The sequence below is a fragment of the Streptomyces sp. 6N223 genome, assembly GCF_052246635.1.
Classification (GTDB): Bacteria; Actinomycetota; Actinomycetes; order Streptomycetales; family Streptomycetaceae; genus Streptomyces.
This window is the reverse complement of sequence record NZ_JBQQCA010000060.1, coordinates 1-44,652: the sequence shown is the minus strand read 5'-3', so window position 1 is coordinate 44,652 and position 44,652 is coordinate 1. Positions and strand designations below refer to the sequence as shown.

General features: G+C 73.4%; 41 protein-coding genes. 23 read left to right on the top strand and 18 right to left on the bottom strand.

All coding sequences use genetic code 11. The features are described 5' to 3' along the window. Positions 1 to 52 precede the first annotated feature (52 nt). From qcrB to ctaE, 4 genes are all read right to left on the bottom strand, one after another. The gene (qcrB, locus tag ACTWQH_RS27695) at positions 53 to 1,693 is read right to left on the bottom strand and encodes a cytochrome bc1 complex cytochrome b subunit (protein WP_443289504.1); all 1,641 of its coding nucleotides are present in this window, start codon (positions 1,691 to 1,693) and stop codon (positions 53 to 55) included. Further along, the gene (gene qcrA / locus ACTWQH_RS27690) at positions 1,690 to 2,712 is read right to left on the bottom strand and encodes a cytochrome bc1 complex Rieske iron-sulfur subunit (RefSeq protein WP_443289503.1); all 1,023 of its coding nucleotides are present in this window, start codon (positions 2,710 to 2,712) and stop codon (positions 1,690 to 1,692) included. Before qcrA ends, qcrB begins: the two co-directional genes overlap by 4 nt. Before the next feature lie 71 nt (positions 2,713 to 2,783). Next, on the bottom strand, positions 2,784 to 3,593 hold the full coding sequence (gene qcrC, locus ACTWQH_RS27685) for a cytochrome bc1 complex diheme cytochrome c subunit (protein WP_443289502.1): 810 nt from the start codon (positions 3,591 to 3,593) through the stop codon (positions 2,784 to 2,786). 72 nt (positions 3,594 to 3,665) lie between these two features. Further along, a complete protein-coding gene (gene ctaE / locus ACTWQH_RS27680; protein ID WP_443289501.1) occupies positions 3,666 to 4,286 on the bottom strand; it encodes an aa3-type cytochrome oxidase subunit III in 621 nt (206 codons plus the stop codon). Positions 4,287 to 4,399: 113 nt separating this feature from the next. On the opposite strand from ctaE, the gene ACTWQH_RS27675 reads away from it, so the two are divergent. Then, the gene (locus ACTWQH_RS27675) at positions 4,400 to 4,801 is read left to right on the top strand and encodes a hypothetical protein (protein WP_443289500.1); all 402 of its coding nucleotides are present in this window, start codon (positions 4,400 to 4,402) and stop codon (positions 4,799 to 4,801) included. A gap of 35 nt (positions 4,802 to 4,836) precedes the next feature. Here ACTWQH_RS27675 and ACTWQH_RS27670 read toward each other — a convergent pair whose 3' ends face one another. From ACTWQH_RS27670 to ctaC, 4 genes are all read right to left on the bottom strand, one after another. Beyond that, a complete protein-coding gene (locus ACTWQH_RS27670; RefSeq protein ID WP_443289499.1) occupies positions 4,837 to 6,126 on the bottom strand; it encodes an Ig-like domain-containing protein in 1,290 nt (429 codons plus the stop codon). 125 nt (positions 6,127 to 6,251) lie between these two features. Further along, on the bottom strand, positions 6,252 to 6,650 hold the full coding sequence (locus ACTWQH_RS27665) for a cytochrome c oxidase subunit 4 (RefSeq protein WP_443289498.1): 399 nt from the start codon (positions 6,648 to 6,650) through the stop codon (positions 6,252 to 6,254). Beyond that, positions 6,647 to 8,368, bottom strand: coding sequence for an aa3-type cytochrome oxidase subunit I (gene ctaD, locus ACTWQH_RS27660; protein ID WP_443289497.1), 1,722 nt, complete (start codon positions 8,366 to 8,368; stop codon positions 6,647 to 6,649). The genes ACTWQH_RS27665 and ctaD overlap by 4 nt, the downstream gene beginning before the upstream one ends. Next, positions 8,365 to 9,330 carry an aa3-type cytochrome oxidase subunit II gene (gene ctaC / locus ACTWQH_RS27655; protein WP_443289496.1) on the bottom strand — a complete coding sequence of 322 codons (966 nt, stop codon included), beginning with the start codon at positions 9,328 to 9,330 and terminating at the stop codon, positions 8,365 to 8,367. The genes ctaD and ctaC overlap by 4 nt, the downstream gene beginning before the upstream one ends. 314 nt (positions 9,331 to 9,644) lie before the next feature. Here ctaC and ACTWQH_RS27650 point away from each other — a divergent pair, with 314 nt between their 5' ends. Continuing rightward, complete coding sequence (locus ACTWQH_RS27650; protein ID WP_443289495.1) at positions 9,645 to 11,039, top strand: cysteine desulfurase/sulfurtransferase TusA family protein; 1,395 nt, start codon at positions 9,645 to 9,647, stop codon at positions 11,037 to 11,039. A 70-nt stretch (positions 11,040 to 11,109) separates the two neighbouring features. Here ACTWQH_RS27650 and ACTWQH_RS27645 read toward each other — a convergent pair whose 3' ends face one another. Beyond that, positions 11,110 to 12,090, bottom strand: a complete 981-nt coding sequence (locus ACTWQH_RS27645; protein ID WP_443289494.1) for a carbohydrate kinase family protein — start codon at positions 12,088 to 12,090, stop codon at positions 11,110 to 11,112. Positions 12,091 to 12,223: 133 nt separating this feature from the next. Here ACTWQH_RS27645 and ACTWQH_RS27640 point away from each other — a divergent pair, with 133 nt between their 5' ends. After that, positions 12,224 to 13,879 (top strand): hypothetical protein, encoded by a 1,656-nt coding sequence (locus tag ACTWQH_RS27640; RefSeq protein ID WP_443289493.1) that lies wholly within the window; start codon positions 12,224 to 12,226, stop codon positions 13,877 to 13,879. Positions 13,880 to 13,991: 112 nt separating this feature from the next. On the opposite strand, the gene ACTWQH_RS27635 is transcribed toward ACTWQH_RS27640, so the two are convergent. Further along, a complete protein-coding gene (locus ACTWQH_RS27635) occupies positions 13,992 to 14,345 on the bottom strand; it encodes a HesB/IscA family protein (protein WP_443289492.1) in 354 nt (117 codons plus the stop codon). Positions 14,346 to 14,592: 247 nt separating this feature from the next. Here ACTWQH_RS27635 and nadA point away from each other — a divergent pair, with 247 nt between their 5' ends. Together nadA and ACTWQH_RS27625 are read left to right on the top strand one after the other, a co-directional pair. Continuing rightward, positions 14,593 to 15,771: a quinolinate synthase NadA gene (nadA, locus tag ACTWQH_RS27630; protein WP_443289491.1), complete on the top strand. Its 1,179-nt coding sequence runs from the start codon at positions 14,593 to 14,595 to the stop codon at positions 15,769 to 15,771. Between the two features lie 54 nt (positions 15,772 to 15,825). After that, a complete protein-coding gene (locus ACTWQH_RS27625; protein WP_443289490.1) occupies positions 15,826 to 16,677 on the top strand; it encodes a GNAT family N-acetyltransferase in 852 nt (283 codons plus the stop codon). 33 nt (positions 16,678 to 16,710) lie between these two features. Here ACTWQH_RS27625 and ACTWQH_RS27620 read toward each other — a convergent pair whose 3' ends face one another. The 4 genes from ACTWQH_RS27620 to ACTWQH_RS27605 form a co-directional block, all read right to left on the bottom strand. Beyond that, positions 16,711 to 17,409 carry a response regulator gene (locus ACTWQH_RS27620; protein ID WP_443289506.1) on the bottom strand — a complete coding sequence of 233 codons (699 nt, stop codon included), beginning with the start codon at positions 17,407 to 17,409 and terminating at the stop codon, positions 16,711 to 16,713. After that, the gene (locus ACTWQH_RS27615; protein ID WP_443289489.1) at positions 17,400 to 18,779 is read right to left on the bottom strand and encodes a sensor histidine kinase; all 1,380 of its coding nucleotides are present in this window, start codon (positions 18,777 to 18,779) and stop codon (positions 17,400 to 17,402) included. Before ACTWQH_RS27615 ends, ACTWQH_RS27620 begins: the two co-directional genes overlap by 10 nt. Continuing rightward, positions 18,776 to 19,069, bottom strand: a complete 294-nt coding sequence (gene pspAA, locus ACTWQH_RS27610; RefSeq protein ID WP_443289488.1) for a PspA-associated protein PspAA — start codon at positions 19,067 to 19,069, stop codon at positions 18,776 to 18,778. Before pspAA ends, ACTWQH_RS27615 begins: the two co-directional genes overlap by 4 nt. Positions 19,070 to 19,182: 113 nt before the next feature. Next, positions 19,183 to 19,989 (bottom strand): PspA/IM30 family protein, encoded by an 807-nt coding sequence (locus tag ACTWQH_RS27605; RefSeq protein WP_443289487.1) that lies wholly within the window; start codon positions 19,987 to 19,989, stop codon positions 19,183 to 19,185. Between the two features lie 257 nt (positions 19,990 to 20,246). Here ACTWQH_RS27605 and ACTWQH_RS27600 point away from each other — a divergent pair, with 257 nt between their 5' ends. Continuing rightward, on the top strand, positions 20,247 to 20,852 hold the full coding sequence (locus tag ACTWQH_RS27600) for a DUF3043 domain-containing protein (RefSeq protein WP_443289486.1): 606 nt from the start codon (positions 20,247 to 20,249) through the stop codon (positions 20,850 to 20,852). A 299-nt stretch (positions 20,853 to 21,151) separates the two neighbouring features. Beyond that, a complete protein-coding gene (locus ACTWQH_RS27595; protein WP_443289485.1) occupies positions 21,152 to 22,213 on the top strand; it encodes a S1C family serine protease in 1,062 nt (353 codons plus the stop codon). A gap of 36 nt (positions 22,214 to 22,249) precedes the next feature. Here ACTWQH_RS27595 and ACTWQH_RS27590 read toward each other — a convergent pair whose 3' ends face one another. After that, complete coding sequence (locus tag ACTWQH_RS27590; RefSeq protein ID WP_443289484.1) at positions 22,250 to 22,459, bottom strand: hypothetical protein; 210 nt, start codon at positions 22,457 to 22,459, stop codon at positions 22,250 to 22,252. A gap of 115 nt (positions 22,460 to 22,574) precedes the next feature. Between ACTWQH_RS27590 and ACTWQH_RS27585 the strand changes: the two genes are divergently transcribed. The 8 genes from ACTWQH_RS27585 to ACTWQH_RS27550 all read left to right on the top strand — a co-directional run bounded on the left by ACTWQH_RS27585 (position 22,575) and on the right by ACTWQH_RS27550 (position 33,278). Continuing rightward, entirely contained in the window at positions 22,575 to 23,774 is a 1,200-nt protein-coding gene (locus ACTWQH_RS27585; protein ID WP_443289483.1) for a bifunctional adenosylcobinamide kinase/adenosylcobinamide-phosphate guanylyltransferase, read from the top strand. Between the two features lie 71 nt (positions 23,775 to 23,845). Continuing rightward, positions 23,846 to 24,994 (top strand): nicotinate-nucleotide--dimethylbenzimidazole phosphoribosyltransferase, encoded by a 1,149-nt coding sequence (locus ACTWQH_RS27580; RefSeq protein ID WP_443289482.1) that lies wholly within the window; start codon positions 23,846 to 23,848, stop codon positions 24,992 to 24,994. An 89-nt stretch (positions 24,995 to 25,083) separates the two neighbouring features. Further along, positions 25,084 to 25,932 carry an adenosylcobinamide-GDP ribazoletransferase gene (locus ACTWQH_RS27575; RefSeq protein ID WP_443289481.1) on the top strand — a complete coding sequence of 283 codons (849 nt, stop codon included), beginning with the start codon at positions 25,084 to 25,086 and terminating at the stop codon, positions 25,930 to 25,932. 391 nt (positions 25,933 to 26,323) lie between these two features. After that, entirely contained in the window at positions 26,324 to 27,889 is a 1,566-nt protein-coding gene (locus ACTWQH_RS27570; RefSeq protein WP_443289480.1) for a leucyl aminopeptidase, read from the top strand. Between the two features lie 202 nt (positions 27,890 to 28,091). Beyond that, a complete protein-coding gene (gene lpdA, locus ACTWQH_RS27565) occupies positions 28,092 to 29,480 on the top strand; it encodes a dihydrolipoyl dehydrogenase (protein ID WP_443289479.1) in 1,389 nt (462 codons plus the stop codon). A gap of 46 nt (positions 29,481 to 29,526) precedes the next feature. Next, complete coding sequence (sucB, locus tag ACTWQH_RS27560) at positions 29,527 to 31,341, top strand: 2-oxoglutarate dehydrogenase, E2 component, dihydrolipoamide succinyltransferase (protein ID WP_443289478.1); 1,815 nt, start codon at positions 29,527 to 29,529, stop codon at positions 31,339 to 31,341. 105 nt (positions 31,342 to 31,446) lie between these two features. Then, positions 31,447 to 32,073, top strand: coding sequence for a GntR family transcriptional regulator (locus tag ACTWQH_RS27555; protein WP_443289477.1), 627 nt, complete (start codon positions 31,447 to 31,449; stop codon positions 32,071 to 32,073). Positions 32,074 to 32,294: 221 nt separating this feature from the next. Further along, the gene (locus ACTWQH_RS27550; protein WP_443289476.1) at positions 32,295 to 33,278 is read left to right on the top strand and encodes a helix-turn-helix transcriptional regulator; all 984 of its coding nucleotides are present in this window, start codon (positions 32,295 to 32,297) and stop codon (positions 33,276 to 33,278) included. A 94-nt stretch (positions 33,279 to 33,372) separates the two neighbouring features. Here the strand turns inward: ACTWQH_RS27550 and ACTWQH_RS27545 are convergent, their stop codons facing one another. Then, a complete protein-coding gene (locus tag ACTWQH_RS27545) occupies positions 33,373 to 34,323 on the bottom strand; it encodes an SDR family oxidoreductase (RefSeq protein ID WP_443289475.1) in 951 nt (316 codons plus the stop codon). A 142-nt stretch (positions 34,324 to 34,465) separates the two neighbouring features. On the opposite strand from ACTWQH_RS27545, the gene ACTWQH_RS27540 reads away from it, so the two are divergent. The 3 genes from ACTWQH_RS27540 (at position 34,466) to ACTWQH_RS27530 (ending at position 37,569) form a co-directional block, all read left to right on the top strand. Further along, positions 34,466 to 34,984 (top strand): DUF4240 domain-containing protein, encoded by a 519-nt coding sequence (locus tag ACTWQH_RS27540; protein ID WP_443289505.1) that lies wholly within the window; start codon positions 34,466 to 34,468, stop codon positions 34,982 to 34,984. Between the two features lie 97 nt (positions 34,985 to 35,081). Then, positions 35,082 to 35,999, top strand: coding sequence for a TIGR01777 family oxidoreductase (locus tag ACTWQH_RS27535; protein ID WP_443289474.1), 918 nt, complete (start codon positions 35,082 to 35,084; stop codon positions 35,997 to 35,999). Between the two features lie 253 nt (positions 36,000 to 36,252). Next, positions 36,253 to 37,569, top strand: a complete 1,317-nt coding sequence (locus ACTWQH_RS27530; protein WP_443289473.1) for an FAD-dependent oxidoreductase — start codon at positions 36,253 to 36,255, stop codon at positions 37,567 to 37,569. Between the two features lie 78 nt (positions 37,570 to 37,647). On the opposite strand, the gene ACTWQH_RS27525 is transcribed toward ACTWQH_RS27530, so the two are convergent. After that, a complete protein-coding gene (locus tag ACTWQH_RS27525) occupies positions 37,648 to 39,396 on the bottom strand; it encodes a regulator (RefSeq protein ID WP_443289472.1) in 1,749 nt (582 codons plus the stop codon). A 185-nt stretch (positions 39,397 to 39,581) separates the two neighbouring features. Here ACTWQH_RS27525 and lipB point away from each other — a divergent pair, with 185 nt between their 5' ends. The 4 genes from lipB to ACTWQH_RS27505 all read left to right on the top strand — a co-directional run bounded on the left by lipB (position 39,582) and on the right by ACTWQH_RS27505 (position 42,405). Next, positions 39,582 to 40,370 (top strand): lipoyl(octanoyl) transferase LipB, encoded by a 789-nt coding sequence (gene lipB, locus ACTWQH_RS27520; RefSeq protein ID WP_443289471.1) that lies wholly within the window; start codon positions 39,582 to 39,584, stop codon positions 40,368 to 40,370. A 79-nt stretch (positions 40,371 to 40,449) separates the two neighbouring features. After that, positions 40,450 to 41,412 (top strand): lipoyl synthase, encoded by a 963-nt coding sequence (lipA, locus tag ACTWQH_RS27515; RefSeq protein ID WP_443289470.1) that lies wholly within the window; start codon positions 40,450 to 40,452, stop codon positions 41,410 to 41,412. Positions 41,413 to 41,487: 75 nt separating this feature from the next. Then, a complete protein-coding gene (locus ACTWQH_RS27510) occupies positions 41,488 to 41,664 on the top strand; it encodes a hypothetical protein (protein ID WP_443289469.1) in 177 nt (58 codons plus the stop codon). Between the two features lie 27 nt (positions 41,665 to 41,691). Continuing rightward, a complete protein-coding gene (locus ACTWQH_RS27505) occupies positions 41,692 to 42,405 on the top strand; it encodes a DUF4191 domain-containing protein (RefSeq protein ID WP_443289468.1) in 714 nt (237 codons plus the stop codon). Positions 42,406 to 42,508: 103 nt separating this feature from the next. On the opposite strand, the gene ACTWQH_RS27500 is transcribed toward ACTWQH_RS27505, so the two are convergent. Beyond that, positions 42,509 to 42,976, bottom strand: a complete 468-nt coding sequence (locus ACTWQH_RS27500) for an RDD family protein (protein ID WP_443289467.1) — start codon at positions 42,974 to 42,976, stop codon at positions 42,509 to 42,511. A gap of 207 nt (positions 42,977 to 43,183) precedes the next feature. On the opposite strand from ACTWQH_RS27500, the gene glnA reads away from it, so the two are divergent. Beyond that, on the top strand, positions 43,184 to 44,599 hold the full coding sequence (gene glnA / locus ACTWQH_RS27495) for a type I glutamate--ammonia ligase (protein WP_443289466.1): 1,416 nt from the start codon (positions 43,184 to 43,186) through the stop codon (positions 44,597 to 44,599). Positions 44,600 to 44,652: the final 53 nt, after the last annotated feature.

The following is a 44,652-nucleotide window of genomic DNA, read 5'->3' as shown; positions in this document are numbered from 1 at the left end:
GGAGGCGCGCCCCGGCCCCGGGCCGGTTGCCCGCCGCGCGGCGCGGCCGCGCTCAGTGGTGGCCGTCGCCGTTCGCGATCGCGCGATGCTCCTCGGCCGTCGGCTTGGGAATCTGGGCGTGCTCGCCGAAGTAGCCCCGGCTGACGCGCGCCCGCACCCGCTCCATCGGGCCGATCCTGCGCTGCACCCCGTTCTCGTCCGTCTCCGGTCCCACCTCGAGGGGCCGGAACTGGTCGTGCGCGGTGAGGGTGTGCAGCTGCTCCTGCGACAGCGGCTCGTGGACCTCGATGAACTCGCCGTGCGGCAGCCGCTTGATGATGCCGGTCTCCCGCCCGTGCAGCACCTTCTCGCGGTCGCGCCGCTGCAGGCCCAGGCAGATCCGCCGGGTGACGACGAACGCGATCACCGGCAGCACGAAGAAGCCGATCCGGCAGAACCAGGTGATGGCGTTGATCGAGAGGTTGAAGTTGACGGCCCACACGTCGTTGCCGCCGGCGATCATGCAGACGCCGAACGCCGTGAGCCACGCCATGCCGAACGCCGTGCGGGTCGGCGTGTTCCGTGGCCGCTGCGCGATGTGGTGCTCGCGCTTGTCCTTCGTGACCCATCCCTCGAAGAACGGATAGAGCCCTATCACGACCAGCAGCGCCGGGAAGACGAACAACGGGATCATCAGGCCGAAGTTCAGCGTGTATCCGCCGGGGATCACCCATTCCCAGCCGGGCATCATGCGTACCAGTCCCTCGGAGAAGCCGAGATACCAGTCGGGCTGGGCGTTGGTCGAGATCTGATCTGGTCGGTAGGGGCCCAGCACCCAGACCGGGTTGATCGTCACGGTGGCGGCGATCAGCGTGATCACGCCGAAGACCAGGAAGAAGAAGCCGCCCGCCTTCGCCGTGTAGACGGGCAGCAGGGGCGCGCCGACCACGTTGGTGTTGGTCCTGCCGGGCCCGGCGAACTGGGTGTGCTTGTGGTAGAAGATCAGGATCAGGTGGACGGTCACCAGTGCCAGCAGGACGGCTGGGAACAGCAGCACATGGACGATGTAGAACCTCGGGATGATGTCGTTCCCCGGGAACTCCCCGCCGTAGAGGAACATGGCCAGGTAGCTGCCGATCACCGGCGTGGAGAGGATCGCGCCCTCCATGAACCGCAGGCCGATGCCGGAGAGCAGGTCGTCCGGGAGCGAGTAGCCGGTGAGCCCCTCGAAGATCGCCACGATCAGCATCGTCCAGCCGATGAGCCAGTTGAACTCACGCGGCTTGCGGAAGGCGCCGGTGAAGAACACCCGCATCATGTGGAAGAAGAGGGCGACGATGAAGATGAGCGCCGCCCAGTGGTGGATCTGCCGCATCAGCAGACCGCCGCGCACGTCGAAGCTGATGTCCAGCGTGGAGGCGTACGCCTCGGACATCATCACGCCCTGCATCGGCTCGTACGGCCCGTGGTACTCGATCTCGGCCATGCTCGGCACGAAGAAGAGCGTGAGGTAGACGCCGGTCAGGATCAGGATCGTGAACGACCACAGCGCGATCTCGCCCAGGAGGAAGGACCAGTGGTCGGGGAAGATCTTGCGCATGTAGGGCTTGGCCATGCTGTACACGCCGAGCCGGCCGTCGGCCCAGTCGGCGATGCGCTCGCCCGCCGGTGCCTTGCCCCGGGTCTTCCGCGGGGATTCCGTTGCGGTACTCATCCGCGCTCCCAGAAGCTCGGGCCGGGGGGCACGTCGAAGTCGCCCAGCGCTTCGAGGTACCCCTCGTCGTTCACGGTGATACGCAGCTGCGGCAGGGGGTGGCCTGCCGGGCCGAAGAGCACCCGCGCACCGTCGGCGAGGTCGAACGTCGACTGGTGGCAGGGGCACAGCGCGTGGTGCGTCTGCTGCTCGTACAGGGTGGCCGGGCAGCCGATGTGGGTGCAGATCTTGGAGAAGCAGAGGATGCCCTCGTGGCCCCACTCGGCCGACCGCTGGTCCTTGATGTCCTCGGGCTCCAGCCGCACCAGCATGACGGCCGCCTTGGCGATCTCCTCGGGGAAGTCCTCGTCGTGCGGGTCGAGGCCCTCGGGCATGGCCTGCGTGAGCGAGCCGACGATGATGTCCTCGGGCCGCAGCGGCTGCATGGTGGACTCGTTGATGATCCGCGCGCCCGGCCGCCAGGCGGTGTGCCGCAGCTTGTCCCCGGGCAGCGGGCCGAGGTCGCGCAGCAGCACCAGGCCGGTGAGCGGCACCACGCCGAGCGCGCCGTACATGGTGCGGCGTACCAGGGTGCGGCGCCCGAACTGCGACTCCTCGGCGCTCTTGCGGAACTGCGCCATCACGTTCGCCCGGGTCTCCTCGGACGCCTCGATCGTGTGCCGCTCCTCCGGGATCTCCTCGTCCGTCATCAGGGTGCGCGACCAGTGGACGGCGCCCGCGCCGATGCAGAACAGGGCCAGGCCCAGCGTGAGGCCGAGGGCGAAGTTCAGTCCGCTGACGTGGCCGAAGGGCCAGATGTAGACGATCTCGTCGACGGGGATGGTGGCGTAGGCGACGATGAAGCCGATCGTGGCCAGCATGGACACCGTGAAGAGGAGCGCCACGGTGCGCTCCGAGCGCTTGGCGGCCCGCTCGTCGATGTCCTGGCGGCGCGGCTCGTGCGGCGGCAGCCCGGGGTCGGCGAAGGGCTCGTCCGGCCTGGCCAGCGCGCCGTTGGAGTGGGCCCCGGCCTCGGTCACCTCGGCACCGTTGGCCACACCGTTCGCCCGGTGCTCCGAATGCTCTGAATGTGCTGTGTGTTCCTTCTGACTCATGACTTCCTGGCCTTTGCCGTCCTGGCGCCGATCCACACCGCGCAGGCGATGCAGAGGCCGATCCCGAAGGTCCAGGCGAACAGGCCCTCGCTGACGGGGCCGTAGCCGCCGAGCGAGAAGCCGCCCGGGTTCGCCGATTCGGAGGTGTTGACGGTGTTCAGCCAGGCGATGATGTCCCGCTTCTCCTGCTCGCCGAGGGTGGCGTCAGGGAAGGAGGGCATGTTCGCCGGGCCGGTCGTCATGGCCTCGTAGATGTACCGCGGGTTCGTGTTGTGCAGGTCCGGCGCTTCCTTGCCGTCGGTGAGAGCGCCGCCCTGGCCGGTGAAATTGTGGCATTGCGAGCAGTTGGTGCGGAAGAGTTCGCCGCCGCGGGCCGCGTCCCCCTCGGCCGGGTCGTACGACGAGTCCTCGGGGACCGCGGGGCCGGGGCCGAGGGAGGCGACGTACGCCGCGAGCTGGTCGATCTCCGCCTGCGTGTACTCGTTGGGCTTCTCCTCCGCCTGCGGCCCGGGCTGCTGCAGCGGCATCCGCCCGGTGCCGACCTGGAAGTCCACGGCGGCGGCACCCACGCCCACCAGGCTGGGGCCGTCGCTCCCGCCCTGGCCACCGGAGCCGTGGCAGCTCGCGCAGCCGACGTCGTAGAGCTTCTTCCCCTCCTCGATGGCCAGGGACTGAGCCGAGTTGTCGGCCTGCGCCTCTTCCGCAGGGGCGAGCGCGGCGTAGGCCCACCCCGTGGCCCCCAGCGCGAGGAGGAGGACGACGAGCGCCGCCAGGGGATGGCGTCGTCGTGCGGAGAGCTTTTTCACGGATTACCCCGGTGTCGGATCTCGTGCGTCGATGCGGGTGGTGTGCTCGGAACGGCTGTGGCTGGTGGACCGCTACTGGATCAGGTAGATCGTGGCGAAGAGGCCGATCCAGACGACATCGACGAAGTGCCAGTAGTAGGACACGACGATGGCGGTGGTGGCCTGCTCGTGGGTGAAGCGGCGGGCGGCGTACGTCCTGCCGAGCACGAGCAGGAAGGCGATCAGCCCGCCGAGCACGTGCATGCCGTGGAAGCCGGTGGTCAGGTAGAACGCCGAGCCGTAGGGGTCGGAGGAGAGCGAGATGCCCTCGTGGGCGACGAGTTCCACGTACTCCGTGACCTGGCCGCCGATGAAGATGGCCCCCATGACGAAGGTGATCACGAACCAGCCGCGCAGCCGCTTCACGTCGCCGCGCTCGGCGGCGAAGACGCCGAGCTGGCAGGTGAGGGAGGAGAGGACCAGGATCGTGGTGTTGCCCGCCGAGAACGGAATGTTCAGTGCGTCGGCGTGCTCCTTCCAGTAGTCGGCTCCCATCACCGACCGGAGGGTGAAGTACATCGCGAAGAGGGCCGCGAAGAACATCAGCTCGGAACTGAGCCAGATGACCGTTCCGACGCTGGTGACGTTCGGCCGGTTCACAGCGGGAACCGACGGGGGTACGTGCCCGGTTTCTACTGCTGTTGCTGTCGCCACGCCGTCATTATGTCGGTCGCCGATCCGGGCCCTGCCCCGGGGGTCCCGTTCGGTGTGTTCGCGGTGCGAGGAGTAGCATCCGCCCTGTCCGCCCCGGCTCCTGGGAGGTATCGATGCGGCGCACCGTGACGGTGCTGGTCTACAGCGACGACGTCAACACCCGCGAACAGGTGCGGCTCGCGGCGGGGCGCCGCGTGGCCGCGGACGTCCCGCCCCTCGAGTACGTGGAGTGCGCGACGCTGCCGGCGGTGCTGGAGGCGCTGGAGGCCGGCGGCATCGACGCCTGCGTGCTGGACGGCGAGGCGGTTCCGGCGGGCGGCATGGGGGTGTGCCGCCAGATAAAGGACGAGATCTTCGACTGCCCGCCGGTGCTGGTGCTGATCGGGCGCCCGCAGGACGCGTGGCTGGCCACGTGGAGCCGCGCGGAGGCGGCGATTCCGCACCCGATCGACCCGGCGGCCCTGGCCGAGGCCCTGGCGGGGCTGCTGCGCGGCCGACTGCCCTCGGTGGCGTAGGCCCTGGAGGGCCGGGCCCTCCCTGTCCCGCGGGTTCAGATGCGGGGGCGCAGGCGGCCGACGGGGGTGGTGTCCTCCCGGTCGGAGTCCGCGGCGGCGGACGAGGCGGACAGCGCGGACCCCGCGCGCCACTCGTCCCAGCTCAGGTTCCAGTCGCCGAAGCCGTTGCCGAACGGCGCCATCTCGTCGCCGAAGCCGTTGACGTGCTCGACGATGTCGCCGGGCTTGACCAGCTCGTAGAACCAGCGGGCGTTCTCCGTGCTCATGCCGGTGCAGCCGTGGCTGACGTTGGCGCTGCCCTGCGAGCCGACCGACCAGGGCGCGCCGTGCACGTACTCGCCGCTCCAGGTGAGCCGCGCCGCCCAGTAGACGGGCAGGTCGTAGGACTCGGCGCTGCCGGCGGGGATGCCGATGCTGGTGCCGGTCATCCGCACGTACGACTCCCGGGCCAGGATGACCTTCTTGCCGTTGCGGGTGGCGAAGCCCTCCTTGCCGGTGGTGATGGGGAGGGTGCGCAGCTCCTCGCCGTTGCGGTAGACGGTCATGTGGTGCGAGCCGATGTCGGCCACGGCCTCGATGCGGTCGCCGGTGGTCAGCTCCAGCGGCTTGCCGTCGGCGCCGCGCAGGCCGTCGCCGAGGGCGAGGCCGGCGAGGTTGGAGCTGACCGTGATGCTCGCGTCCGCGGGCCAGTACTCACGGGGGCGGTAGTGCAGCGTGCGGTCGTCGACCCAGTGCCAGGAGCCCTCGACCGCCGGGCGGGAGCGCACGTCCAGGGAGCTCTCGACGAGGGCCCGGTCGCGCGCCGAGGTGATCGGCTTGGACAGCTCCCCGGTGACGGGCTGGCCGACGCCGTAGGTGCCCGGCTCGGGGCCGAAGCTCACGGTCAGCCGCTTGCCCTCGGCGGACCCGGTGCGGAAGGTGTGAACGCCGCGGCCGGGGGCGCCGCTGTCGTCCTCGGTGCTCACCCGGACCGTGTAGCGGGCCTCGGCGGCCAGCGGTGTCGTGCTGCGCCAGCCGTGGCCGTCGGCGGTGAGCTCGCCGGGGACGGGACGCCCCGCGGAGTCGGTCGCGACGACGTCGGTGATGCGGTCGCCGTCGCCCGTGGTGGTGATCTTCAGGGGCTCGTCGGGGTCGTCGGCGGTGCCGAAGGAGAGCTGCTCGGTGGCGTCGTACGGAGCGGTCGCCAGCGGCTGGGGGCCGCCGCCACCGCAGGCGGCGAGCCCGGCCACCAGCGGGGCGAGCACGAGGGCGCAGCAGGCCGCTATCCGCAGCGGGCCGCGTCTCAGGCCGTTCCGGAGGCCCTTCCGGTGTATTTCGTGACTCATAGCCACAAAGTACGGAGATTGCCCCGAAAGAGCGCGTTGGGTGCCTGCAAACGGGTCGGTCCCCGGAGGCAGCACCTCCGGGGACCGGACGTCAGCCGGACGTCACGGGATCACGCGATCACGGATCACTGGTTCTGGTTCTCGCCCCGGTAGTACTCGTAGACCCAGAACCACAGGCCGACGCCGATCAGAGGCGCGGAGAAGTACAGGAGCCACCATCCGATGGCCACGCTGGCGAAGGCGAACAGGCCGCCGCCGGCCAGCAGGATCGGCGCCCAGCTGTGAGGGCTGAAGAACCCGACCTCGCCGGCGTCGTCGGCGACGTCCGCCTCCTTGTTGTCCTGGGCACCCGTGTCGACCCGCCGCGCGGTGAAGACCAGGTAGAAGCCGATCATGGCCGCCAGGCCGAAGGAGAGGAAGAGCGCCGTGGTGCCGACCGGCTCCTTGGACCACACGCCGTAGACGACGGCCGAGCCCAGCATGAAGACGGCGATCCAGCTGAAGAGATGCCCCTGGATCCTCACTTGTCGGCCCCCTTGCCCGCCATGACGGCATCACGGTTCTGGATGTCCAACTGGTCGAGCGCCGCGATCTCGGGATGGTGCACGTCGAAGGCGGGCGACTCCGAGCGGATGCGCGGCAGCGAGGTGAAGTTGTGCCGCGGCGGCGGGCAGGAGGTCGCCCACTCCAGGGAGCGGCCGTAGCCCCAGGGGTCGTCCACGTCCACCTTCTCGCCGTACTTCCAGGTCTTCCAGACGTTGTAGAGGAACGGCAGCATCGACATGCCCAGCAGGAAGGAGCTGATGGTCGAGATGGTGTTGAGGGCGGTGAAGCCGTCCGCGGCCAGGTAGTCGGCGTAGCGGCGCGGCATGCCTTCGGCCCCGAGCCAGTGCTGGACGAGGAAGGTGCCGTGGAAGCCCACGAACAGCGTCCAGAAGGTGATCTTGCCGAGCCGCTCGTCGAGCATCTTCCCGGTGAACTTGGGCCACCAGAAGTGGAAGCCGGCGAACATCGCGAAGACGACGGTGCCGAAGACCACGTAGTGGAAGTGGGCGACGACGAAGTAGGAGTCGGAGATCGCGAAGTCCAGCGGCGGCGAGGCGAGGATGACGCCGGTGAGGCCGCCGAAGAGGAAGGTGACGAGGAAGCCGATCGACCACAGCATCGGCGTTTCGAAGCTGAGGGATCCCTTCCACATGGTGCCGATCCAGTTGAAGAACTTCACGCCCGTCGGCACGGCGATCAGGAAGGTCATGAAGGAGAAGAACGGCAGCAGCACCGCGCCCGTGACGTACATGTGGTGGGCCCAGACGGTCACCGACAGGCCGGCGATCATGATCGTCGCCGCGACGAGGCCGATGTAGCCGAAGATCGGCTTCCGGGAGAAGACCGGGATGACCTCGGAGACGATGCCGAAGAACGGCAGGGCGATGATGTACACCTCGGGGTGGCCGAAGAACCAGAAGAGGTGCTGCCAGAGGATGGCGCCGCCGTTGGCGGAGTTGAAGATCTGGGCGCCGAAGGCCCGGTCGGCCTCCAGGGCGAAGAGCGCGGCGGCCAGCACCGGGAACGCCAGCAGCACCAGCACGGCGGTCAGCAGCACGTTCCAGGTGAAGATCGGCATCCGGAACATCGTCATGCCGGGGGCGCGCATGCAGATGACGGTCGTGATGAAGTTGACCGAGCCGAGGATGGTGCCGAAGCCGGAGAAGGCCAGGCCCATGATCCACATGTCGGCGCCCATGCCCGGCGAGTGGATGGCGTCGGACAGCGGCGCGTACGCGAACCAGCCGAAGCTGGCGGCGCCCTGCGGGGTGATGAAGCCGGCCACGGCCAGCAGGCTGCCGAAGAGGTACAGCCAGTAGGCGAAGGCGTTCAGGCGCGGGAACGCCACGTCGGGGGCGCCGATCTGCAGCGGCATGATCCAGTTGGCGAACCCGGCGAAGAGCGGGGTCGCGAACATCAGCAGCATGATCGTGCCGTGCATGGTGAACAGCTGGTTGTACTGCTCGTTCGACACCAGCTGGCTGCCGGGGCGGGCCAGCTCGGCGCGCATGATGAGCGCCATGATGCCGCCGAAGATGAAGAAGAAGAACGACGTCACCAGGTAGAGCGAGCCGATGGTCTTGTGGTCGGTGGTGCTCATCCACGAGACCATCACGCTGCCGGGTGACCTCCGGCGGACGGGCGGGGCCTCGGGGGCCGCCGTGCCGACGGTCTGGTTGGGATCGAGGATGGTCACGACTGCCCCTCGTTGGTCTCTGCGTTCACGGCGGCGTCCGTCTGCTCGATGCCCGCCGGGATGAAGCCGGTCTGGCCCTGGTCCGCGAGCTCCTGGAGGTACTGGTCGTACTCCTCGGGCGAGACGACCTTGACGTTGAACAGCATGCGGGCGTGGTCGACGCCGCACAGCTCCGCGCACTTGCCCATGAAGGTGCCCTCCCGGTTGGGGGTCACCTCGAAGGTGTTGGTGTGCCCGGGGATCACGTCCATCTTCATCAGGAAGGGCAGGACCCAGAAGGAGTGGATGACGTCGCGTGAGGTGAGGACGAACTGCACCGTCTCACCCTTGGGAAGGACCAGGGTGGGGCCCGGGTTGCCGGTGTCGGGGTTCCGGTCGGCGGGGGTGCCGGTCTCGTAGACCCCGTCGGCGTTCTCCGGGACGCGCTCCATGATGCGGTTGGGGATGGCCGCCAGCTCGTCGGCGGTGTGCGCGTTGCTGTCCGAGGCTCCCACCGGCTCCAGGTAGTTGAAGCCCCAGCTCCACTGGTAGCCGACCACGTTGATGATGTGGTCGGGCTCCTCGGAGGTCTCCAGCAGCTCGGTCTGGTCCCGGGCGGTGAAGTAGAACAGGACGGAGACGACGATCAGCGGCACCAGGGTGTACAGGGCCTCGATCGGCAGGTTGTACCTGTTCTGCGGCGGCACCTCCACCTTGGTCCGGGACCGGCGGTGGAAGAACACGCTCCACGCGATCAGGCCCCACACCAGCACGCCGGTGACCAGCGCGGCGGCCCACGAGCCCTGCCACAGGGACAGGATGCGGGGGCCCTCCTCGGTCACCGGGGTGGGCAAACCCAGTCGGGGAAAGTCCTCGGATGTGCAACCCGTCGCGGTTGCCAGGACCACACCCGCGATCAGCGCGTGCGGCAGGATCCGCCGCACCGGGCGCCGCGATGAGCGGTCGGAGCCGTTGGGACTCACGTAACGCCTTCCCGAGAGTCTCGCCCGTGCCGGCCGCTGCCGCCGCTGCCTTCGCACTCGGCGGGGCCGGCCCTGGCACGAGCAGGGGTGTCGTTGCTTTATGCGGACCAAACCCTACTCGACCCCCCACGACGCCACGCGGGGAGGGTCCCCAACGCGGCGCGGCCCGCCTGACCGGCTCAGGAGCGGCCCAGGACCGGTCCAGGAGCGGCCGGAGACGGGCGGCGGGCGGGCGGCGTTGACGGGCGTTCGGGGTCGTTCGGGGACGGTCGCCGGGCGTTGGCGGCGCCGGCGGTGGCGTTAGCGTGGGAAGCGTGCCGTACTTCGACGCCGCGTCCTCCCTCCCCCTCCACCCCGTCGCCCGGCAGGCGCTGCTGGCGGCGTACGAGGACGGCTGGGCCGACCCCGCGCGCCCGCACCGCGAGGGGCGGCGGGCGCGGCTGCTGCTGGACGCGGCCCGCGAGAGCGCGGCGGAGGCGGTGGGCTGCCGGCCGGACGAGCTGACGTTCACCTCCTCGGGCACGCGGGCGCTGCACGCCGGGATCGCGGGCGCGCTCGCGGGCCGGGCCAGGGCCGGGCGGCACCTGCTGGTCTCCGCCGTCGAGCACTCGGCGGTGCTGCACGCCGCCGAGGCGCACCGCGAGGCGGGCGGCACGGCCGCCGAGATCGGCGTGGACTCCGGCGGCCGGGTGGCGCCGGACGCGGTGGCCGAGGCGCTGCGCGAGGCGCCCGGGCCCACGGCGCTGGCGTGCGTGCAGTCGGCCAACCACGAGGTGGGCACGCGGCAGCCGATCGGCGAGATCGCGGAGGTGTGCCGGGAGGCGGGCGTTCCGCTGCTGGTGGACGCGGCGCAGTCGCTGGCGTGGGAGCCGGTGGCGGGCGGCTGGTCGCTGCTGGCGGGCAGCGCGCACAAGTGGGGCGGCCCGGCCGGGGTCGGGCTGCTGGTGGTGCGCAAGGGGACGCGCTTCGCGCCCCGCCCGCCCACGGACGAGCGGGAGTCGGGGCGGGCGCCCGGCTTCGAGAACATCCCGGCGGTCGTGGCCGCCGCCGCCGCGCTGTGGGAGGTGCGCGCGGAGGCGGCGGCCGAGGCCGAGCGGCTGCGGGGGCTGGTGGACGTCATCCGCGCGCGGGTGCCGGAGCTGGTCCCCGACGTGGAGGTGGTGGGCGACGCCCGGCACCGGCTGCCGCACGTGGTGACCTTCTCCTGCCTGTACGCCGACGGGGAGGCGCTGCTGCACGCGCTGGACCGGGAGGGCTTCGCGGTCTCCTCCGGCTCCTCGTGCACCTCCAGCACGCTGACCCCTTCTCATGTGCTGCGCGCGATGGGGGTGCTCTCGGAGGGGAACGTCCGGGTCTCGCTGCCGCCGGGGACGGCGGAGGAGGACGTGGAGCGCTTCCTGGCGGTCCTGCCCGGCGCGGTGGCGTCGGTGCGGGAGCGGCTGGCGGCGCCGGGGCCCGCGGCGGACGGGGAACGTCAGGACCAGGACCTCACCGTGGACTCGCTGGGCACGCTGTGCCCGGTGCCGGTGATCGAGCTGGCCAAGGCGATCGGCCGGGTGCGGCTCGGCGGCGTGGTGACGGTGCTCGCGGACGACGAGGCGGCGAGCCTCGACATCCCGGCGTGGTGCGCGATGCGCGGCCAGGAGTACGTGGGCGCCTCCGGCGAGGCAGGCGGCGGCACGGCGTATCGGGTGCGGCGCGTGCGCTGACCGGGGGCTCCGCCCCCAGACCCCCCGGCCGCCCACACCCCGGCGCCCCACCCAGGGTTGGGCACCGTCGTCAGGCCGAGAGCAGGTGCTGGCGCACCTCCTCCGCCGCGTCCGTGCCGTACGCCTTGGTGAAGCGGTCCATGAACGCCCCCCGCCGCAGCGTGTACTCCTGCGTGCCCACGGTCTCGATGACGAGGGTGGCGACCATGCACCCGACCTGGGCGCAGCGTTCCAGGGAGGAGCCCCAGGCCAGGCCGGAGAGGAAGCCCGCGCGGAAGGCGTCGCCGACGCCGGTGGGGTCGGCGAGCCGCTCCTCCTCGGGACAGCCGACCTCCATGACGGGCTCGCCCCTGCGCTCGATCCGCACGCCGCGCGCGCCGAGCGTGGTGACGCGGGTGCCGACCCGTTCGAGTACCTGCTCGGCGGACCAGCCGGTCTTGGTCTCGACCAGGGCCTTCTCGTACTCGTTGTGGAAGAGGTACGCCGCGCCGTCGGTCAGCGTCCTGATCTCCTCGCCGCCCATCCGGGCGAGTTGCTGGGAGAAGTCGGCGGCGAAGGGGATGCCGCGGGTGCGGCACTCCTCGGTGTGCCGCATCATCGCCTCGGGGTCGTCCGCGCCGATGTGCACCAGGTCCAGGCCGCCGACGCGCTCGGCGACGGTCTGCAGCTCGATGAGGCGGGCCTCGCTCATCGCCCCGGTGTAGAAGGAGCCGATCTGGTTGTGGTCGGCGTCGGTGGTGCAGACGAAGCGGGCGGTGTGCAGCACCTCGGAGATGCGCACGGAGGCGGTGTCCACGCCGTGCCGGTCGAGCCAGGCGCGGTACTCGTCGAAGTCGGCGCCGGCCGCGCCGACGAGGATCGGGGAGGCGCCGAGCTGCCCCATGCCGTAGCAGATGTTGGCGCCGACGCCGCCGCGTCGCACCTCGAGGGCGTCCACCAGGAAGGAGAGCGAGATGGTGTGCAGCTGGTCGCTGACGAGCTGATCGGTGAAGCGGCCGGGGAACGTCATCAGGTGGTCGTGGGCGATGGAACCGGAGACGGCGATGCGCACGGAAGGTCTGCTCCTTGGCACTTGGCAGGGCACGGCGGACGCTCCAGGCTATCCAAGGGGGAACCGATGACGGGGCCCCTCCGTCAGACGGGCGTAAGGACCGACGACCCGAGATCCCGAGGAGAGTGTGGCCGTGGCCGACGAGGAGACGGCACCCGAGAGCGTCAACCCGCCCGAGCGCGCGGAGGAGGATCCGGAGGCCGCGGTCCCGGCGCGGCGCCGGTGGCCGGCGGTCACGGCGGTGGCGGCGGCCGTGGCGCTGATCGCGGGCGGGGTGTATGGGGCGCAGTCGCTGGGCGGTTCGGACGACGGGGGCGACGGCGGCGGGTCGGGGGACGCGGCGGCGCCGCTGGTGCTGGACGGCTACGCGGACGGGCAGCGGGACGCCGCCGCGGCGGACGCCGAGAGCTTCACGGTGGAGCTGAACGCGTACGCGGGCACGCTGCGCGCCTCCGGCGAGCTGCCCGAGGGGCCGGAGACCGCGACCGACTACCGCTTCGACGGCGGGCCCACCCGCGAGCAGGCCGCCGACCTGGCGGCCGTGCTCGGCGTGGACGGCACGGTGCAGGACGGGGGCGGCGCGTGGATCGTCACGAGCCCGGACGCGGACGGCCCGGCGCTGTCGGCGCTGCGGGGCGCGCCGGGCATGTGGTCGTACGCCCAGGGGGCGACGATGACCGGGCCGGCGGACCCGGACGCCGCCGTCGGCAGCGACGTGGCGCAGAAGCCGGTGGACGACACGGCCCCGGTGGACGTCGCGCCGCCGCCCTCCGAGGCGGAGGCGATCGCGGCGGTCGAGCCGCTGCTCGATGAGCTGGGCCTGTCCGGCGCCCCCGTGAACGCCTCGGAGACGGAGTCGAACACGCGGATCGTGTGGGCCACGCCGGAGGTCGACGGCCTGCCGGTGGCGGGCCTGGAGACCCGGCTCGCCGTGGGCCCGGCCGGGGAGCTGGTGTCGGGCTGGGGGGCGTGGGTGCCCGAGGTGACGGCCGGGGAGGAGCGCGAGACGATCGGCGCGATGGAGGCGTTGGACGCCTACAACAAGCGCGGCGCGAACACGGAGCTGCCGGCGGAGCCGCAGTGCGGCGCGGGTGACGCCGCTGACGCCGCCGAGGGCGCCGAGATCGCGCCGGTCCCGCCGGAGGACGGCGACTACCTCGAGGCCCCGCGGCCCGAGCCGTGCGGCGAGGCGGCCAATCCGGAGCCGGTGGACGTGACGGCGGAGTTCGGGCTGGCGCTGAACTACTCCGGGGACGAGGCGCTGCTGGTGCCGTCCTGGCTCTTCCACGCCACGGAGCGGCAGGAGCTGGGCCTCCCGGTCAGCTACCCGGCGGTGCCCTTCGAGATCGGCTCGCCGTCCGGCGGCGACGCGGGCTCGGACCCGGGTGCCGGGTCGGGCGCCGGGAGCGACGGCGATGTCGCCGTCGAGCCGGCCGAGCCCGGCACGGGAGCGGACGGGGCCGGCCCCGTGCAGCGGGACGAGCCGGCCGAGGAGCCCGGGCAGGGCGGCGGCTCGGGGGTCGAGGACCGCGGCATGTCGGTGGAGACCCACGACGCCTCGGGCAGGACGCTGACCCTGCACTTCTGGGGCGGGGTGTGCGACGACTACACGGCGACGGCCGAGGAGTCGGGCGAGGAGATCGCCGTCCGCGTCGAGCCGAGCAACCCCGACCCGGAGCGGCTGTGCGTCATGGCCGCCGAGAGGCGGACCGCCGAGGTCACGCTCTCCGAGCCGGTCGGGGACCGGACGGTGGTGGACTGGAACGGCCAGGAGATCCCGGTGCGGTGACGGCGGTGACGGCGGTGACGGCGTAGGCGGACACGAACGCGGGGGCGGGCGGCCATGACGTTGGCCGCCCGCCCTCGCGTGTGCGCGTGGACGCGCCCGCCGGCCGGACCCGTCAGCTGAAGGAGTCGCCGCAGGCGCAGGAGTTGCTGGCGTTCGGGTTGTCGATCGTGAAGCCCTGCTTCTCGATGGTGTCGACGAAGTCGATGGCCGCGCCGCCCAGGTACGGGGCGCTCATGCGGTCGGTGACGACCTTCACGCCGTCGAAGTCCTTCACGACGTCGCCGTCGAGTGAGCGCTCGTCGAAGAAGAGCTGGTAGCGCAGACCGGAACAGCCGCCGGGCTGGACCGCCACGCGGAGCGCCAGATCGTCGCGCCCCTCCTGTTCAAGCAGGCTCTTGATCTTCGCCACGGCCGCGTCGGAAAGGATGATGCCCTCGCTCACAGCGGTCTGTTCCGATACGGACATCTGCTTGTCTCCCGGGTAGTACGGAAAGCTGTGCGTCTCTGACAGGTGGTGCAACGGAGAGCCTCCCCGGTTCATTCCGGATCAGGCGCGTCGCGTCGTTCTTTCATGCTCGCACACGGCCGCGGATCCCCGACGGATGCGTCACAGTGACGCATTCCGCATCGTCAAGCTGACGTGAAGGGGGTTATCATCCATTACGTCAGTTCGACGAAAAGTCGTGGCTAGCAACAAGAAAGGGTGCGTGCCTGTGAACACCGCCCAACCGCTGGACGTGGAGCCCACTCCCCTCGCCCTCCTCCTGCTCGGCCGCGGGGCCGACCCGGACAGCGAGCGGGGCGTGGACTGTCCCGGCGACCTGCCCGCGCCCTCGGACCCGGACCTGGTGGCCCGCGCCCGCGCCGCCCGCGACCGCCTCGGCGACCGCGCCTTCGTGCTCGGCCACCACTACCAGCGCGACGAGGTCATCGCCTTCGCCGACGTGACCGGCGACTCCTTCAAGCTCGCCCGCGACGCCGCAGCCCGCCCGCAGGCCGAGTACATCGTCTTCTGCGGCGTCCACTTCATGGCCGAGTCCGCCGACATCCTCACCTCCGACGACCAGCGGGTGATCCTCCCGGACCTCGCCGCCGGCTGCTCGATGGCCGACATGGCCTCCGCCGAGCAGGTCGCCGAAGCCTGGGACGTGCTGACCGAGGCGGGTGTGGCCGACGTCACCGTGCCGGTCACGTACATGAACTCCTCGGCGGACATCAAGGCGTTCACCGGCCGCCACGGCGGGACCGTCTGCACCTCCTCCAACGCCCGCCGGGCCCTTCAGTGGGCGTTCACCGGGCACGAGAAGGTGCTCTTCCTGCCCGACCAGCACCTCGGCCGCAACACCGCCGTGCGGGAGCTCGGCCTGTCGCTGGACGACTGCGTCGTCTACAACCCGCACAAGCCCAACGGCGGCCTGACCCCCCGCCAGCTCCGCGAGGCGAAGATGATCCTGTGGCGCGGCCACTGCTCGGTCCACGGCCGCTTCACCCTCGACTCGGTGCGGGAGGTGCGCGAGCGCATCCCCGGGGTCAACGTGCTCGTGCACCCCGAGTGCCGCCACGAGGTCGTCGCCGCCGCCGACCACGTCGGCTCCACCGAGCACATCATCGCCACCCTCGACGCCGCCCCCGCCGGCTCGCGGTGGGCGGTGGGCACCGAGCTGAACCTGGTGCGCCGCCTGGCCAACCGCTACGCCGGCGAGGGCAAGGAGATCGTCTTCCTCGACCGCACCGTCTGCTTCTGCTCCACCATGAACCGCATCGACCTGCCCCACCTGGTCTGGGCCCTGGAGTCGCTGGCCGAGGGCCGCGTCGTCAACCGCATCACGGTCGACCGGCAGACCGAGGGCGAGGCGCGCCTGGCCCTCGAACGGATGCTGGCGCTGCCGTGACCTCCGGAGCCTGAGCCCTGTCGCCTCGGGGGACGCCGCGTCACGATGGACACCATGATGCTGCGCCAGCTGCGCGACTCCCGCGCGGACACCGAGGCCACGCAGGCCGTGGTGACCGCCGCGTTCGACCTCGGCGATTGGAGCGGGAGACGGGTCGACCGCTTCCGGCGCCGCGTCCGCCACATGGCCGCCACCGACCCGGACGGCTGCTGGCTCGCGGAGGACGAGGCGGGCCGCCCGCTCGGTGCGGCGCTGGCCACCCGACGCGAGGGCCTGTGGAGCCTGTCGCTGCTCGCGGTGGACCCCGGCGCCCAGGGCAACGGCGTGGGCACGGCGCTGATGCGCCGGGCGCTGGCGTACGGGCACGGCACGCTGCGCGGCATGATCTGCGCCACCGGGCACCCGGCCGCCGCCCGCGTCTACCGGGGCGCGGGCTTCGCCCTGCACCCCTCGATGCGGATGTCGGGCACGGTGGACGGCTCCCGGCTCACCGTGCCCGACGGGCCCGCGATCGAGGGCGGCCCCCGGCACCGCCCGCTGATGGACTCGGTGGACCGGCGGCTGCGCGGCGGCGCCCACGGGCCCGACCACGAGGAGCTGCTGCGCCACTGCCGGGTGGTGGTCGCCGACGACCTGGCGGGAAGCGGCTACTGCTACGTCGGCGAGGACGGCCTCGTCGAGCTGCTGGCGGCCACCTCGCGCCGCATCGCGGTCCGGCTGCTCAGCTCGGCGCTGCTCAGCCTGCCCGCCGGGGGCGCGGCGACCCTGCGCCACCTCACGGCCGAGCAGCAGTGGGCGGTGGACGTCGGCTTCGAGGCGGGGCTTGAGCTGGAGCACGACGGCTACGTGTGCCTGCGCGGCATGCGCCCGCCCGCCCCGTACCTGCCCTCGCTCGCCTTCCTGTGAGCGGCTGAACGGCTGAACGGTGGCGGGCGGGCGTTACGCCTGGAGGTGCCCGCCGCGCGGGCGTACGAGGCCGGTCTCGTACGCGAGCACCACGAGCTGGGCCCGGTCGCGGGCGTCGAGCTTGGCCAGCAGCCGGTTCACGTGCGTCTTGACCGTCAGCGGGCTGACGGTCAGGCGCTGGGCGATCTCGTCGTTGGACAGCCCGCCGGCCACCTCGGCCAGCACCTCGCGCTCCCGCGCGGTCAGCACGCTCAGCGCGGCGTCCCGCGCCGCGCCGTCCTCGCGCCCCTCGGCGCCGCCCTGGGCGAGGAAGCGGGCGATCAGGCCGCGCGTCGCGGACGGCGACAGCAGCGCCTCGCCCGCCGCGACCAGCCGGATGGCGTTCAGCAGCTCGCCTGGCTCGGCGCCCTTGCCGAGGAACCCGGAGGCCCCGGCGCGCAGCGACTCCACCACGTAGTCGTCGGACTCGAAGGTGGTCAGGATCAGCACCCGCACCCCGGCGAGGTCCGGATCGGCGCCGATGGCGCGCGTGGCGGCGAGCCCGTCGGTGCCGGGCATCCGGATGTCCATCAGCACCACGTCGGCGCCGTGCTCCCGGATGACGCGCAGCGCCTCCTCGCCGTCGGCGGCCTCGCCGCTGACGGTCATGTCCGGCTCGGAGTCCACCAGCACCCGGAACGCGCTGCGCAGCAGCGCCTGGTCGTCGGCGAGCACGACCCGTATCACGAGCAGCGCCCCGCCTGCTCCCGCCCGGCGTGGACAGCGGCGGCCTCCTCGGCCCCCGGCGGCCTGGGCGGCTTGAGCGGCAGCCGGACGCGGACCCGGAACCCGCCGCCCTCCAGCGGCCCGGCCTCGCAGCTGCCGCTGAGCGCGGTGGCGCGCTCCCGCATGCCCGTCAGGCCGTGGCCGCTGCCGCTGCCGTTCACCGCTCCGCCGCCCTCCTCTTGCTGTGCCTTCTCCTGCGCCTTCTCCTGCTCCTTCACCTGTTCCTTCTCCCGCTCACGCCGCGCGCCGCCGTCGTCGAGGACGATGATGTCCAGCGCCTCGTCGGCCGTGCCGCCCGAGCGGACGATGCGCACCAGCGCCGTGGCGTCGGCCCCGGCGTGCTTGTGCACGTTGGTCAGCGCCTCCTGCACGACCCGGTACGCCGCCAGGTCGACCGCCGAGGGCAGCGGGCCGGCGTCGTCCACGCGCTCGTCCAGGGTCACCGACATTCCCGTCCGCACGAAGCCGTCGATCAGGTCGTCCAGCACCGCCAGGCCCCGAGCGGGCTCGGTGGGCGCGATCGGCTCGTCCTGGTGGCGCAGCAGGCCCACGGTCGTCTGCAGCTCGGCCAGCGCCCGCCTGCTCTCCTGCCGGATGTGCGCCAGCGCCTCCTTGGCCTGGTCCGGCCGGGTGTCCATGACGTGGGACGCCACCCCCGCCTGGACGTTGACCAGCGCGATGTGGTGGGCGACGACGTCGTGCAGCTCGCGGGCGATGCGCATCCGCTCCTCGGTGACGCGGCGGCGGGCCTCCTCCTCCCGGGTGCGCTCGGCCCTCTCGGCCCGCTCGCGGATGGCGTTGATCACGGCGCGGCGGCTGCGTACCGCCTCCCCGGTGACCGCCGCGAGCGTCATCCAGGCGAAGGCGCCGAGGTTCTCCTGGGCGTACCAGGGCTGCTGGCCCAGCAGCATCGTCCCGGGCGTGGCCACCGCCACGGTGAACGCCCACACCCGCACGGTGGTGGGCCGGTCACTGCGGCTGGCGACGGTGAACAGCGCGACCGCCACGGTCATCAGGATCGAGGAGTGCCGCTCGACCGGCTGATGGCTGGAGGTGCCCAGCAGCAACTCGGCCATGCTCAGCGTCAGCACGCTGACCAGCACGGTCATCGGCGCCTTCCGGCGCAGCACCAGCGCGGCGCAGGCCAGCGCGCCCAGCACGAGGCTGTGGGCGGGCAGGTCACGCTTGGCGAAGCCGGAGCCCTCCATCGGGGACTGCGCGATGGTGACCGCCGCGCACAGGTAGACCGCGTACGACGCGACCGCGATCAGCGCGTCGAGTGCCAGCGGATGCGCCCGCAGCCACTGCCTGGCGGGGGCGCCATGCTCGGAATTCACGGCGCGTCGGACGTCCCGGGGATGAGACCGTCCTCGGTCAGCATCGCGCGAACCTCCTCCAGGGAGGCGTCCGGAGAGGGCAGGATCAGCTCGGAGGGCTCAAGCGAGTCGTCGGGCAGCGGGGCGCCCGCCGACCTCACGGCCTCCAGCAGCGCGCCCAGGGTGCGGCGGAACCCCTCCTCGTCACCGGACTCAACCTCCGCCATCAGCTCGTCGTCGAGCTTGTCCAGCACGGGGAAGTGGCTGTCGTCCAGCTTCACCTGCCCCTCACCCATGATCCGTACGATCACGACGCTCTCCTCGGGGTCGGTGCCTGACCGGGGCGGTGCCCTCGTCCGGTCAGTGGCTGTCTACACCACTTTGCCTTGTGCCTTACACCTGTCTGACTACCACGGCCCGCCCGTCACTGCTTGTCGAACTTGGGCGAGTCCTGCTGCTGGCCCTCCTCGCGCGCAGCGCCGCGCGAGCCGGTGCCGCCCTCGATGGCCTGCCGCTCGGCGGCGGAGCCGCCCGACAGCTCGGCCTTCATGCGCGCGAGCTCGATCTCGACGTCGGCGTTGCCGGAGATCCGGTCGAGCTCGGCGGTCAGGTCGTCCTTGGAGGTGCCCGTGGGGTCGTCCAGGGCGCCGGAGGCCAGCAGCTCGTCGATGGCGCCGGAGCGCGCCTGGAGCTGCGCCGTCTTGTCCTCGGCCCGCTGGATGGCCATCCCGACGTCGCCCATCTCCTCGGAGATCCCGGAGAACGCCTCCCCGATGCGGGTCTGCGCCTGGGCGGCCGTGTAGGTGGCCTTGATGGTCTCCTTCTTCGTGCGGAAGGCGTCCACCTTGGCCTGGAGCCGCTGGGACGCCAGGGTGAGCTTGTTCTCCTCGGCCTGGAGCGTCTCGTGCTGCTGCTCCAGGTCCGCGATCTGCTGCTGGAGAGCCGCCCGCCGGGTCAGCGCCTCGCGGGCCAGGTCCTCCCGCCCCAGGGCGAGCGCCTTCTTGCCCTGCTCCTCCAGCTTGGAGGACTGGCTGTTGAGCTGGTTCATCTGAAGCTCAAGCCGCTTCCGCGAGGTGGCCACGTCGGCCACTCCGCGCCGCACCTTCTGCAACAGCTCGAGCTGCTTCTGGTACGAGTAGTCCAGCGTCTCGCGCGGGTCCTCGGCCCGGTCCAGGGCCTTGTTGGCCTTCGCGCGGAAGATCATCCCCATCCGCTTCATGATGCCGCTCATGGGCCTCGCGCGCCCCCTTCATGACGGACTGAACCTCTACGGCCTTATTTCCTGCTGCTCCCCTAGCCTAAGGGGCCTGTAACCATTAGGGCACTGCCCAAGGCCGAATGCGCTCCTCCTGCAGAACGATCGTGCCCCCGATGCCTCCAGCCCAGGGTGGAGGGGTTCCGCGCCGGGATGTAGGGGTCGGTCACGTTGCACGATCGTTTTCGCATGGGCCGGGGAGGGAGCGGCGTGGAGCCCGTAGGCTGGTAAACGTGTTCCGAAGCCGTTCCAAAGAAGACGCCAAAGAAGACCGCTCCGCCGCGACGGAGGTCGGTGACCAGCCGCAGGCGCGCGACCCGCAGGCGCCCAAGGGCCGCCCCACCCCCAAGCGCAGCGAGGCCGAGGCGCTGCGGCGTGCCGTGGTGAAGCCGCCCGCCAACCGCAAGGAGGCGGCCAAGCGGGCCCGCGAGGCCCGGCGGGTCGCGCTGAGCAAGCAGCGCGAGGCGCTGCTCGCCGGCGACGAGCGTCACCTCCCGGCCCGCGACCGGGGCCCGGTGCGGCGTTTCACCCGCGACTTCGTGGACACCAAGTGGCACGTGGCGGAGTTCTTCCTGCCGATCGCGGTGGCCATCCTCGTCCTGAGCATGTTGCCGTCGGTCGCGGCGCGGAATTTCGCGCTGATGATGTGGCTGGCCGTGATCGTGCTGATCGTCTTCGACTCGGTGCTGATGACGCGGCGGCTGAAGAGGGAGCTGCGGGCCCGCTTCCCCGACGAGAGCCGGAAGGGCGCGAGCGCCTACGCCCTGATGCGCACGCTCCAGATGCGCCGGATGCGTCTCCCCCGGCCCCAGATCAAGCGCGGCGAGTCGCCTCGCTGAGCGCGCCATCGCCCGCGGCGGGTCTGGCCACGCGCCCCGCGCGCCATCGCGCGTGGCCGCTCCCCGGAACCCCGCCGCCCGGGCGGCTGCCGCCCCCGGCGGCATGATCCGCCCGCGGCGGGCCTCCTTCACCGTCCACCGCCTCCGAGGGCCGAGGACGGGCGCACCCTCGGGCGGCAGGCCACGGCCGGCAACGCGTGCCCGTCCCGGAGTCCCGGGCCTAGCCCGGGCGGGGGCTCATCGCGGGTGGCGCGGCGGCGCTCACCGCCCGCAGCCGGGCGTAACGTGACAATTCGGGCATGATCGCGCGCACCGCCCGCCCCGTCGTCGCGCTCCGCGCCGCCGCCCTCCTGGTTCTGCTGACGGCCTGCACGGGCCCCGCCTCCGGCTCCGCCGCGCCCGAGCGGTCCGCGACCGCGCCCGCCCCGACCGTCTCGGGTGAGCTCCAGGACGGCTACCAGCGGGTGGTGGCCGACGTGCTGCCGTCCGTCGTGGAGATCTCCGCCGGCGGCGGCCTCGGCTCCGGCGTGATCTACGACGAGGAGGGCCACATCGTCACCAACGCCCACGTCGTCGGCGACGCCAAGGAGTTCGAGGTCGTGCTGGCCACCCGCAAGGACCCGATCCGGGCCCGGCTGGTGGCCGCCTACCCCCAGCAGGACCTGGCCGTCATCCGGCTCACCGACCTCCCCCGGCGGCTGCGCCCGGCCACCTTCGGCGACTCGCGCGCGGTCGAGGTCGGCCAGATCGTGCTGGCCATGGGCAACCCGCTGGGGCTGAACTCCAGCGTCACGCAGGGCATCGTCTCGGCGGTGGGGCGTTCCGTCAGCGAGGGCGAGGGCGAGGCCACGCTCGGCAACATGGTGCAGACCTCGGCCGACATCAACCCGGGCAACAGCGGCGGCGCGCTGGTCAACCTCTCCAGCCAGGTCATCGGGATCCCCACGCTGGCCGCGCGCAACCCGCAGATGGGCGGCGGCCAGGCCCCCGGCATCGGCTTCGCCATCCCCGCCTCCACCGTGACCTTCCTCGCCGACCAGATGATCGAGCGCGGCCGGGTGACCGAGTCGGGGCGCGCCGCGCTGGGGGTCACCGTCCGCACCGTGCTCGGCGACGGCTTCGAACCCGCCGGCGCGGCCATCGCCGAGGTCGACGACGGCGGCCCCGCCCAGCGCGCGGGGCTCCGCCCCGGGGACGTGATCACCGGCCTCGGCGGCGAGGAGGTGACCGACGTCGTGTCCCTGGCCGAGGCGCTGGCCTCGCTCCGCCCCGGCGGGCGCACCGAGGTCGAGTACCTGCGCAACGACGAACGCCGCACCGCCCGCGTCACCCTCGGCGAGGCGAACGCCCCGCGCCGCTGAGCCCCGCCCCCGGGGCGCGCCCCGGGGGCCCTGCCGTCACTCCTCGGCCGCGTGCAGGCTCATCGGGCCGTACACCTCGACGCCGTCCTCCAGCAGGGTCACCTGGTCGACGCCCTCCTGAAGCAGCTCCTGCCAGATCTCGCCGATCCAGGACTCCGCGTCGCCCTGGGTGCCGAAGTCGCCGGGGGCCGACGACGGCTCGGTCGTCGAGCCGTCCGCCTTCTCGAACCGCCACTCCCAGGCCATATCCGCCTCCCGCTGCCACTGGGCATACTTGTCCGCAGCCTAGATCACCGGGAGCGCATTTGGCCGCCCCGCCGCCGACCGCGCGCTGTTCCGCGCGAGGCGAGAGGATCGGGGCGTGGACGTCACCCTCCTCGGCACCGGCGCGCCCGACGGGCTGCCCCGGCCCGGCTGCCCCTGTGCCGCCTGCGCGCGGGCGCTGGGCGAGGACGCCCGCACCCCGACCGCCGTGCTGCTCGACGGGGTGCTGCTGCTCGACCTGACGCCGGGCGCCGTGCTGTCCGCCGCGCGCGCCGGCCGGTCGCTCCACGGCGTACGGCAGGTGCTGCTCACCCACCCGCACACCGGCCCCGTGCTGGAGCTGCCGCCCGGGCTGCCCGCGCCGGTGCGGGTGCCGGACGGGCGGGAGTTGGCGTTGCTCACCGGCCACCGGGTGCGGGCGGTGGCGGTGGACGCGCCCGGCACGGGATACGCCGTGACCGGGCCGGAGGGCGACCGGCTGCTGTACCTGCCGCCGGGGGGCGCGCCGGCCGGGCTCAGGGCGATGGAGCGGCCCTTCGACCTGGTGCTCCTCGACGTGACCGGGCGGCCGGACGCGCTGGCGCGGCTGCGGGCGGCGGGCGCGGTGGGCGTGACCACGGATGTCCTCGCCGTCCACCTCGGCCACGAGGTGCCGCCGGGCGCCGAGGTGCACCGCCGCCTCGCGGCGGCGGGGGCGCGGGCCGAGCCGGACGGCGCCACGCTGTCGGTGGGCGGCTACCAGCTCGTGCCCGATCCGCCGCGCCGCACGCTGGTGCTGGGCGGTGCGCGCTCGGGCAAGTCGGCCGAGGCGGAGCGGCGGCTGGCGGCGTTTCCCGACGTGGTGTACGCCGCCACCGGCGGGCGGCTCCCCGACGACCCGGAGTGGGCGGCCCGCGTCGCCGCCCACCGGGAACGCCGGCCGCCCGGCTGGACCACGGCGGAGACCCGCGACCTGGTGCCGCTGCTGGCCGGCGACGGGCCGCCGCTGCTGATCGACTGCCTGACGCTGTGGCTGGCCCATGCCATGGAGGAGGCCGGCTGCTGGGACGAGGCGCGGCCGGCGGGTGCGGCGGACGAGGCGCTGGCCGGGGAGACCGCGGCGCTGGTGGCGGCGGTGCGGGCGACGCGGCGCACGGTGGTGGCGGTGAGCAACGAGACGGGCTCGGGGGTCGTGCCGCCCACGGTCGCGGGGCGCCGCTTCCGCGACGAGCTGGGGCGCCTGAACGCGGCGGTGGCCGCGGAGTGCGAACACGTCCTGCTGGTGGTCGCGGGCACGGCCCTGCCGCTGCGCGGCTAGGACGTGCCCGCGCGGGTGGGCGGTGCGGAGCCGCCGGGCCGCCGCAGAGGGCGGGCGGTACTCTCATGCTCATGAGTGACGGCGGCCTGAATCTCAATGACTTCGGGGATCTGATCGAGCGTCCGAGCACCAGGGTCCGGCGGCAAGCCGAGGAGCGGCGCAAGCGCGTCGGGGTGCCCGCCCGGGCGCTGGGGCGGCTCGACGAGCTGGGCACCTGGCTCGCGGCCGCCCAGTCGAGGGTGCCCGTGGCGCCGATCGAGCGGCCGAGGGCCGTGCTGTTCGCCGGGGATCACGGCGTCGCCGAGCTCGGCGTGTCCGCCCGCCCCAGGGACGCCGCCGCCTCCCTGGTACGCCGCACCCTGGACGGGTCCAGCCCGGTCGCCGTGCTCGCGCGCAACGCCGGCGTGCCGCTGCGCGTCGTGGACCTCTCCCTCGACTGCGCGCCGGACGAACTGCCCGAGGAGGTCACCCGCCACCGGGTGCGGCGCGGCTCGGGGCGGCTCGACGTCGAGGACACGCTGACCGCCGAGGAGGCGGAGCAGGCGTTCCGCGTCGGCATGGCCATCGCCGACGAGGAGGCCGACTCCGGCACCGACCTGCTGGTGCTCGGCGACGTCTCCGTCGGCGGCACCACCGCCGCCGGTGTGCTGATCGCCGCGATGTGCGGCACCGACGCCTCGATCGTCACCGGGCGCGGCGGCGAGCGCATCGACGACCTGACGTGGATGCGCAAGTGCGCGGCGATCCGGGACGGGCTGCGCCGTGCCCGGCCGGTGCTGGGCGACCAGTTGAAGCTGCTGGCGGCCATCGCGGGCGCCGACCTGACGGCCACCACCGGCTTCCTGCTGCAGTGCGCGGTACGCCGCACCCCGGTCATCCTCGACGGCGTCGTCTCGGCGGCGTGCGCGCTGGTCGCGCAGCGGATCGCGTTCCGCGCGCCGGACTGGTGGCTGGCCGGGCAGGCCAGCGGCGAGCCCGGCCAGACCAAGGCGCTGGACCGGATGTCGCTCAAGCCGCTGATGGACCACGGCGTGACGGCGGGTGAGGGCACGGGCGCGCTGCTGGCGTTGCCGCTGGTGCGCTCGGCCGCCGCGCTCGCCGCCGAACTCACCGAAGAACCCGAAGAACCCGAGGAGAAGGAGCCGGAGGCCGAAGGCGCCGCGTCCGGCGAGGAGTCGGCGGCCGGGAAGCGGCCGTCGGCGATCGCCGAGGCGACGTAGGTCTCCGCCGCGTCGTCCGGCGCCCGGGTCGCCCGGGTGCCCGGCCGAGGCCGGACACCGGCCGCCGAGACCCCGAGGAGCAGACCGCGATGACAGCCCCGCCGCCCCCGCGCCATCCGCCGCCTCCTTCGCCGCCGCCCGCAGCGTCGGGTCCCGGCGCCGGGGACGGACTGCGGTTCGCGTTCGGCACGCTGACGGTGCTGCCGGTGGGCTCGCCCCGCTGGGACCGGGAGACGGCGCGGCTCGGGATGCTGTGCGCGCCGGTGGCCGGACTGGCGATCGGGCTGGCGGCCGCGGGGCTGTCCTGGGTGCTGCTGGAGCTGGAGGCGGGCTGGCTGCTGACCTCCGTGGTCACGGTGGCGGCCTGGGCAGCGCTCAGCCGCGGCCTGCACCTGGACGGGCTGGCGGACCTGGCCGACGGCCTGGGCAGCGGGCGGCCCGCGGCGGAGGCGCTGGACGTGATGAGGCGGCCCGACATCGGGCCGTTCGGCGTTGCCACGCTCGTCTTCGCGCTGCTGGCGCAGGTCGCCGCGGTCTACGAGATCCTCCACCACGGCGAGGACCAGGGCCTGGCCGCCGCCGTGGTCGGCTGCCTGGCCGGGCGGGCCGCGCTGAGTTGGGCGTGCCGCGAGGGCATGCCGCCCGCCCGCGCCGACGGGCTCGGCGCGGCGGTGGCGGGGTGCCTGAGCGTGGGCCGGGCGCTGGCCGCCGCGGGCGCCGCCTGCCTGGTGGCCGCCGCGCTGGGCGCGTTGACCGCCGACCCCGCCGCCGGCGGGGCGGTGGCGGCGGCGAGCGCGGTGGTGCTGGGGCTGAGCGCGGCCGAGGTGCTGCTGCGGCACTGCCGCCGCCGGCTGGGAGGAGTCACCGGCGACGTGCTGGGTGCGGCGGCGGAGACGGCGGCCACGGTGACGCTGGTGGTCCTCGCCGTGACCGCCTGACCGCCTGACCCCCCGACCGCCCGACCGCCCGACCGGGTGACGGTGCCGGGGCGTAGGCTTTCGCCAGATGAACCTGGGAGGCGCCGCGGAATCGCATTGCCGCCGTCGCGGGCCCAGGCGGTCTCTGCCGGATCCTGGCGGACCGGCCCACGGCGTCAGGCGCCTCGCGCCGCACGGCGGCGGAGGGCCGCCCTCACACACGGGGGTACGGGCCCGGCCCTGGGGCCCGGGCCGTCCGCGGGCGATCCGGCGGAGACCGCCCGGGCCTCGACGGTGGACGAGCCACCCCGCCGGCTCGGCACGCGTGCCCGGCCCGGCCCTCTGCCCCAGCCCCACCCCATGCCTGACCCGCCCGGCTCGGCCGGGCGTCCTCGAAAGGATCCAGTTCACCGTGACTTCCCTGACCCTCAGCACCTCCTCCGCCGCGCGGACCGACGCGGACGCCGTGGTGGTCGGCGTCGTCAAGGGCGGGGCGGGGCCGGCCCTCGCCCCGGGCTCGCCGGCCGCCGAGGCGGTTGACTCCGCGTTCGGCGGCAGGCTCGCCGCGACCCTCGCCACCGTGGGCGCCAAGGGCGGCGAGGACGAGATCACCAAGCTGCCCGCGCCCGAGGGGCTGAAGGCGCCGCTGGTGGTGGCCGTGGGGCTCGGGCCCGCGCCCGAGGCGGACGCGGCGTACGACCCCGAGGTGCTGCGGCGGGCCGCCGGCGCGGCGGCGCGGGCGCTGGCCGGGGCCGGGCACGCGGCGTTCGCGCTGCCGGTGGGCGGCCGGGACGAGTTGGCCGCCGTGGCCGAGGGCGCGCTGCTGGGCTCCTACGCCTTCACGGCGTTCCGCGGCGAGCGCGAACGCGGCGACGGCGGGGGCGAGGAGGCGGCGAACGGCTCGGCGCCGCTGGAGCGGGTCACCGTGCTGGACGCGGCCGCCGGGGACGGCGAGGAGGGGGCCGCGCGGCAGGCGGCGGCCACGCGGGCCTCGGTGCTGGCCGAGGAGGTGGCGCGCGCCCGCGACCTGGTGAACACGCCGCCCAACGCCCTGGCGCCGGCCGACTTCGCCGCCGCCGTGCAGGCCGCGGCCGAGGAGTTCGGGCTGAAGGCGGAGGTGCTCGACGAACAGGCCCTGGCGGACGGCGGCTACGGCGGCATCCTCGGCGTGGGCAAGGGCTCGGCGTTCCCGCCCCGGCTGGTGCGGCTGTCGTACACCCACGACGCGGCCGGCGCCACGCTGGCCCTGGTCGGCAAGGGCATCACCTACGACTCGGGCGGCATCTCGCTGAAGCCGGTGGGCGCCAACGAGACGATGAAGTGCGACATGAGCGGCGCCGCCGCCGTCTTCGCCGCCGTCGTGGCCGCCGCCCGGCTGAAGCTGCCGGTGAACCTGACCGGCTGGCTGGCGCTGGCCGAGAACATGCCCGGCGGCTCGGCGACCCGTCCCGGCGACGTGCTGCGCATGTACAGCGGCAAGACGGTCGAGGTGCGCAACACCGACGCCGAGGGGCGGCTGGTGATGGCCGACGCCATCGCGCGGGCCTGCGAGGAGTCGCCGGACGCGCTGCTGGACGTGGCGACGCTGACCGGCGCGATGACGATCGCCCTGGGCGACCGGATCTTCGGCGTGCTCGGCAACGACGAGGCGCTCCGGGACCTGGTGCACGAGACTGCGGGGCGGGCCGGGGAGCAGTCCTGGCCGATGCCGATGCCCGGCGAGCTGTTCGAGGCTATGAAGTCCCCCGTCGCGGACATGGCGAACGTCGGCGGCCGGAAGGGAGGCGGGCTGTCCGCGGGCCTGTTCCTGAAGGAGTTCGTGCCGGACGGCACCCGCTGGGCGCACCTGGACATCGCGGGCCCGGCGTTCCACGAGGGCTCGCCGTACGGCTACACCCCCAAGGGCGGCACGGGCTCCGCGGTGCGCACGCTGGTCCTGCTGGCCGAGCGGGCGGCGGCGGGCGAGCTCGCGGCGTGAGCCGGGGTGGGCCGGGACGGGCCGCCGCGCGGCCCGGCGAACGGCCCTGCGGGCGCCCGGCGCACGGCCCGGCGTCTCGTCGGCGCCCGGCAGGTGCGAAGATGTTCTCCTGGCAGGACAGGGCCAGGCTCAACCACAACGGCGAGCCACACGCAAGGCCGCGCACCCGCGGCCCACAACCCCATCCTTGGAGGAACGTGACGTGGCGAACGACGCCAGCACCGTTTTCGACCTGGTGATTCTCGGCGGCGGCAGCGGTGGTTACGCGGCGGCTCTGCGTGCTTCGCAGTTGGGCCTTGATGTGGCCCTGGTCGAGAAGAACAAGCTGGGCGGCACCTGCCTGCACAACGGCTGTATCCCCACCAAGGCCCTGCTGCATGCCGGAGAGATCGCCGACGCGGCCCGCGAGGGCTCCGAGTTCGGCGTGCTCAGCAGCTTCGACGGCATCGACATGGCGGGGGTGCACAAGTACAAGGACGGCGTGATCTCGGGCCTGTACAAGGGCCTGCAGGGGCTGGTCGCCTCGCGCGGGATCACCTTCGTGGAGGGCGAGGGCAGGCTGTCCTCCCCCACCTCCGTCGACGTGAACGGCCAGCGCTACACCGGCCGCCACATCCTGCTGGCGACCGGCTCGGTGCCCCGCTCGCTGCCGGGCCTGACCATCGACGGGGAGCGGATCATCTCCTCCGACCACGCCCTGGTCCTCGACCGGGTGCCGAAGTCGGCGATCGTGCTGGGCGGCGGCGTCATCGGCGTCGAGTTCGCCTCGGCGTGGCGGTCCTTCGGCGCGGAGGTCACCATCGTCGAGGGCCTGCCCCACCTCGTCCCGGCCGAGGACGAGAACAGCTCGCGGCTGCTGGAGCGGGCCTTCCGCAAGCGCGGCATCACCTTCTCGCTCGGGACCTTCTTCTCCTCGGCCGAGTACACGGACGACGGCGTCCGGGTGACGCTGGAGGGCGGCAAGACCTTCGAGGCGGAGCTGCTGCTGGTCGCCATCGGGCGGGGCCCGGTCTCGGCGGGCCTGGGGTACGAGGAGGCCGGGATCGCGATGGACCGCGGCTTCGTGCTGACCGACCCCTACTGCCGGACGAACGTGCCGACGATATCGGCGGTCGGCGACCTCATCCCGACCCTGCAGCTCGCGCACGTCGGGTTCGCCGAGGGCATCCTGGTGGCGGAGCGCCTGGCGGGCCTGAACCCGGCGCCGATCGACTACGACGGCGTGCCCCGGGTTACCTACTGCCACCCGGAGGTCGCCTCCGTCGGCATCACGGAGGCGAAGGCCAAGGAGGTGTACGGAGCCGACCAGGTGGTCACCCTGCGGTACAACCTCGGCGGCAACGGCAGGAGCAAGATCCTGAAGACGACCGGCGAGATCAAGCTGGTCAGGGTCCGCGACGGCGCCGTGGTCGGCGTTCACATGGTCGGGGACCGGCTGGGTGAGCAGGTCGGCGAGGCGCAACTGATCTACAACTGGGAGGCGTTGCCCGACGAGGTGGCGCAGCTCATCCACGCCCACCCGACGCAGAACGAGGCGCTGGGCGAGGCCCATCTCGCCCTGGCGGGCAAGCCGCTGCACTCCCACGACTGACGACACCTGGCCGCGTTACCACTTTTCGTAAGGAGCACCAGAACCCATGGCGGTTTCCGTAACCCTTCCGGCGCTCGGCGAGAGCGTTACCGAGGGCACCGTCACCCGCTGGCTCAAGGCCGAGGGCGAGCGCGTGGAGGCCGACGAGCCATTGCTCGAAGTCTCCACCGACAAGGTGGACACCGAGATTCCCGCCCCGGCGGCGGGCGTGCTGGCCAACATCAAGGTCGCCGAGGACGAGACGGTGGAGGTCGGCGCCGAGCTGGCCGTCATCGTCGAGGAGGGCGAGGCGCCGGCCGCGGCTCCAGCGCCCGCCGCCGAGGCAGCGCCCGCCCCCGCACCGGCGCCCGAGCCCGCCCCGGCTCCGGCTCCGGCGCCTGCGCCCGAGCCCGCCCCGCAGGCGGCGGCGCCGGCTCCCGCCCCGGCGCCGGCTCCCGCGCCCGCCGCGCAGGCGCCCGCGGGCGGGGCCACCGGCACCGACGTCGTGCTGCCCGCGCTGGGCGAGTCGGTCACCGAGGGCACCGTCACCCGCTGGCTGAAGGCCGTCGGCGAGGAGGTCGAGGCCGACGAGCCGCTGCTCGAGGTGTCGACCGACAAGGTGGACACCGAGATCCCCGCCCCGGTCGCCGGCACCCTGCTGGAGATCACCGTCGGGGAGGACGAGACGGCCGAGGTCGGCGCCAAGCTCGGCGTGATCGGCGCGCCGGGCGCGGCCCCCGCCGGCGCGGCACCGGCGGCTCCGGCGGCACCGGCCCCCGCGCCGGCGCCCGCTCCCGAGTCGGCCGCACCGCCGGCGGCGGAAGCGCCGGCACCGGCACCGGCGCCCGCGGCCCCCGCACCGGTCGCCCAGCCGCCCGCGGCCGGCGCTCCCTACACGCCGCCAGCGGCGCAGGCGCCCGCCCAGGCGGCGGCTCCGGCCACCGACGGGGCGTACGTCACGCCGCTGGTGCGCAAGCTCGCCACCGAGCACGGCGTCGACCTGTCCACCGTGACCGGCTCCGGCGTCGGCGGCCGCATCCGCAAGCAGGACGTCCTCGCCGCCGCCGAGGCCGCCAAGGCCGCGGCCGCCGCACCGGCGGCGCCCGCCACGGCCGCACCGGCCGCACCGGCCAAGGCCCCGGCCGCCGTCCAGCCCTCGCCGCTGCGCGGCCAGACCGTGAAGATGAGCCGCATCCGCAAGCTCATCGGCGAGAACATGATGAAGGCGCTGCACAACCAGGCGCAGCTGTCCTCCGTCGTGGAGGTGGACGTCACCCGGATCATGCGGCTGCGGGCCCGCGCCAAGGAGGCGTTCCTGGCGCGGGAGGGCGTGAAGCTCTCGCCCATGCCGTTCTTCGTCAAGGCCGCGGCCGAGGCACTGAAGGCCCACCCGTCCATCAACGCCCGCATCAACGACGACGGCACGGTCACGTACCACGACGTGGAGAACGTCGGCATCGCGGTCGACTCCGAGAAGGGCCTGATGGTCCCCGTCATCAAGGGCGCGGGCGACCTGAGCCTGGCCGGCATCGCGAAGAAGACCGCGGAGCTGGCGGGCAAGGTACGCGGCGGCGGCCTGACCCCGGACGACATGTCCGGCGGCACGTTCACGATCAGCAACACGGGCTCGCGAGGCGCCCTGTTCGACACCATCATCGTGAACTACCCGCAGGTCGCCGAGCTCGGCATCGGCGCCACCGTGCGCCGCCCGGTGGTCGTCGACCACCCCGAGCTGGGCGAGACCATCGCCATCCGGGACATGGTGTACCTCACCCTCTCCTACGACCACCAGCTGGTCGACGGCGCCGACGCCGCCCGGTACCTGACGGACGTCAGGGCCCGTCTGGAGGCCGGCGAGTTCGAGGGCGAGCTCGGCCTGTAGACCGCGCTCACGCGCTCCCGCGCGCCAAGCGCCCCGCGCCCCACCCGGCCACCCGCGCCGGGCGGGGCGCGTCCGTACGTCCGACCTCATAGCGAGGAGCACGAGATGAGCATCCCGCCCGTCGTCCATTCGCTGCGCGAGCAGATCCGCGAGCACATCGTGGAGGGCATCGTCAGCGGGCGCTGGCAGCCGGGCGAGCGGATCGTGGAGCGGCGGATCGCGGTCGAGCTGCAGGTCAGCCAGACGCCGGTGCGCGAGGCGCTGCGCGAGCTGGAGTCGCTGCGGCTGATCGAGTCCTCCCCCAACAAGGGCGTGCGGGTGCGGGCGCTGACCGCCGCCGACCTGGAGGAGATCTATCCGGTGCGGGCGGGCCTGGAGCAGATCGCCGCCGAGCTGGCCGCCGACCGGCTCGCCAAGGACATCTCGGCGCTGGAGCCCGAGGTGGCCGCGCTCACCGGGGCCGACCGGCTCGGCGACGGCGAGGCGCAGGTGAAGCACACGGTGGCGTTCCACCGCCAGCTGGTGAAGGCGTCCGGCAACAGCGTGCTGCTGCACACCTGGGAGTCCCTGGGCATCGAGGTCGTCACGGCGCTCTCGATCCGCTGGCTCGGCACCCGCCAGCAGTCCTACGCCGAGGAACACCAGGAGCTCATCGACGCCTTCCTGCGGCGCGATCCGCGCATCGGCGAGCTGGTGAAGGCGCACGTGCTGAACTGTGCACCGCGTGCCTGACCGCCGGGCACCGGATGCCAATTTCCCTGTTTCGGAGATTTTCTTCTTCCAACCCTTTGATCGATCATCGATCAGAGGCCTAGAGTCGTCTCCGAAAGACGAGCCGCGCCGCACTGCCTGTCCTGCCCCGCAGCGCGGTTCCCACCCGAGGCCCGGGTCCCGTACGTCGCGCCGAAGCACGGGACCCGGCCCTCACGGGGGCGCCCGGCATCATGGGGTCCATGCGCGCGGCCCGGCTGATCAGGATGGTGTTGCTGCTTCAGGCGCGGCGGGCGATGACCGCCGCCGAGCTGGCGGCGGAGCTGGAGGTCTCGGAGCGGACGGTCGCCCGGGACGTCGCGGCGCTCTCCGAGGCCGGTGTGCCGGTCTACGCCGACCGGGGCCGCGCCGGCGGCTACCGGCTCGTGGGCGGCTACCGCACCCGGCTGACCGGGCTCGGCCGCAGCGAGGCCGAGGCCCTCTTCCTCTCCGGGGTGCCCTCCGCGCTGCGCGAGATGGGCCTGGCCGACGCGGCCTCCGCGGCCCGCCTGAAGGTTTCGGCGGCGTTGATCCCCGAGCTGCGCGACGCCCACGACAGCGCGGCCCAGCGCTTCCACCTGGACGCCCCCGGCTGGTGGCAGCCGCCGGAGACGCCCGAGCTGCTGCCCGCCGTCGCCGAGGCCGTCTGGGACGACCTGCGCCTGGACGTGCGCTACCGGCGGCGGGACGGGGCGGAGGTGGCGCGGCGGCTGGAGCCGTACGGCCTGGTGCTGAAGGCGGGCGTCTGGTACCTGGCGGCGCGGGCGGCGGAGGGGGACGGCGGGAGCCTCCGCGTGTACCGGGTCGGCCGCTTCGGCCACGCCGAGCCGGCCGGGGAACGCTTCGAGCGCGACGAGGAGTTCGATCTGCCCGCCTTCTGGGAGGAGCGGGCCGCGGCGTTCGCCCGCTCCATCCTCCGCGAGGAGGTGGTGCTGCGGCTGACCCCGGCCGGGGCGCGGATCCTGCGGTACGCCACCGACCGGGGGGCGGCGGACGAGGCGCTGGCGGCGGCCGGGGAGCCCGACGGGGAGGGGCGTGTCACCGTCACCCTCCCCATCGAGTCCCAGGACGTCGCCTACAGCCAGCTGCTCGCGCTCGGCCCGGAGGTGGAGATCCTGGGCCCGCCCGCGCTGCGCGAGCGCTTCGCGGAGGCGGCGGCGAGGGCAGCCGCCCTCTATCGGCGGTAGCCGGGGGCCGGATCCGCACGGCGTGACCGCCGGACGAAGCCCGGGAGGCGCTCCGGCGCCGAGCGGTGCGAGGGCGGCGTGGGGAGGATCCAGCTCAGCGGTAGTCCTCCGCGCTCGCCTCCTTGCCGCCGTAGACGACCTCCAGAATGTAGCGGATGGAGTCCGGCTGCGATCCGTCGGCGTCGGTGAAGCCGTACTCCCGGGCGAGCTGCCCGCTGCTGAGGGACTGGCCGTTCCAGCGGGCCACGTCCGGGTCGGCGGCGAGGGCGGCCAGGGCGCGGCCCACGTAGACGGGCGACTCGGAGATCGCGAAGTGGGGGTCCACCTTCATCCCCTCGCGCCAGTTCTCCTCGGTCACCTTGAAGTGGGTGTCGAGCATCGCCTCCGAGCGCAGCCAGCCGGGGGTGAGCGAGACGGCGGTGCAGCCGAGCCCGCGCAGCTCCTCTGCGAGGCCGAACGCCATCCGGATCGGGGCGTTCTTGGCGAGGTCGTAGTAGAGGTGTTCGCGGTAGTGCTTGTTGAACTCCGCGGTGCCGTCCGTGACCTCCACCAGCAGCCCGCCGGGCCGGCGCACCAGCAGCGGCAGCGCGTAGTGGCTGGTGACGAGGTGCGTCTCGACGCCGAGCCGCAGCATCCGCAGGCCCTTGTCCAGGTCCTGTTCCCACATCTTCCCGCTGGAGGGGATGCTCATCAGGTGGTCGCCGCCCCAGATGTCGTTCACCAGCACGTCGAGGCGCCCCTGTTCGGCGTCGACGCGTTCGACCAGGGCCCTGACCTGCTCCCGCTCCAGATGGTCGGTGGGCACCGCGATGCCCTTGCCGCCGCTCGCCCGCCCGGCCTCGCTGACGAGCTCGGCGGTCTCCTCGATGGTCTCGCTGGCCCGGCCGACCTCGCTGACGTGCGTCCGGGTGGTACGCCCGGTCACGTAGACGGTCGCGCCGGAGCGGCCGAGCTCGACCGCCATCGCCCGGCCGGAGCCGCGGGTCGCCCCGGCCACCAGCGCGATCCGGCCAGCCAGCGGTCCCGTGCCTGTCGTGTCCTGCACCTGCACCTGTGTGTCCTTCCGAGAACGAGAGTGGGGTACGAGCGCGAGACTGCCAGCGAAACCCGACATCTTCTGTCCGGATTCGGCTCTCCGGGCGACACGGCGTGCGCGGCGGCCCGGGAGCGCGGATGCTGGAGCCGTGATGGACGAGACGGACTTCTGGGAGATCGTGGACACCACCCGGGAGGCGGCGGGCGGCGATCCGGAGGCGCATGCCGAGATGCTCGTCGACCGGCTGACCGGGCTCGACCCGGAGGCCGTCGCCGACTTCGCCCGGCACTTCGAGGCGCGCTTCAACCGGGCGTACCGCTGGGACCTGTGGGGCGCCGCCTGGGTCCTGCTGGACGGCGCGAGCGACGACACGTTCGAGAACTTCCGCTGCTGGCTGATCAGCCGGGGCAGACACGTTTTCGAGGGCGCGCTGCACGACCCCGACGCCCTGGCCGAGCTGCTGGAGAGCTTCGACCCGGAGAGCGACGGCGAGGCCGAGGACTTCGGGTACGCGGCGTTCGACGCCTACGAGCAGCTCACCGGCGTCGAGCTGCCCGACCTCGGCCTGCCCGAGCCGCCGCCGGAGCCGGAGGGCACCCCGCTGGACTTCGAGGACGCCCGGGCCCTTGCGGCGGCGTACCCGCGCCTGTGGGCCCGCTTCCGCATCTGAAGGCAGCTCAAGGCAGCTCAAGGCGGCTGCACGCAGCTGAACGCCCTCGGGCCCCCCGCGTTCGCGGCGCGGGCGACGATCCGTCAGGATGGCAACCGTGGACGCACCCTCCCGCATCGCCGTCACCGGCTCCTCCGGCCTCATCGGCTCGGCCCTGGTGGGCGCCCTCCGGGCGGACGGGCACGAGGTGGTGCGGCTGGTGCGCCGGCCGGCGCGGGCGCGCGACGAGGCGGAGTGGGACCCGAGCGGGCGGCGCCAGGAGCTGACGGCCGCCGCGATCGAGGGATGCCAGGCCGTGGTGCACCTGGCGGGAGCCGGCGTCGGCGACCGGCGCTGGACCGCCCGCTACAAGCGGGAGATCCGCGACAGCCGGGTGCTGGGCACGGCCGCCGTGGCCGCCGCCATCGCCTCGCTGGACACCCCGCCGCGCGTCTTCCTGTGCGGCAGCGCCATCGGGTACTACGGCGACACCGGCGACCGGGCCGTGGACGAGGACGCCCCGGCCGGGACGGGGTTCCTGGCCGAGCTGTGTCAGGAGTGGGAGGCGGCCGCCGCCCCCGCCGAGCGGGCGGGCGTGCGCACGGCGTTCCTGCGCACCGGCCTGGTGGTGGCCCGCTCCGGCGGCGCCTGGGGGCGGCTGTTCCCCCTCTTCCGGGCGGGCCTTGGCGGGCGGCTCGGCAACGGCAGGCAGTACTGGAGCTTCATCGCGCTCGACGACCACATCGCGGCGTTGCGCTTCCTGCTGCGCGATGACACGAAGCTGTCGGGTCCGGTGAATCTGACGGGCCCGGAGCCGGTCACCAACCGGGAGGCGACCCGGGCGATGGGGCGCGTGCTGCACCGGCCCACGCTCTTCGCCGCGCCCGCGCCCCTGCTGCGGCTGGCGCTCGGGGACTTCGCCGAGGACGTGCTGGGCAGCCAGCGGGTGCTGCCCGCCCGGCTGCTGGCCGCGGGCTTCACCTTCGGCCATCCGGGCATCGACGACGCGCTGCGCGCCGCGGTCGCCCGCCGCTGAGCGCCGGGAACCGTCTGCCTGGTCGGGATTCTCCGGGCCGAACGCCGGGCATCAGTTCGAGCAGGCTCACCCATGGCCTGTTCATCCGTATCCTTCCTCTTCTCCCCTCTTCTCTCCCTTCTCCCCATCTTTCCCTTCCGCCGCTCGGAAGGCCGCACCGACCGCCTCACCAGGAGGGCCCGTGCCAGGCAGCCGGATACACGGCATGGATCACCACAAGGATCCCCACATACGTCAGCTCATCCACCGACAGATGCGAGGAGCGGCCGCGGAGAGCGCCGACGTCGTCGTCGTGGGCGGCGGCCCTGCCGGGCTGCTGGCCGCGCATCTGCTGGGCTCCGCCGGTCTGACCGTCGTCCTCGTCGAGGCGGCCGACCGGCCCGGCGGCCGCATGGCCACCGAGCGGCGCGACGGCTTCCGCCTCGACCGAGGCAGCCAGCCGCTGCTGAACAACCACCGCCCCGAACTGAACCGGCTGCCGCGCCCGCTGCCGCTGAGCCGCCTGACCGGCGGCGTGCTGCTGCGTGGCGCCACCCGCTCGCACCGCGTCGGCGCGGTGACGGAGAGCGCGGAGAACGCCGCCGACCGGCCCGAACGCTCCCGTGCCTTCGACCAGTTCGTGGACGTCCGGCCGCGCGGGCGGCGTGCGCGACGCGAGCTGAGCACCGCCGCCGCGCTCCGCGTCCGGGGCGTCCCCGGCCCGGTCGCCGAGTACCAGCTGCGGCCCCTGCTCACCGCCCTGCTCGGCGACCCCGAGCTGGCCTCCTCCAGCAGGCTGGGCGACCTCAGGCTGCGCGCGTTCGCCCGCCGCGGGATCGCCGTGCCCGCCCCGGGCACGCCCGCCCTGCCCGAGCTGCTGGCCGCCGCCCTGCCCGAGACGGTCGCGCTGCGCACCGGGCGGCGGGCCGTGGCCGTCGCGACGACCGCCGTCGAGACCGAGCCGGCCGGGGGCGGCCCGCGCGCGACCGTGCGCTGCCGCGCGGTGGTCGTCGCCACCGGCGCGGCCGAGGCGGCCCGGCTGCTGCCCGGGCTGCGGATGCCCGCCCACCGGCCGGCGACCGTGCTGCACCACGCCGCGCCGGCCGCCGCGCTCGGCGCGCCCGAGGGCGGGCCCACGCTGATCGTCGACGCCGCCGGGCGCGGGCCCGTCGCCCACACGCTGCACGTCTCGGCCGCCGACCCCGCGCGGGCGCCGGCGGGCTGGGGGCTGGTCACCTCCGTGGTCCTCGGCCCCCGGTCGTCGGAGCCGCCGGAGCTGCTGGACAAGGCCGCCAGGCCGCAGCTCGCGGAACTGCACCAGGCGTCGGCGGAGGACTGGGAGCTGCTGGACGCGCACCACGACCCGCTGGCCGTGCCGGTGGTCCCGCCGCCGTACACCGGCGCGCGGCGGGTCCGGCTGCTGGACGGGCTCTACGTCTGCGGCGACCACCGCGACGTGCCCGGCCTCCCCGGCGACCTCGCGTCGGCCCGCCGCGCGGCGGAGTCCCTGCTCACCGACGCGGGCCTGCGCCCCGCGTCGGCCGAGCCGGCGGAACCGGCCGCCCCGGCCCCCGCCCCGATCCCGGCGTGATCCGGGGGCTCCGCCCCGGGCACCCCGCCACGTGCGGACCGTGGCGGGGGGCCCGGAGGGCGGAGCCCTCCGGTTCGTTCACACGAGTGCGGCCGTCTTCTCCCGGTACGCGCGCGCCGGTGCCGCGTCGCGATACGGCTCCAGGCGGCGTTCGAAGTCCTGGAGATACTCGTGCGCGCGAGCCGACCGCATCTCGGACGCCTGCTGCGCCGCCTCGCCCGCCAGCGTGCACGCCTGGTCGACGTCGCCGAGACCCAGCCGGGCGCACGCCAGCACCACCCGGCAGAACAGGCGGCTGCGGGCGTACGACGGCGAGCGCAGCTGCAGCGACCGCTCCGCGTGGCGCGCGGCGGCGCGGTGCTGCTTGAGGTCCCGGTGGCAGTGGGCCAACTCGTCCGCGAGCTGCGCCTCGTCGAAGAAGCGGGCCCAGTGCGGCACCTCCTCGCCCCGCCGCGCGGCCTCCAGCGCACGCTCCGCCCGGGCCAGCGCGGCCGTGCACGAGCGCACCTCCCCCAGCAGCCCGTGCCCGCGCGCCTCGACGGCGTGGAGCAGCGCCTGCACCGTGGGCGGCGCCGAGCTGGCCATGCCCTGCTGCGCCACCCGGGCGAGCTGCACCGCCTCCCTGCCGTGCCCGAGGTAGACCGCCTGGCGGCTCATGGACACCAGCACATAGCTGCCGTAGGAGCGGTCGCCCGCGGCCTGGGCCAGCCGGAGCGCCTGCACGAAGTAGCGCTGCGCCAGGCCGTGGGCGGCGATGTCGTACGCCGTCCAGCCAGCCAGCCGCGTCAGCTCGGCGGCGGCGGAGAACAGCCGGCGCCCGGTCTGCTCGCCGTAGGTGCCGCGCAGCATCGGCTCCAGCTCGTGCTCCAGGTAGCGCACCAGGGCCTGCCGGGCGTGCCCGCCGCCGTACGCCTGGTCGAGGGCGCGGAAGAGCTCGGAGACCGAGCGCAGCGCGGCGATGTCGCCGGCGGTGACGCGCTGGCCGGGCCCGCGTTCGATCCGGTCGAGCGGGCTGGGGCGCGGGCCGTGGGCCCCGGCGCCGACGGCCTGTCCGGGGCGCGGCAGGCGCCCGGCCAGGGCCGCCGCGCCGGCGGCGCCCGGCGGGGGCGGCGTACGGCTCACGCCGCGGGTCTGCTCCGGCACGCGGAGGCCGGGGCCGCCGTTGCCGCCCGGCGGCCCGCCGACGCTGTTCACGGCTCCCGGACCGGCTCCCGGGCCGGCTCCCGGACCGGCTCCCGAGCCAGAGCCCGGACCGGCACTCGGACCGGCGCCCGGACCCGCTCCGGGGCCGGCGCCCGGTCCCCCTCCGCCGCCCGTGCCGGGGTCGCCGCGCGCCACCCGTTCGTCCGGCCGCCCGATGAGCCAGTCCCTGCTGGGCACCACGAGCCCGGCCGGCGTGAAGGCGATCTTCCGCAGCTCGGCGTAGCTGCCGGAGTCCTTGCGCCACAGCCCCGCCACGATGTCCACCGCCTCGGCGGGGGTCGCGGCGAACTCCAGCCCGGCGTAGACCGGGGCGCACGCCTCGAGCCCCAGGTCCTGGGCGGACAGGCGGCGGCCGAGCCGGCGGGTGAAGACCTCGGCGATCAGCGCCGGCGTGGTGCCGCGCGGGCGCTGGCCCCGCAGCCAGCGGGTGACCGAGGTCTTGTCATACCTGAGATCCAGGCCGTGTTCGAGGCCGAGCTGATCGACCCGTCTGGCCAGCCCGGCATGGGAGAAGCCGGCTTCGGCGATGAGCGCGGCGAGCTGGCGGTTGGGGGTGCGCTGGGGTGAGGCGCCTGACTGGGAACCCTGATGGGAGGTCGTGCCTCGTGGTCGTTCCGTGGACATCAGCGATGCGGTCTCCTGCCTTACGGCGGTGCGGCTGGAACGGCGTGAATGTAACGGTCCTGCCCCGTCTCGTAGCCGAGTGCGCTCAGGATTCATCCATATGTGTGAGCCGCAGCCCGCCTGGGGAACACGATCGGGACGGCCGTACAGTGGTCTGAAGTGCCCTGGAGAGAGGAAGAGCCGCCGTGAGCGAGTTGCGCTTCGTCCATCTCGGCTTCGGTGCGGAGGCCGTCGAGTACCACGCGGCCTGGCAGGAGCAAAGGCGGGTCCACGCGGCCCGGTTCGCCGACGAGATCCCCGACACCTGCCTGCTGCTGGAGCACCCGCCGGTGTACACCGCGGGCCGGCGCACGCACGAGAGCGAGCGGCCGCTGGACGGCACGCCCGTCATCGACGTCGACCGGGGCGGGAAGATCACCTGGCACGGGCCCGGACAGCTCGTGGGGTACCCGATCCTGAAGCTGCCGCGGCCGGTGGACGTGATCGCGCACGTGCGGCGGCTGGAGGACGCGATCATCGCCACCTGTGCGGAGTTCGGCCTGGAGACCACGCGGGTGGAGGGCCGCAGCGGCGTGTGGCTGCTGGGCGAACGCCTGCCGGGCGGGCCCGCCGGCGGCCTCGGGGGCCTGTCGCTCGACTTCGATCCGCGGCTGCAGGACGAGGAGTTCGACGCCCGGCTGCGCGGCCCGGAGTACGCGCCGTCCAACGCCGGACAGCGCGGCGAGGACCGCAAGCTGTGCAACATCGGCATCCGCGTCGCCAAGGGCGTCACCATGCACGGCTTCTCGCTCAACTGCGACCCCGACATGACCTCCTTCGACCGGATCGTGCCGTGCGGCATCCGGGACGCCGGGGTGACCTCGCTCTCCGAGGAGCTGGGGCGCCGCGTGCCGGTCTCGGAGGTGCTGCCCGTGGTGGAGAAGCACCTGCGGGCGGTGCTGGACGCGGCGGTGCCCCTCCCCCGCGCCGTCTGACCCGGACACCCGCGGGACCCGCACAACCACAGGCGTACGCTGGGGTTCGCCGAGGAATCGAAGTCTTAGGGAGCCGGACGTGTCCGCTGTCGCACCCGAGGGGCGCAGGCTGCTGCGCCTCGAGGTCCGGAACAGCCAGACCCCGATCGAGCGCAAGCCCGAGTGGATCAAGACGCGCGCGAAGATGGGCCCGGAGTACCGGGAGCTGCAGAGCCTGGTGAAGCGCGAGGGCCTGCACACCGTCTGCCAGGAGGCCGGCTGTCCCAACATCTTCGAGTGCTGGGAGGACCGCGAGGCGACCTTCCTCATCGGCGGCGAGCAGTGCACCCGGCGCTGCGACTTCTGCCAGATCGACACCGGCAAGCCCGCCGAGCTGGACCGCGACGAGCCGCGCCGGGTCGCGGAGTCGGTGCGGCAGATGGGCCTCAGGTACGCCACGGTCACCGGCGTCGCCCGCGACGACCTGCCGGACGGCGGCGCCTGGCTGTACGCCGAGACGGTGCGCCAGATCCACGGCACGATGCCGGGCACCGGCGTCGAGCTGCTCATCCCCGACTTCAACGCCGAGCCCGAGCAGCTCGCCGAGGTCTTCTCCTCGCGGCCCGAGGTGCTGGCGCACAACGTGGAGACGGTGCCGCGCATCTTCCGGCGCATCCGCCCGGCGTTCACCTACGAGCGCTCGCTGCGGGTGCTGACCATGGCCCGCGAGGCCGGGCTGGTCACCAAGTCCAACCTGATCCTGGGCCTGGGCGAAACCCGCGAGGAGGTCGGCCAGGCGCTGCGCGACCTGCACGCGGCGGGCTGCGAACTGATCACCATCACGCAGTACCTGCGGCCCACGCCGCGCCACCACCCCGTGGAGCGGTGGGTGAAGCCGGAGGAGTTCGTGGAGCTGCGCGAGGAGGCCGAGGAGATCGGCTTCTCGGGCGTGATGTCCGGGCCGATGGTGCGCTCCTCCTACCGCGCCGGGCGGCTGTACCAGCAGGCCGTCGCGCGGCGCGAGAGCGGCGGCGAGGCCGGGGACGCCCCGCGCGCCGCGTGAGCGGCGTCCGCCTGTTGAACGGCTTTGACCGCCCGGACACCGTCCGGTAACGCCACCAAGCGAGACTCTTCAGACATGAGCACCATGACCGCGCCGCTGCGCGCTTTGGAGGAACGGATCCTGCGCCGCGCGCTGCGCAACGCCCGGGCCGCCGTCAGGGAGGACCGGGAGCGCGCCGCCGCCCGCCGCCAGGCGGAACGGTCGCTGCGGGCGCTGCGCGAGGTGCGAGTGGGAGACCGAGTGATCCGCTGAGCCGGACGGGCCCGTAGACTGGCCGGCATGGCGCGGAAGGACAAGTCCAAGGCACAGGCCGACGAGAACCCGGGGCGGCTGAAGCAGATCGGCCTCACCTACAAGATGACCCGGCGGGGCGACCGGTGGATCGGCTGGATCATCTCGGCGGTCGGCCTGGGCACCTTCGGCGTGATCCTCGGCCTGGGCTTCCTGATCGGCCACCCGATCTACCTGGGCATCCTGGGTCTCCTCGTGGCGCTGCTGACGACCGCGATCGTCTTCGGCCGGCGGGCCGAGCGGGCGGCGTTCGGCCAGATGGAGGGCCAGCCGGGCGCCGCCGCGGCGGTGCTGGAGAACATGCGGCGCGGCATCAACTTCACCCCCGCAGTGGCGATCGACCGGAACCAGAACGTGGTGCACCGGGCAGTGGGCAAGTGCGGCGTGGTGCTGGTCGGCGAGGGCAATCCGAACCGGCTGAAGCAGCTGATCGCCGCCGAGAAGCGGCGCATGAACCGCGTGGTCTCGGATGTGCCGGTGCACGACGTGATCGTGGGCCGGGGCGAGGGCCAGGTGGAGCTGAAGAAGCTGCGCTCGACGGTGCTGAAGTTCCCGAAGGTGCTGGCAGGCCCGCGCGTCACGGAGGTCAACGACCGGCTGCGGGCGATGGGCGACCTGATGCAGAACATGCCGCTGCCGAAGGGCCCGATGCCGAAGGGCATGCGCCTGCCCAAGGGCAACATCCAACGCCGGGGCCGGTAGTTTCGCCGGTTTCCCCGTTCGCCGGATCCCCCGGCTTCCCCGTCGTGCGGCATCGGGGCCGTGCGGCATCGGGAACGGGAAGGGGCGATGAGGGCGGAGCCCCTCAGCTGCGGATCTGCAGCGCCCCGGTGAGGCGGTCGTGCAGGCCGCGGCTGTCGCGGTCCCAGACGAGCGCCGGAAGCGCGAGCGACAGCAGCAGCGTCCGCAGCGCGGCCCGCGGGAAGCTGAGCCGCTCGCCGCTCACGTGCACCACCCGCAGGTTGAGCAGCCGCTTGCCCGGCGTGACGCCGAGCGTGCCGACGGTCAGCACGCCCATGACGAAGAAGACGGCCAGGGTCCAGTTGCTGGCCGCGACGGCCTGACCGTCGGCGAGCAGACCGTATGCGATCACGGTGCACGCCGCCCAGTCGACCAGGATCGCGGCGAGCCGCCTGCCGACGGGGGCGATGGAGCCCGGGCCGTCCTCGGGCAGGCCCAGCCGCTCGCCCCGGTAACCGGCGTCGTCCCCCATGTCCCCGGCCGTCACGCGGGGGCCGGAGGGCCCGGGACCAGTCGCCATCCGCTTGTCCATTGCTCCACGGTAGCGCGGCGGCCCGGCCGGCCCGGGCGCGCCCCCGCGGGGCCCGGGCCGCCGTGCGACCTGGTTAACATTGGAGAAACAAATGGGTCACGCCTGAGAAATGGGTCGTCTTTAGGGTCGGCCCCGGCAGGCCCGCGTGCCGGGCCATTCCCCGAGCTGCGCATTCCCCGCCCATGCGGCGGGCTAGGAGGACATCGGATGTTCCAGAACGCCGACGAGATCAACAAGTTCATTTCGGATACCGACGTCAAGTTCGTCGACGTCCGGTTCTGTGACCTGCCGGGCATCATGCAGCACCTGACCGTCCCGGTCGAGAGCTTCGACCCGACCGGAAGCGTGATGTTCGACGGGTCGTCGATCCGCGGGTTCCAGGCCATCCACGAGTCCGACATGGCGCTCGTCCCGGACCTGTCCACCGCGCGCGTGGACCCGTTCCGCAAGGACAGGACGCTCAACATCAACTTCTTCATCCACGACCCGGTGACCGGCGAGGCCTACAGCCGCGACCCGCGCAACGTGGCGAAGAAGGCCGAGGCGTACCTGGCCTCCTCGGGGATCGCCGACACCGCGTACTTCGGCCCGGAGGCCGAGTTCTACGTCTTCGACGACGTGCGCTTCGAGACGAAGACCAACGCCGGGTACTACTACATCGACTCCGAGGCCGGCGCCTGGAACACCGGCGCCATCGAGGAGGGCGGCAACCGCGCCTACAAGGTCCGCTACAAGGGCGGGTACTTCCCGGCCCCGCCCGTGGACCACTTCGCGGACCTGCGCGCCGAGATCACGCTGGAGCTGATGAAGGTCGGCCTGAAGGTCGAGCGCCAGCACCACGAGGTGGGCACCGCCGGCCAGGCCGAGATCAACTACCAGTTCAACACGCTGCTGGCCGCCGCCGACGACCTGATGCTGTACAAGTACATCGTCAAGAACGTGGCGTGGCGCAACGGCAAGACGGCGACCTTCATGCCGAAGCCGATCTTCGGCGACAACGGCAGCGGCATGCACTGCCACCAGTCGCTGTGGTCAGGCGGCACCCCGCTCTTCTACGACGAGCAGGGCTACGCCGGCCTGTCCGACACCGCCCGGTACTACATCGGCGGCCTGCTGCGGCACGCCCCCTCGCTGCTGGCGTTCACCAACCCGACGGTCAACTCCTACCACCGCCTGGTCCCCGGCTTCGAGGCCCCGGTCAACCTGGTCTACTCGCAGCGCAACCGCTCGGCCGCGCTGCGGATCCCGATCACCGGCTCGAACCCGAAGGCCAAGCGCGTGGAGTTCCGCGCCCCCGACCCGTCCTGCAACCCCTACCTCGCCTTCGCGGCGATGATGCTGGCGGGCCTGGACGGCGTCAAGAACAAGATCGAGCCGCCGGAGCCGATCGACAAGGACCTCTACGAGCTGGCCCCCGAGGAGCACGCCGAGCTGCCGCAGGTCCCGGCGTCCCTCCCGGCCGTGCTGGAGGCCCTGGAGGAGGACAACGACTACCTCCAGGCGGGCGGCGTCTTCACCGCCGACGTGATCGAGACCTGGATCGACTTCAAGCGGGAGAAGGAGATCGCGCCCATGGCGCAGCGTCCGCACCCGCACGAGTTCGAGCTCTACTTCGACATCTGACAGACGCGGACACGCGGACACCACCCCGGCGCGCCGGGCGACCCCACGAGGGC

What these genes read in the sequence shown, in the direction of transcription:
- qcrB (WP_443289504.1), bottom strand. Translation starts at nt 1,693, where the DNA reads ATGAGTACCGCAACGGAATCCCCGCGGAAGACCCGGGGCAAGGCACCG.
- ACTWQH_RS27675 (WP_443289500.1), top strand. Translation starts at nt 4,400, where the DNA reads ATGCGGCGCACCGTGACGGTGCTGGTCTACAGCGACGACGTCAACACC.
- ACTWQH_RS27670 (WP_443289499.1), bottom strand. Translation starts at nt 6,126, where the DNA reads ATGAGTCACGAAATACACCGGAAGGGCCTCCGGAACGGCCTGAGACGC.
- ACTWQH_RS27635 (WP_443289492.1), bottom strand. Translation starts at nt 14,345, where the DNA reads ATGTCCGTATCGGAACAGACCGCTGTGAGCGAGGGCATCATCCTTTCC.
- ACTWQH_RS27625 (WP_443289490.1), top strand. Translation starts at nt 15,826, where the DNA reads ATGATGCTGCGCCAGCTGCGCGACTCCCGCGCGGACACCGAGGCCACG.
- ACTWQH_RS27605 (WP_443289487.1), bottom strand. Translation starts at nt 19,989, where the DNA reads ATGAGCGGCATCATGAAGCGGATGGGGATGATCTTCCGCGCGAAGGCC.
- ACTWQH_RS27595 (WP_443289485.1), top strand. Translation starts at nt 21,152, where the DNA reads ATGATCGCGCGCACCGCCCGCCCCGTCGTCGCGCTCCGCGCCGCCGCC.
- ACTWQH_RS27590 (WP_443289484.1), bottom strand. Translation starts at nt 22,459, where the DNA reads ATGGCCTGGGAGTGGCGGTTCGAGAAGGCGGACGGCTCGACGACCGAG.
- ACTWQH_RS27580 (WP_443289482.1), top strand. Translation starts at nt 23,846, where the DNA reads ATGAGTGACGGCGGCCTGAATCTCAATGACTTCGGGGATCTGATCGAG.
- ACTWQH_RS27575 (WP_443289481.1), top strand. Translation starts at nt 25,084, where the DNA reads ATGACAGCCCCGCCGCCCCCGCGCCATCCGCCGCCTCCTTCGCCGCCG.
- sucB (WP_443289478.1), top strand. Translation starts at nt 29,527, where the DNA reads ATGGCGGTTTCCGTAACCCTTCCGGCGCTCGGCGAGAGCGTTACCGAG.
- ACTWQH_RS27555 (WP_443289477.1), top strand. Translation starts at nt 31,447, where the DNA reads ATGAGCATCCCGCCCGTCGTCCATTCGCTGCGCGAGCAGATCCGCGAG.
- ACTWQH_RS27550 (WP_443289476.1), top strand. Translation starts at nt 32,295, where the DNA reads ATGCGCGCGGCCCGGCTGATCAGGATGGTGTTGCTGCTTCAGGCGCGG.
- ACTWQH_RS27540 (WP_443289505.1), top strand. Translation starts at nt 34,466, where the DNA reads ATGGACGAGACGGACTTCTGGGAGATCGTGGACACCACCCGGGAGGCG.
- ACTWQH_RS27530 (WP_443289473.1), top strand. Translation starts at nt 36,253, where the DNA reads ATGCGAGGAGCGGCCGCGGAGAGCGCCGACGTCGTCGTCGTGGGCGGC.
- ACTWQH_RS27525 (WP_443289472.1), bottom strand. Translation starts at nt 39,396, where the DNA reads ATGTCCACGGAACGACCACGAGGCACGACCTCCCATCAGGGTTCCCAG.
- ACTWQH_RS27510 (WP_443289469.1), top strand. Translation starts at nt 41,488, where the DNA reads ATGAGCACCATGACCGCGCCGCTGCGCGCTTTGGAGGAACGGATCCTG.
- ACTWQH_RS27505 (WP_443289468.1), top strand. Translation starts at nt 41,692, where the DNA reads ATGGCGCGGAAGGACAAGTCCAAGGCACAGGCCGACGAGAACCCGGGG.
- ACTWQH_RS27500 (WP_443289467.1), bottom strand. Translation starts at nt 42,976, where the DNA reads ATGGACAAGCGGATGGCGACTGGTCCCGGGCCCTCCGGCCCCCGCGTG.
- glnA (WP_443289466.1), top strand. Translation starts at nt 43,184, where the DNA reads ATGTTCCAGAACGCCGACGAGATCAACAAGTTCATTTCGGATACCGAC.